Source organism: Naumannella cuiyingiana (assembly GCF_013408305.1).
GTDB classification, from domain to species: domain Bacteria; phylum Actinomycetota; class Actinomycetes; order Propionibacteriales; family Propionibacteriaceae; genus Naumannella; species Naumannella cuiyingiana.
Genome location: NZ_JACBZS010000001.1, coordinates 1,070,954 through 1,126,137, shown reverse-complemented (window position 1 = coordinate 1,126,137; position 55,184 = coordinate 1,070,954). Strand labels below are relative to the sequence as shown.

Genomic DNA, 55,184 nt, shown 5'->3' with positions numbered 1-55,184 from the left:
TTCGCCGCCCCAGACGCGGGTCAGGCTCCGTCCTCGGCCTCGCGCCAGGCGTCGTAGCCGCCGATCAGGTCGGTTGCCCGGGCGATCCCGAGCTGCTGCAACGTTGCCGCGGCCAGGCTCGAGGCGTACCCCTGCTGACAGACCACCACGATCCGGGCATCCCTCGACGCCTCGGGCAGTGCCGCCTCGCTGGTCGGGTCGAGCCGCCACTCCAGGACATTGCGCTCGATCACGGTCGCGAAGTCGATCTCGCCGTGCTCGTTGCGCTGGGCCTGCGGACGGATGTCGATCACCCACGCGCCGGCCTCGTGCTCGGCGCGCAGGCGCTCCGGTGGTACGCGGGTCAGGCCGGCGCGGGCGCGCTCCAGCAACTCGTCGACGCCGCTCACCAGTCGGCCCCGGCCAGCCGGCGGTCGGAGCGCACCAGCTCGGTGCCGGACTCGGAATAGTGATTCATGACCGTCAGTCTGGGCCCATACACGTGCAGGCTGATGGCCGGCTCCAGGGTGGGGTTGGTGACGCGATGCACGTGATCGGTGCCGAACGCGCGCGACCGGCCGGCTCCCCAGCGCAGATCTGCCCCCGGGCGCAGCACCCCCGCGCGGTCTTCTCGGGCGACCTGTTCGCGCAATGTTCCGCCGAGCACCACGAATGCCCCGGCGCTGGCGCCGTGATCATGCCAGTCGGTGCCCTGGCCGGGCAGCCAGGTGAGCAGCCAGGCCTCGCGGTCTGGCCGGGCGAGGAGGCGGTGGTAGTAACGGCTGGTCGCATCGAAGTCGACGAACCGTTCCCACAGTTCGGGGGTGCGGGCGAGCGATCGGGCGAGTTCGAGGTGGCTGGAATCGGGCATGACTGTCTCCTGGGATGTTGCGATGGATGGGGTGCGCGGACCGCCGGGATCAGCGGTGGGCGGCGCAACACAGCGCGCAACAGAGCCGACCCAGATCGACGTGGCGGCGCGTCCAGGGCAGGTGCGCGGCGGTCGGGCAACTCATGCCGGCAAACATAGTCGATTAATTTGATCTACAAAGGCGGGTCCGCGATCCGGTCCACCCGATCGAACGCACTACCATCGCGGGGTGAGCGAGTCACCCGGCAGCGCGCCCGCGGAGTTGATCGAGATCGCGGCCGGGCCATTCGCGATGGGCAGCGACTCGCCCCGGGCGCATCCCGCCGACGGCGAGGGACCGGTCCGCACGGTCACCCTCTCGGCGTACCGGATCTCGCCGACGGCCGTGACCAACGCGGAGTTCGCCGCATTCGTCGACGCGACCGGCTACCGCACGGAGGCCGAGGGCTTCGGCTGGTCCTATGTCTTCGGCGGCATGGTCGCGCCCGATGCGGTGATCATGGACGCCGGGGTTCCCGGCGCCCCCTGGTGGCGCGCGGTGCGCGGCGCCGACTGGGCGCATCCCGAGGGCGGGCGTTCCGGCATCGGCGATCGCCTCGACCATCCGGTCGTCCAGGTCTCCTGGCACGACGCGCAGGCCTACTGCCGCTGGCGCGGCGTCCGGCTGCCCACCGAGGCCGAGTGGGAGAAGGCGGCCCGCGGCGGCCTGGTGGGCGCCGCCTACGCGTGGGGGGATGAGGTGAGTCCCGGCGGTGAGCACCGCGCCAACATCTGGCAGGGCACGTTCCCCGAGATCAACACCGCCGAGGACGGGTACGCCGGGACGGCCCCCGTCACGGCGTACCCCCCGAACGGGTACGGGCTGCACAACACAGCCGGCAATGTCTGGGAATGGTGCGCGGACTGGTTCAGCGCACGCTGGCATGTCCAGGACATCGAGCAGACCCGGGTCGACCCGCAGGGCCCGCGCTGGGGCATGGCGCGGGTGGTTCGTGGCGGCTCCTATCTGTGCCACTCCTCGTACTGCAACCGCTACCGGGTGGCGGCGCGGACCCAGACCACCCCGGACTCGGCCCTCGGCCACACCGGCTTCCGGGTGGCCGCGGACGCCTGAGCGATCGCCGGTCAGCGCTGGTCGTGCGCGGACATGAACGCCAGCAGCCGGTCGTTCAGCGGGCCCGGCACCTCCATCGGCAGGGAGTGGCTGGTGTCCGGCCAGATCTGCACCTCGATCCCGGGTGTGCTCGCTTTCGCCTTGTCCGCAACCGATTGCGCGTCGTGCATCACGCTCCGCGGGGCCAGCGCCAGGTAGACGGGCAGTCCCGAGAGCTGCTCCCCGGTGATCAACTCCGGCTGCGCGGGCAGCGCGCTGCGGTAGTTCGCCATCCCGGCATCGATCATCCGGGCGACCGGGTCGTCGAGGTCGCTGGTGGTGGCGCCGCCGAAGTCGGCCAGCATCGCGTCTCGCCACGCCTTCGGCAGGAACGGCAGCGCGGCCGGGATCGACTTGGCGATGGTGCTCGCCGGCAGCCCCTCCCAGACATAGACCGGCTCCAGCAGGCTCAGTGAGGCGATCCGCCGCGGAAACCGGGCCGCGAAGTTGGCGGCCGCCCAGCCGCCGAAGGAGTGCCCGACGACATGCGCGCGCTCGATGCCGAGGCCGGCGAGGGTTTGGTCGAGCCAGTTCGCCTGGTCCTGCGGCGTCCGGATCGGGCGGTCCTGGATGCTCAGCCCGGCATCGCCGAGCGCATCCAGGGCGAAGACCGTTCGCTCGCGCTGCAGCAGCGGCAGATTCGCCTGCCACATCGGCGTACCGGAACGGATCCCGGGCACCAGCACCACCGGCGTCTGCTGCCCACCCGAGCGAGCGTCGAAGCGGTACACCCGGACGATGCCGTAGTCGGTGCGGATGTCGAGGATGGCGTCCGGAGCGGGCAGCTTCGTCATCGCCTCGGCATAGGCCGCCCGGTAGGCATCCTGTCCGGCCGCCGAGCGCCAGTAGCCCACCGGGCTCGGATCCTTGATCAGATACGCCAGTGCGGCGACCAGGACGACGACGATGATCAACGCGGCGGCCCACCGGGAGAAGCGGCGCTTGAGGCGGGGGGCGGGGGATGACGGCACGTTTCAATACGAACATATCGTTACGCTGTTTGCAAGTCGTCCGTACTGGTACGCTCGCTCGATGCCTCGCGTGGTCGATCAGGAGCAGCGCCGCCGCGAGATCACCCACGCCCTGTGGCTGGTCATCGCCACGGACGGCATCGACGCGGTCAGCCTGCGGCGCGTCGCCGAGGCGGCGGGGGTCTCCATCGGTCGGATCCAGCACTACTTCGCCGACAAGGATGCGCTGCTGCTGCACGGCATCGCCGAGTTCGCGGCGGCCGCGCGGCGCGCGTACGAATCAGTCGAGGGTGATGCCGCGGAGCGACTGACCCGGTTGCTCACCCAGCGCATCCCGACCACGCAGACCGGCCGCACCGCGGTCGCGATCTGGCACAGCTATCTCGGCTGGGCGCCGCGCCGCACCGAAGCGGTGGCCGCGGTGCGCGACGCGGTCGCCGCCGGCGACCGGCTGGCCGCCGAGTTGGTCAGCGAGCTCACGGGTCTGCCGCCGGCCCGGGCGCGAGAGCGCGCCCGATGGCTGACGTCGGCGGCCGACGGTCTCGCCCAGCGCGTGATGCTCGGCACCGTGTCCGGGCGTACCGCGATCGCCCAGGTCCGCTCCGCCGTGGCCGGGCTCGGGCAGCAGCGGGCTGGCTAGGCTGGCGCCCATGCCCACCGGCGCGACGCGAGACACCACGCCCGGTCGCCGGATCCACCTCGTGCGGCACGGGGAGTCGGTGGCCAATGTCGACCCGACCGTCTACGAGCGCGTACCCGACTATCGGATCCCGCTCACCGAACGCGGCCACGACCAGGCCCGCGCCGCGGGTCGCGGCCTGCGTGCCGCTCTTGCCGACCGGCCGGTGCGCGTCTACGTCTCGCCCTATCTGCGGGCCCACCAGACCCTGCTCGCGCTCGGTCTCGACCGGCCCGAGTCGATCATCGAGGAGCCCTGGCTGCGCGAGCAGGACTGGGCGAACTACCAGGACCCGGCCGAGATCGCGGCGCAGAAGGAGCGGCGCAATCGCTACGGGCACTTCTTCTACCGGTTCCGCGACGGCGAATCGGGGGCCGACGTCTATGACCGGGTTGCCGGTTTCATCGGCGGCCTGGAGGTGACCTTCGCCGATCCGGGTACGCCGGGCGACATCGTGCTGGTGACCCACGGGCTCACCATGCGGCTGTTCTGCATGCGCTGGTTCGGCTGGACCGTCGAATACTTCGAGTCGCTGAAGAATCCCGACAACGCCGAGCGCAAGACGATCACGCAGACCGCTCGCGGCTGGGAGCTGGACCGGTCGTTCCACCAGTGGAAGGCGGCGGACCCGCAGACCACGATCGCGCAGCGGTACGCCGCGGAGTGAGGCGGGCTCAGACGCGGGCGCGCTCCAGGTTGTCGAGGATGTCGTCGACCGTCTCCTGCGGCGTCTGTGCCGAGGAGTCGAGCCAGTAACCGATCCGCGCGGTCTCCTGGCGCAACTGGCTGTCCAGCGCGCCGGGGGAGAAGTGCACATAGCCCGCCTTCTGGCGCTGCTCCTCGCGCCATTCCAGCGCGGACACGGTCGGTGACAAGACGACCAGGAACCGCTCGGCGGTCCGGATGCGGGAGATGAAGCTGGCCAGGTGCTCGCCGATGATCACGTCCTGGACGATCGCGTCGAAGCCGCGGGCGGCATAGGCATCCGCGGCGTGGCTGGCCAGGTCGTAGCGCAGCGCGAGCTGTTCGAGCGCATCCGGACTGGGCTGCGGGGTCATGTCCTCGCGGCCGTTGACGATCATCCGGCGGAAGAGATCGCCCCGCACGTGCACCGATCGCGGCAACTGGGCCGACAGCAACTCGGCGACCGTCGACTTGCCGGCCGCCATGGCCCCGGTGATGACGATCACGCGACCCGCCGGACCGGGCGCGGTGGCAACCTGGTCCGCCGATTCGGGGAGCACGTCCGTGCTGGCCTGCTGCACGCGTCCATTCTGAGCGACGCACGTGAACGTTGCGTGAATCCCGCGCCGTCGGCGACCGCCAGAATTTTTGACCCTTCCCGGCGCGTCGACTAGCATGGACGCTTGTGTTCGGCTCGCCCGGACCATGTGCGCATGCCCCGGTGCCCGACGGCATCTGCAGCGTACAGCGAACATCCGCACCGCTGGCCGATGGCCGGGTTTCGTCCCGGCCGCCCGCGGGCGCGATGTTTGAACCGACAGGTTTGCAGCAGGAACGCCAGGCGATGAGTCAGACCGACGACATGCGCCAGACCGAATAGAGAGAGATACCAGCCGGTGCCCACAATCCAGCAGTTGGTCCGCAAGGGCCGGTCCGACAAGGTCGCCAAGAGCAAGACCCCCGCGCTGAAGGGTTCGCCCCAGCGCCGCGGCGTCTGCACCCGCGTCTACACCACCACCCCGAAGAAGCCGAACTCGGCGCTGCGCAAGGTGGCCCGCGTCAAGCTGTCGTCGGGGATCGAGGTGACCGCCTACATTCCGGGCGTCGGGCACAACCTGCAGGAGCACTCGATGGTGCTGGTCCGCGGCGGGCGTGTGAAGGACCTGCCGGGTGTCCGTTACAAGATCGTGCGCGGTTCGCTCGACACGCAGGGCGTGAAGAACCGCAAGCAGGCTCGCAGCCGTTACGGCGCGAAGAAGGAGAAGTAATGCCTCGCAAGGGCCCCGCCCCGAAGCGTCCCGTGATGGCCGACCCCGTCTACGGGTCGCCGCTGGTCAGCCAGTTGGTCAGCAAGGTTCTCACCGACGGCAAGAAGACCACCGCCCAGGACATTGTCTACAGCGCGTTGGAGGGCACCCGCGCGAAGACGGGTGTCGATCCGGTGCAGACGCTGAAGCGTGCGCTGGACAACGTCCGCCCCAGCCTCGAGGTGAAGAGCCGCCGGGTCGGTGGCGCCACCTACCAGGTGCCGGTCGAGGTCAAGCCGGCCCGCGCCACCACGCTGTCGATGCGCTGGCTGGTCAGCTTCTCGCGCGCCCGTCGCGAGAAGACGATGTCGGAGCGGCTGATGAACGAGATCCTCGACGCCTCGAACGGCTTGGGTGCCGCCGTCAAGCGCCGCGAGGACACCCACAAGATGGCCGAGGCCAACCGGGCCTTCGCCCACTACCGCTGGTGACGCGCTCCCGGCGCCGGAATACCGGCGCCGGGACCGCCGTTTCATCAACTGGTGGTCACGGCTCCCGGCCGCCCCACCACCCACCGCAAACACAGATTCGAGGTTGAACGCTCTCCGATGGCTGTCGACATCAAGACCGACCTGGGCAAGGTCCGCAACATCGGCATCATGGCGCACATCGATGCCGGCAAGACCACCACGACCGAGCGCATCCTGTTCTACACCGGCATCACCTACAAGATCGGTGAGGTCCACGACGGCGCCGCCACGATGGACTGGATGGAGCAGGAGCAGGAGCGCGGCATCACGATCACTTCCGCGGCCACCACGGCCCACTGGAAGGATCACCAGATCAACATCATCGACACCCCCGGGCACGTCGACTTCACCGTCGAGGTGGAGCGCTCGCTCCGCGTCCTCGACGGCGCCGTCGCCGTCTTCGACGGGGTGGCCGGCGTCGAGCCGCAGAGCCAGACCGTGTGGCGTCAGGCCGACCGTTACAACGTGCCGCGGATCTGCTTCGTCAACAAGCTGGACCGCACCGGCGCGTCCTTCGACTTCTGCGTCAAGACGATCCGCGAGCGTCTGAACGCGACCGCGGCCGTGATGCAGTTGCCGATCGGTGCCGAGGCCGACTTCATCGGCGTGGTCGACCTGATCCGGATGAAGGCCCTGACCTGGCGCGGCGAGACCAAGCTGGGCGAGGACTACGAGGTCGAGGAGATCCCGGCCGACATGCTCGAGGAGGCCCAGGCGGCCCGCGCCGAGCTGATCGAGACCGTCGCCGAGCATGACGACGAGCTGATGGAGCTCTACCTGGAGGGCGAGGAGCCCACCGAGGAGCAGCTCCAGCACGCCGTCCGGCGCGCGGTGCTGTCGTCGGCGATCACCGCCGTGTTCTGCGGCTCGGCCTTCAAGAACAAGGGCGTGCAGCCCCTGCTCGACGCCGTCATCGCCTACCTGCCGTCCCCGGTCGACGTCCCGGCCATCCAGGGCTTCAAGCCCGGCGACGAGTCGGTCGAGATCGAGCGCAAGCCGTCCGACGACGAGCCGTTCTCGGCGCTGGCGTTCAAGATCGCGGCCGACCCGCACCTGGGCAAGCTGACCTTCGTGCGGCTCTACTCGGGCAAGCTCGAGGCGGGCTCGACGGTGCAGAACAGCACCAAGCAGCGCAAGGAGCGGATCGGCAAGATCTACCAGATGCACGCCAACAAGCGTGAGGAGATCGCGTCGGTCGGCGCCGGCCAGATCGTCGCCGTGATGGGCCTGAAGGACACCACCACCGGCGAGACCCTGTCCGACCCGCAGAACGCGGTCGTGCTGGAGTCGATGGACTTCCCCGCACCCGTCATCGAGCAGGCCATCGAGCCGAAGACGAAGTCGGACCAGGAGAAGCTGTCGACTGCCATCCAGCGGCTCGCCGAGGAGGACCCGACCTTCCGGGTGCACACCGACGAGGAGACCGGCCAGACGATCATCGCCGGCATGGGCGAGCTGCACCTGGAGGTGCTGATCGACCGGATGAAGCGCGAGTTCCGCGTGGAAGCCAACATCGGCAAGCCCCAGGTGGCCTACCGCGAGACCCTGCGTCGCCCGGTCGACAAGGTCGACTACGTGCACAAGAAGCAGTCCGGCGGTTCCGGCCAGTACGCCAAGGTGCAGATCAACCTGGAGCCGCAGGAGGCGGGCGCGGGCTATGAGTTCGTGAATGCGATCACCGGTGGTCGCATCCCGAAGGAGTACATCCCGGCCGTCGACGAGGGCATCCAGGAGGCCATGCAGACCGGCGTGCTCGCGGGCTACCCCGTCGAGGACATCAAGGTCACGCTGGTCGACGGGGCGTACCACGACGTCGACTCCTCCGAGCTGGCGTTCAAGATCGCCGGCATCCAGGTGTTCAAGGAGGCGGCCCGCAAGGCCGACCCGGCGCTCCTGGAGCCGATGATGAAGGTCGACGTCACCACGCCGAACGACTACCTCGGCACCGTGATCGGCGACATCAACTCCCGTCGTGGCCAGATGCAGGGCACGCGGGAGGAGCACGGCAACCAGGTCGTCGAGGCGCTGGTGCCGCTGTCGGAGATGTTCGGCTATGTCGGCGACCTGCGGTCGAAGACCTCGGGCCAGGCGTCGTACTCGATGGAGTTCGACTCCTACGCCGAGACCCCGAAGACGGTCTCCGACGAGATCATCGCCAAGGCACGCGGGGAGTGATCCCCGCCCGCCGAGGCAGCACGGGCCCGGGATGATAGACCCGATCGGTTTGACTGTCACGGGTCCGTGCACAAAACTTGGCCGGGTGCCCTGCGCCGCGCGCAGCGCAACGCCCGACCAGCAGTAACCATCGCAAGCAGCCCGCTACCGCGCGGCAATCATCGAAGAAGGAGCCCCAGTGGCAAAGGCCAAGTTCGAGCGGAACAAGCCGCACGTCAACATCGGCACCATCGGGCACATCGACCACGGCAAGACGACCCTGACCGCGGCGATCTCGAAGGTGCTCCACGACAAGTACCCGAACCTCAACGAGGCGTCGCCTTTCGACCAGATCGACAAGGCTCCCGAGGAGCGTCAGCGCGGTATCACCATCTCGATCGCTCACATCGAGTACCAGACCGAGAACCGGCACTACGCCCACGTCGACTGCCCCGGGCACGCCGACTACGTGAAGAACATGATCACCGGTGCCGCCCAGATGGACGGCGCGATCCTGGTCGTGGCCGCCACCGACGGCCCGATGCCGCAGACCCGCGAGCACGTGCTGCTGGCCCGCCAGGTCGGCGTCCCGTCGATGGTCGTCGCGCTGAACAAGTGCGACATGGTCGACGACGAGGAGCTGATCGAGCTCGTCGAGATGGAGGTGCGCGAGCTCCTCACCGACAACGAGTTCGACGGTGACAACGCGCCGGTCGTGCGCGTCGCCGCGTACCCGGCCCTGCAGGGCGAGGAGAAGTGGACCGAGTCCATCCTCGAGCTGATGAACGCCGTGGACGAGTACATCCCGCAGCCGGAGCGCGAGATCGACAAGCCGTTCCTGATGCCGGTCGAGGACGTCTTCACGATCACCGGTCGTGGCACCGTCGTCACCGGCCGCATCGAGCGCGGTGTGGTCAAGGTCAACGAGACCGTCGACATCGTCGGTATCCGCGACGACAAGCAGACCACCACCGTCACCGGTGTGGAGATGTTCCGCAAGCTGCTCGACGAGGGCCAGGCGGGTGAGAACGTCGGCCTGCTGCTCCGCGGCACCAAGAAGGAGGACGTCGAGCGCGGCATGGTCGTGATCAAGCCGGGTTCGACCACCCCGCACACCGAGTTCGAGGCTCGCGTCTACATCCTGAACAAGGACGAGGGCGGGCGGCACAAGCCGTTCTTCAGCAACTACAGCCCGCAGTTCTACTTCCGTACCACCGACGTGACCGGTGAGATCAAGCTGCCCGACGGCACCGAGATGGTGATGCCCGGTGACAACACCGACATGACCGTCAAGCTGATCCACCCGATCGCCATGGAGGAGGAGCTGAAGTTCGCCATCCGTGAGGGCGGCCGCACCGTCGGCGCCGGTCGGGTGACGAAAATCCTCAAGTGATCGCTGCGCGATCAACGATCCTCAAGTGATCGCTGCGCGATCAACGATCCTGAAGTGATCATCGGCTGAGGCCGCGCAAGGGCCCGGGACTCCGCAAGGAGCCCCGGGCCCTTTGCGTATTCTGGGCCGCGTCGGCGTAGAGTCGCCCGCGTGGCTGCAGGCCGGATGATCGCGACAGCATCCCGGCCCGCGACGGTCCTGCTCGCCGGGCTGGTTTTCATGATCGTATTCGCGGCTGTCGCGCTGCATCCCGACGCGATGCCCGCCCCCGCTCCCGACCCGCTCACCGTCCTCGGCGCCGGACTCTTCGGCGTCGCCGCGGGAGCCGCGGCGGTGCTGACGGTGTCCCGCCTGCTGTGCGCGATCGGCTGGCGACGGCCGGAGCGGGGCGAGAACGCCGGCCCGGTACGCAACGAACTGACGCCCGGCGCCCGCGCGGCGGCCCGGGCCGCCATTGCGCCGGCGCTTGCCTGGGCCGGGTTCGCCGCGCTCGGCGTACCGTTCGCCATGGCAGGAGAGTCCGACCGGCCGCTCGGTGCGGTCCTGGCCCGCCTCGGCGCCGACCTGCCGATCACCTCCGCCCCGCTCGGCTGGGCCCTCACCGCGGCGCTGGCCGCGCTGTCGGGCGCGCTGCTCGCGCGTGTTCGCACCTGGGCCGGGGCCATCGCGCTGCTCTGTCTCGCGCTGGCCGCCTGCATCCCGGCCGCGGCCCTCGCGGTGCCGCCCGGTCCCGGCGCGGACCTGCGTACCGACGCCGTCGGCCTGGCCGCGCCGGCGGCGGTGCTGGCGCTCGCCGCGGCCATCGCGGGGCAGCGCCGGGTCGCGGCCCGGGCCGGGACAGCAGCGGCCGCCGCCGCGGCTGCGGCGCTGCTGGCCCCGCTCACCGCGCCGGCGGGGGCCAGTCCGGGGCAACTCCTCGTCCTCGGCTACGGCATCGGACCGGGGCCATCGGGGGCGAACTTCCTGCTCCCGGGCCGCCCGAACTTCCTACTTGCCGGACTCGCCGTCCTCGCGGTGATCGCCTACCTGGCCGGGGTCCGGGCGCTGCGCCGCCGGGGCGATCGCTGGCCGGTGGGGCGGACCCTCGCCTGGGTGGTGGGCTGGCTGCTCGTGATCACGGTCGCGGTGACCCGGATCTGGCAGTACGGGGACATCAGCTTCCGCTATCACATGCTGGCGCACATGGTGCTGAACCTGATCGCTCCCGTGCTGCTGGTGCTCGGCGGTCCGCTCACCCTGGCGCTGCGCGCCCTGCGGCCCGGGCGGGCCGGCGGTGCTGGCAGCGCGCGGGACGCGATCGAGTCGATCATGACCTGGCGGCCACTGCGCGTGCTCGCGCACCCCGTCGTCATCTGGTTGATCTTCGTCGGCTCGTTCTACCTGCTCTACTTCTCGGGGCTGTTCGGACTGGCGATGGCGCGTCCCTGGTCGCACCAGTTGATCACCCTGCACTTCCTGCTCACGGGGTACGCCTTCTCCGCCGTCGTGATCGGCGTGGACCAACCGCCGCGCCCACTGCCGCACCTGGCTCGGCTCGCGTTCGTCTTCGCCGCCATGCCGTTCCACTCCTTCTTCGCGGTGATCGTGATGGACGCCGAGACCATCATCGGCGCCGCCTACTTCGCGGCCGTGGCGCCGGTGCCGCCGCTCGACCCGGTCGCCGAACAGGCCGCCGCCGGTCAGATCGCGTGGTTCATCGGCGAGATCCCCCTGCTGGCGACCGTCCTGATCCTGCTCGTGCACTGGTACCGCGCCGACCGCCGGGAGGCTCGGCGACGGGACAAGGCCATCGCCAGCGGACGGGACGAGGCGTACGAGGCCATCCAGCAGATGTATGCCGATCTCGCCCGCCACGACCGCGACTGACGTCGCCCGTCGCGGCCGCCGGGGTCACTCCGCCGGTCGGAGCAGCAGCCGGGGGGCGCCGGTCACCGGGTCGGTGACGAAGCCGCCGGAGACGCCGAAGACCCGGCGCAGGGTCGCATCCGTCAGCACCGCGTGCGGCGGCCCCGCGTCCACCAGCCGTCCGGAGTCCATGATCGCGAGCTGATCGGCGTACTGCGCCGCCAGGTCGAGCGAGTGCAGGGCGACCAGCACCGTCGGCCCGGAGCCCCGCAGCAGGGTCAGCAGTTCGAGCTGGTGACGCGGATCGAGATGATTGGTCGGCTCGTCCAGCAACAACAAGATCGGCTGCTGGGCCAGCGCGCGAGCGATCAGCACCCGTTGCGCCTCGCCGCCCGACAGCGTCGACAGGGGCCGGTCCGCGAACTGCGCACACCCGGTGCGCCGCATCGCGTCCTCGGCAATGGCGTGGTCGGCCGGACCGGGACGGTCGAACGTGCCCAGGTGCGGGGTACGCCCGAGCAGCACCATCTCGCGGGCGGTGAAGTCGAAACCCCCGCCGGCGGCCTGACCGACGACCCCCACCCGTCGCGCCGCCTCCGCGCGCGGCAGCCGGGCAAGATCATCGCCGTCGAGCACCGCGGAACCGGCGCTCGGGCGCAGGGCGCCGTAGATCGCCCGGAGCAGCGTCGACTTGCCCGAGCCGTTCGGGCCCACCACGGCGCACACCTCGCCGGTCCCGATCCTGAGGTCGATCCCGTGCAGGATCGGGTCGACGAAGCCCGCGACGAGCCCATCGATCACCAGCCGCCCGGTGCTCACAGGCTCACCTGGCCGGTCGCGCTGCGGCGTACCGCGATCACGAAGGCGGGCGCACCGACCAGGGCGGTCATGATCCCGATCGGGATCTCGATCGGCGACAGCAGGGTGCGGGCGGCGGTGTCGGCGGCGAGCACCAGGAACGCCCCCAGCAGCAGCGACACCGGCAGCGAGCGGCGATGGTCGGCGCCGACCAGGATCCGGGCCAGGTTCGGCACCACGAGACCCACGAATCCGACCGGCCCACAGACCGAGACGACGGTGCCGATCACCAGCGAAGCCAGGACGAAGAAGATCAGCCGGGCGACGGTGGGGGAGACTCCGAGCGAGACGGCGGCGTCGTCGCCGAGCGAGAGCGCGTTCAGCCGGCCGGCGAGCAGCAAGATCACGCCCAGCAGCGGGATCACGATCACCGAGCTGATCACCAGCAGCGGCCATTGCGCCCCGGACAGGCTGCCCAGCAGCCAGAACATGACCTGACGGGTGGCGTCCGCGGAATTGCCGCGGAGCAACAGGTACGAGGTGATGCCCGCCAGCAGGTGACCGGCCGCCACGCCGATCATGATCAGCCTCCCCGGCAGCAGCCGGCCGTGCCGGCGGGCCAGCGCGAAGACCGCGATCCCGGTGGCGGCACTGCCCAGGAACGCCGCGAACGGCAGGGTGAGCTGCCCGGCCGCCGTCGCACCGAGGGTGGTCAATACGATCACCGCGCCCACGCTGGCGCCGGACGACAGGCCCAGCACATACGGGTCCGCCAGCGGATTGCGGACCAATGCCTGGATCACCGCCCCGCCGGCCGCGAGGCCCGCCCCGACCACCAGCGCCTGCGCGACGCGCGGTACCCGCAACTCCCAGACGATGTAGTCCAGCGGGCCCGCGCCCGGACGGCCGGAGAGATGCGCGCCCACCGAGCCGATCACCTCCGTCAGCGGGATCCGGACCGCGCCGACCGTCACCGCGAAGGCGGCGCAGCAGACCAGCAGCACCGACCCGGCGAGCAGCACGAGCGGCAGCGGCAGTCCGGCCCAGAGCGCGCCGGGTCGGCTCGGCAGCAGCGGCCGGGCGCGCCAGCCATCGGGATTGGCCATCGGATCGGCGGCCTCAGCGGGTCGCGGCCTCGTTGATCAGCTTCGCGGCACGGGGATTCAGCACGCTGGGGGAGAGCAGGATGCTCTGCGGCACGGCGACGATCCGATCCTCGCGGACCGCGGTGGTGTTCGCGAGCAGCGGCGAGGCCTTGATCGCCGCGACCAGATCCTCGGGCGACTCGGGCCCGAGTCCGGTCACCGCCACGATGAGCTGGGGGTCTCGGGTCGCCACCTCCTCCGCCGACAGGTCGGCGAAGTCGGCGTTCACCGAACCGGCGATGTTCTCCCCGCCGGCCAGCGTGTAGATGCCGTTGGCCAGGCTCGACGCGCCCTGCGTCTTCACGCCCTGCCCGCCCGTCGGCGCCGCCGACAGCCCGAGGACGCGTACTGGCTCCGCCCCGGGATCGATGCGCGGCAGCTCCCCGCGCAGTCGATCGTTCAGCGCCGCGGCCTCGTCGGGTACGCCGAGCACCCGGCCCAGCTCGTCGACGTAGCGGTAGGTGTCGTCGATCCCGGTGCTGGCCCGGCCCGCCGCGGTGTCACAGGCGACGACGACCCGCGCGCCGTTCTCGGCAAGCTGCTCCAGGGTCGGCGTACCGTCGAAGGCGCCGAACTCGTACAGCGAGATGCCGGTCACCAGATCGGGCTCGGCCGCCAGGACCCGCTCGCGGTTGCCGCGGCCGGGGTCGATCACCTTGATCCGATCCAGCTCGCGCCGCAGCTCGCCGTCGAACGCCTCGGTGAAGTCGGGCGCCGCAGTGCCGACGATCCGGTCGGCCTGGCCCAGCTCGACCAGGAACGCCGCCGCGCCCGAATCCATGGTGACGATCCGCTCCGGCGCGGGCCCGTCCGCCGCCGGCGGGGGGCACTGCGGCGCGCCGCCCATGTCCATTCCCCCGTCACCGCCCTTACCATCGCCGCCCTTGCCGCCGCCCATGTCCATGCCGCCGGATGGCATGGGCGTGTCCATGGGGGTCGGGCCGGTGCCGGCGGACGCGCAGCCGGCGAGCGGGGCAAGGATCAGGACGCCGGCCAACAGGGCGGGACGCAGACGCATGTGAAGATTCCTCCGGATGATGACGAATGGTGGGCCCGCGGTGCTGCGGGCGCCTTCCGGGGTGGCAAGCGGGCGGCCGTCACGGCGTCCCGGTCGCCCTGGCGATCGGCTCCGGAGTTTGTAGCACGATCACGAGATCGGCGGATTCCCCCGGGCCGTATCGGTCGCGCGCCGGCGCGGATAGCGCCGCAGCCGCAGGCTGTTGCCGACCACGAAGACCGACGACAGCGACATCGCCACGCCGGCGATCAGCGGGTTCAACAGCCCGGCCGCGGCGAGCGGGATGGCAGCCACGTTGTAGGCAAAGGCCCACACCAGGTTGCCGCGGATCGTCCGCAGGCTCGCGCGGGCCAGACCGATCGCGTCGGCGATCACCGACAGATGCCGGCGGACCAGGATCATGTCGGCCGACTTCACCGCCAGATCGGTGCCGTGCAGCACGGCCAGCCCCAGGTCGGCGGAGGCGAGAGCGGCCGCATCGTTGATCCCGTCGCCGACCATCGCGACCCGGTGCCCGGCATCCTGCAGCGCGCGTACCGCGTCGACCTTCCCGGTGGGCAGGACATCGCCGATCACCCGGTCGACGCCGAGGTCGCGGCCGACCCGCTCGGCGGCGATCGCCCGGTCACCGGTGAGCAGCACCGTGGTCAGGCCCAACGCCCGCAGTTCGGCGACGGCCTCCGGCGCCGAGTCGACGACCTCATCCGCGACCCCGAGCACGCCGATCACGGCGCCGTCGCGGACGACGAAGACGCAGGTACGCGCGGCCGCCTCGCCCTCGGCGACCGCGGCCTCGGCCGCGGGGGGTACGCCGATGCCGCGCTCGTCCAGCAGCGCCGCGCTGCCGATCAGCACCTCCGAGCCGTCCACCGTGGCGGCGGCACCGAGGCCGGGCAGCGCCCGGTGCCCGACCGCGGTCGGCGCCTCGCCCGGATGAGCGGCGGCGATCGCCCGGCCGATCGGGTGCTCGGAGTGCCGCTCGGCGGCCGCGGCGATGGCCAACAACTCCGCCCGGGCGACCCCGAGCGGCAGCACCTGCTCGACGGTCATCTCACCGCTGGTCACGGTGCCCGTCTTGTCGAGCACGACCGTGTCGATCACCCCGGAGGCCTCCAGCGCGTCCGGCCCCTTGATCACGATGCCGAGCTGACCCGCGCGGCCGATGCCGACCATCAGCGCGGTCGGCGTCGCGAGACCGAGGGCGCACGGGCAGGCGATGATCAGCACCGACAGCGCGGCATTGAACGCGTCGCGCGCACCGTGTCCGGTGAGCAGCCAGCCGGCGAGCGTACCGGCCGCGATCAGCAGCACGATCGGCACGAAGACCGACACCACGCGGTCGACCAGCCGCTGCACATTGGCCTTGCGGGCCTGCGCCTGTTCGGCGAGAGCGGCCATCTGGGCGAGCTGGGTGCGCTCGCCGGTGCGCTGCGCCTCGATGATCAGGGCGCCGGTCAGATTGATCGTCCCGCCGAGCACCTGGCTGCCCGGTTCGACCTCGGCCGGGACGGGCTCGCCCGTCATCATGGCCGTGTCGACGGCCGAGCGGCCGGTGAGCACCAGCCCGTCCGCGGCGAGCTTCTCGCCGGGGCGTACCGCGAAACGATCACCCGGACGCAGCGACGCCGCCGGGACCGCCCGCTCGGTGCCGTCGGCGTCGATCACGCGCGCCTCGCTCGCCGCCAGCCGGGTCAGCGCGGTCAGCACGTCGTGGGCCGAGCGGCGGGCCTTCGCCTCGAAATAGCGTCCCGCCAGCAGGAAGGTGGTGACCGCTGCCGCCACCTCCAGATAGATCGCGTCCGCGCCCGCCGGCGTCACGCCGTAGCCGAGCCAGTATCCGGGCTGCGCCGGCGAGCCCAGCAGGAGCGAGATCACCGACCAGAAAAACGCGGCGAGGACGCCGAGCGAGACCAGCGTGTCCATGCTGAACGCCCCGTGCCGCAGGTTGCGGATGGTCGCCGCGTGGAACGGCCACGCCGACCAGAAGACGACCGGGATCGCCAGCGCGACGCACAGCCACTCCCAGCCGGGAAAGCGCAGGCCGGGGACCAGCGCCAGCACGATCGCGAGATTGCCGAGCGGCACGGTCAGCACCGCCGCCACCGCCAGCCGACGCAGCAGCATCCGCGCCCGGTCGGGGGCCGAGGTCTCGTTGGGGTCGGCATCGGCCGCGACCGGCGCGGCGTGGTAGCCGGCCCTCTCGACGGCGGCGACGAGATCGGGGGTGCGCGCGGCCGGCAGCCCGGTGATCACCGCGCGCTCCGTCGCGAAGTTGACCACGGCGTGGGCGCCGTCGACCTTGTTCAGCTTCTTCTCGATCCGATTCGCGCAGGCAGCACAGGTCATCCCGCCGAGCTCGAGCTCGATGCGGGCGGCCTGTTCGCTGCGGCTGGTCGCCGGGGCCGTCACGATCCGCCTCGCTGGTCGGTACGCGCATCCTGCTCGGCGAGCGCGGCCAGCATCTTCTGGTACTCCTGATAGGCGTCGTCATGGCCGGCATCCATCGCCCGGTCCCGGCGGCGGGCCTCGCGGCGGTCGGTGCGGAACCACTGGGCCAACAAGATGATCACCACCGCGAGCAGGGGGATCTCGCCGATCGCCCACGCGATCTGGCCGCCGACCTCCTGGTCGGTGGCGAGGTCTGGTGCCCAGGCGAGCTCCAACGAGAGGAAGTAGTTGGCGCCGATCAGCACGCTCGCGCCCATCACGATCACCGCATAGAACGCGTGGAAGGGCATCGCGGCGAAGACATAGCCCAGCCGGGCGATGTGCGGCAGCGAGCGCGGTGGCTGGTCGACGCCGATCACGACCGCATAGAACCAGAAGCCGACCAGCAGGAAGTGGAAGGTCATCAACTGGTGCGCCCAGTGGAAGCGCATGCCGAGCTCGAACAGCGACGAGAAGTAGATCAGGTAGAACGAGCCGACGAACAGCAGCCAGACCAGCAGTGGGTGGGCCAGCACGTGCAGCACCCGCCAGCCCATGATCGACTCCGCCGCGTCCCGAGGACTGCCGAGCGCCCCCGCCGCGGCCGGCCGCCACAGCCGCAGGCAGAGCGTCAGCGGCCCGCCGAGCACCAGCAGCACCGGAGCGATGACGTTCAGGGTCATGTGGACGATCATGTGGTAGCGGAAGCTGGTCGAGCCGTACTGCCAGACCTGGGAGGTGGCAAGGAAGCCGACGATCAGCCAGCCGGCGGTCCAACTGATCGGTCGGACGAGCGGCCAGGCGTCGCCTCGCCGGCGGAGCCGCGCGTACCCGATCAGGTACGCCACGATCGCGAACGCCGCGACGGAGGCGAGCAGCAGGTTGGGCCGGCCGGGCGTCAGCAGGTCGGGCAGGGCCGGGCCGGTGGGCACCTCGTAGCCGAGGTAGTTGTCCTGCGGGGACTGCGGCACGCGGAAACGCGGCGGGAAGAGCGCGAGCAGCGCGACCTGGGCGCCGAGGACGAGCGTGCCGATGCCGAGGGCTGCGCGCGCGCGGGTGAGGGTCGGCCGCCAGCAGATGATCACCAGCACCGCCAGCAGCGCCACCAGGCCGAGGGCGACCATCCCGTATCTGGACTGCCACGGCGCGGTGCCGGCGAGCTCGAAGATCAGCACCCCGACCCGGCAGGCGAGGGCGACCAGGCCGGCGATGATCACGATCCGCCGCACGCGCCGGGCCGCGGCCGGGTCGTCGTCGCCGCGGCGGAGGTAGGCCCACAGCGTGCCGAGCAACAGCGCCAGCGCGGGCGTACCGATGATCGCCGCGTCGGTCGCCAGATCGTGATCGCGGCCGACCGACACCTGGGCGGTGACGACCGTCGGCAGGCTGAGGGCGAGCGCGACGCCCGTGCCGGCGAGCGCCGCGGGCCAGGAGCGGGCGAACAGGCAGGCGGCGCCGAGCCCGAGCGCGGCGAGCGCGGTGAACAGCCAGGTCGGGGTGGTCTGGGTCGCGGCGAGGAAGCTGCCCGGGTCGGCGAGGGCGTAGCGGACGGGTACGCCGAGCCCGTTCGCGCCGGCGAACGGCGTCTGGACCAGCGCCACCAGGCCCCAGCCGAGCGCCCAGATGCCGGCGCGGCGCAGGCGATAGGCGTCAGCGTCGGACAGGGCCCAGCGAGCGCCGGTCTCCGAGCGCGCGGGCCGGCGCCAGAACAGGGCCACCTCCAGCAGGCTGCCGGTGGTGCCGAGCGCGCAGACGAGCGCGAGCAGGCCGAAGGCCGCGGCGCCGACCTGGGTGAACAACTCCTGTTCGGTGAATCCGTCCAGCGGCGGTTCGGACTGGCGCAACCAGACCCCGAGACCGGCGATGAGTGCGGCCCCGAGCAGGGCGGGCCAGCCGATCGGGCGGGCGGATTCGGGCACTGTGGGCAACTCCTGGCTGGCCGGGGCGAAACAGCGTCAGCCTACGCGCGTGCGCGGGCGAGGCCTATTTCGCGCGACCGGGGCGGTGCGGCCGGCCAGCCGCACTTTTTTGGCCGGGAGCGCCGCCCGTGCCGGCCCGAACCGCGTGCCGGCGGGATTCCCGTCGATCGGTCGCGGGCTCGGCGCCAGGAAGGTGCGGATCGCGCCGGGCGCTGATCCAGCGCCACATCCGGCACACAGGCATCTAAGCATTCCTTAAGATCATTTGAGAACCTCTCAGTGTGCTCTTAGCCTCGGGCGGTGACGGCGGGGCGCGAGGGCCCCCGCAAGCACCGACGAAGGGTGAGAAACCGATGAACAAGCGAAGCATCGTCCTGCGGACCGCGGTCGGCGCGGCCGCGACGACCGGCGTCCTGCTGGCCGGCGCGGCCGGCATCGCCCAGGCCGCCACCGGCGAGGAGCGGGACTGCCAGCAGCAGACGGCACGGCAGGCCAACAGCTTCGAACGGTCCGCGGACTCCGGCGACGAGCGTTCGGCGGGGCAGGGCCGCGAGCGAGGCACGAACAAGAACGGTGACGAAGCTCGCGGAGATCGCTCGAGCGGCGACCGCGGGCGTTCCGGCGAGCACCGGTCGGGCGGCTCCGGCGGGGCGTCCGGTGCCGCCCGCCAGGCCTCCACCGGCGACCCGGACGTCAGCGGCGCGAACGGGCTGAGCGGCAACGCGCAGGCCGCGCTCGACGACATCCGCGAGGAGTTCCCGGAGATCTCCACGATCGGCGGGGTGCGCAACGACCCGGGCTCGGATCACAACGACGGCCGGGCGCTCGACATCATGATCCCGAACTATGACTCCGCGCAGGGGCGCGCGCTCGGCGACCGCGTCGCGGCGTACCTGCGCGACAATGCCGACCGCTACGACGTCAGCTACGTGATCTGGCAGCAGCAGATCTGGAACGTCCAGCGCGCCGACGAGGGCTGGCGCGACATGGAGGATCGCGGTTCGGACACCCAGAACCACCGCGACCACGTGCACCTGTCGGTGAACTGATCCGACGAGCGGTGACGGTCCCCGGCGGGCAGCCGGGGGCCGTCGCCGTCTCGGCGTCAGCTCCGGGTCAGCAGTGCGACCGGCAACCGCGCGAACAGCTCGGTCACGGCGACCTGCCCGGCGTGCTCGGCACCGGTCAGCTCGTCGCGCCACGTCCCGTCGGGCAGGGTCACCGCGGTCTCGTCCCAGCCCGTCTCGCCGAGGGAATAGGGAAGCCGGGTGACCAGAGTGATCGCCCCGCCCCGGTCGAAGCCCAGCAGATGCGTCGCCGCGGGACCGTTCGCGACCACCGGCCGGTAGCCGCTGAACAGCTCGGGCCGGTCGCGGCGCAGCCGCAGCGCCTGCCGGGTCACCCACAGCTTCGCCGCGCCCGAGTCGTCGACCGGCGGGGCGGCGTTCAGCCCCGCCAGTCGAGCGCGTCGGCGCTGGTAGTCCACCGGCCGCCGATTGTCGGGATCGACCAGCGAGTCGTCCCACAGTTCGGTGCCCTGATAGACGTCGGGTACGCCGGGCGCCGTGAGCTGGATCAGCTTCTGGGCCAGGGCATTGGACCAGCCGGGCTGTTCGACCAGTGTCTCGAGGCGGGCCAGCTCGTCGGCCAGGCCGGCGTTGTCGAACACCGCATCGACGGCGGCCAGCACACCGGCCTCGAAGTCGGCGTCGGGGTCGGTCCAGCTCGTGTGCACCGCGGCCTCGCGCATCGCCTTCTCGGCATAGGCCCGCAGCCGCTCGCGCGCCCCCGGATCGTCGCGGTCCGGTCCGAGCCCGATGATCACCTGGGCGAGCAGGTACCCCAGCGGGCGGTCCCTGATCCCGGTCGTGGTCAGGTACGCCTCGGCGAACCGCGTCCAGTGCTCGCCCAGCTCCGACAGCACCGCCAGCCGCGCGCGGACGTCCTCGCCGCGCTTCGTGTCATGCGTGGACAGGGCGGTCATCGCCTCGGGCCAGTCGCGCTGCCGGCGTACCTGTGCGGCGTGGAACGCGTCGGTCGGCAGGCCGAAGCGGCCGGCGTCGCCGCCGACCTCGTTCAGCGCGACGAATCGGGCGTACCGGTAGAACGCGGTGTCCTCGGTGCCCTTGGCCATCACCGCGCCGGTGAACTGCTGGAACCGCACGGCGAGCTCGTCGTCGGGATCGGTCAACCGGGCCAGCACCCGGTCGCGCAGCGGGTGGTCGATGGCACCGGCCGCCGCATCGAGCAGCTCGCGTCCGCGCGGCAGATAGGATCGGTACGCCTCGAACTCCACCGCCAGCATGATCAACAGCTCCGTGAGCTGCCCCGGATCGAACTCCGGGGTCAACCGGGTCATCCGGTTCAGCTCCGCGCGCAGCAACTCGCTCGCCGCGCGCCGCTTGCCCTCCCGGACGTGGGCGCGCGCGGACAGTTGATCATCGGTCAGCTCCCGGTAGACGCGGTCGAGCCCCGCGGCCGCCGAGGCGTCGACCAGGACGCCGGTGAACTCGTTCAGCGCGTCGTAGCCGGTGGTGCCGGCGACCGGCCAGGGCGGCAACTGCTCGCCGGGCTCGAGGATCTTCTCGGCCACCAGCCAGGCATCGGGCGCGAGCGCGGACAGCCGGCCGAAATAGTCCGCCGGGTCGGCCAGGCCGTCGGGGTGGTCGACCCGCAGCCCGCTGATCTCGGCGCGCCCGACCCAGCGGGCGACCCGTTCGTGGGTGGCGTCGAAGACCTCGGGATCCTCCTGGCGTATGCCGGCCAACGAGGTGATCGTGAAGAAGCGTCGGTGTCGCAACTCGGCGTCGCCGCGCCGCCAGTTGATCAGTCGGTACGCCTGGCGTTCCAGCACCGCGCTGAGTGAGTCGCCCGGCTGCCAGGTCCCCGGCGCGAGCGGGAACCGGTGGTCGAAGTAGCGCACCTCGCCGCCGTCCTCGGTCGGGACCAGGCGCAGGTCGCCGGGGTCGGCATCGTCGCCCAGCACGGGCAGCAACAGTGGGCCGGCCGCCCAGTCGATGTCGTACCAGTCGGCACTCGGGGAGTCCTGGCCGAGGCGCAGCACGCTCCACCACGACGGGTTCTGCGCGGGATCGGCGACGCCGAGGTGGTTCGGCACGATGTCGACGACCAGGCCGAGGCCGGCACTCCGGGTCGCCTCGACCAGCGCCCGCCAGCCGGCCTCGCCGCCGCGCTCGGGATCGATCCGGGTCGGGTCGACCACGTCGTAGCCGTGGGTCGAGCCGGGGGTCGCCGCGAGCACGGGCGAGACGTAGACCGCGCCGACGCCCAGCTCGGCCAGGTACGGGACCGTCGCTGCCGCGTCGAACAGCGTGAAGTTGGCGTTCAGTTGCAGCCGATAGGTCGACGTGGGTGCGCGCACACGCCGACCCTAGTGCGGGCGGCCCGGCCGGGGGAGTGGCCCGCGATTCGGGGTCCGACGCGGGCTCAGCGGTAGTGGGTGAAGCTCGCGACGAGGATCAGCAGTTGGGCGACGATGCTGACGCCCAGCGCCACCGGCACGACGAAGTCGAATGGTGCGAGGAGCAGGAAGGCGGCCAGCGCGGCGCCGCCGCCGACGATCGCGATGCCGGAGCCGATCCGCAGCCAGAGCAGATTCGGGTCGCTCTTCGCATCGAGGGCCAGGCAGAGCAGGACCACGGTGGCCAGCGCCCCGACCAGCGCCACCGATGCCGCGATTGCCATCGGCAACTGGCCGGTCAGGTAGCCGATGATCGCGGTGCCGAGCCCGGCACAGGAGACGAATGCGCAGACGGTGCCGACGATCAGCGAGACCGAGGCGCGCGCGGGAGCGGCCCGGCGCGGGGCAGCGGCGGAAACGGGCTCGGCCGGGCTGCTCATGTCCTCAACGATAGCCCGCCGCCGGATTTGGCCTCGCGGGCGATGTCTGCCAGAATCTACGGGTTGCCTCGACAAGGTCGCCGGGGCGTGCCGTGCGCCGACGAGCTCCCCCGGGAGAGCGCTGCGCGGGGTACGCCGCACCGAGAGATCAACCGCACAGGGCGGAGCGGATCGCAAGATCCCGCCGGCCGGACACAATCAACGAGCAGGGATTTCCGTGCTTGTCGTGCGTCCAGGGCCTGCGACACGCCCGACCGCGGGGGTCGGAGCAACGCGGTCGGCACCGCGGTGCCCGGCCAACGTACAAGTGACTCGAGAACAGCGAGGCACTCGGACAACGAGCGCCGCGACGGATCGCCCCCGGGTGGTCGGCGGAGACACGTGCAGGGACGAGAAGAGGACGAACTGTGGCGGGACAGAAGATCCGCATCAGGCTGAAGGCCTATGACCACGAGGTCATCGACACCTCGGCGCGCAAGATCGTCGACACGGTCACGCGTACCGGTGCGACGGTCGCCGGGCCGGTGCCGCTGCCGACGGAGAAGAACGTGTACTGCGTGATCCGTTCGCCGCACAAGTACAAGGACAGCCGCGAGCACTTCGAGATGCGTACGCACAAGCGACTGATCGACATCATCGATCCCACCCCGAAGACGGTCGACTCGCTGATGCGCCTCGACCTGCCGGCGGGCGTGGACATCGAGATCAAGCTCTGAGGAACGACGCCAAGATGACGACTACCGAACGCAAGGTGAAGGGTCTGCTGGGCACCAAGCTCGGCATGACCCAGCTCTGGGACGAGAACAACCAGGTCGTGCCCGTGACCGTGATCCAGGCCGGGCCCTGTGTGGTCACCCAGGTCCGCACGCCGGAGAAGGACGGCTACTCCGCGGTCCAGCTCGGCTTCGGCGCCGTGAAGCCCAAGCGCGTGAACAAGCCCGACGCCGGCCACTTCGGCGCCGCCGGCGTCACGCCGCGCAAGCACCTGGTCGAGCTGCGCACCACCGATGCCGCCGACTACGAGCCGGGCCAGGAGCTGACCGCCGAGGTCTTCGAGCCGGCCGAGATCGTCGACGTGACCGGTGTCAGCCGCGGCAAGGGCACCGCCGGTGTCATGAAGCGGCACGGCTTCGCCGGCCTGCGCGCCTCGCACGGTGTGCACCGCAAGCACCGCTCGCCGGGCTCCATCGGCGGCTGCGCCACCCCGGGCCGGGTGTTCAAGGGCCTGCGGATGGCCGGCCGGATGGGCGTCGACCGCGTGACCGTGCAGAACCTGCAGGTGCACTCGGTCGATCCCGAGCGCGGCCTGATCCTGGTCAAGGGCGCGGTGCCCGGGGCCAAGGGTGGCCTCGTTGTCCTGCGCAGCGCCGCCAAGAAGGGAGACGTTGTGAACGGAGGTAGCGGGGCATGACCGCCAACATTGACGAGCGCGCCACCGAGACGGCGGGCACCCGGACCGACGTGAGCGTCGACATCGTCGACGTCGCGGGCAAGAAGTCCGGCACCGCCGAACTGCCGGGCGCGATCTTCGACACCCAGACCAACATCCCGCTGATCCACCAGGTCGTGGTGGCCCAGCTCGCCGCCGGTCGCCAGGGCACCCACGACACCAAGACCCGCGGCGAGGTCCGCGGCGGTGGCGCCAAGCCGTGGCGGCAGAAGGGCACCGGCCGCGCCCGCCAGGGTTCGCGCCGCGCCCCGCAGTGGACCGGCGGCGGTGTCGTGCACGGCCCGACCCCGCACGGCTACAGCCAGCGGACCCCGAAGAAGATGGTCGCCGCCGCCCTGCGCGGTGTGCTGTCCGACCGGGCCCGCGACGGCCGCATCCACGTCGTCTCCGGCCTGGCCGGGGAGACCCCGAACACCAAGGCCGCCGTGGCCGCCGTCCGCGCGGTCGCCGGCGCGGGCAAGGTGCTCGTGGTGCTGACCCGCGACGAGGACGTGGCGTACCTGTCGCTGCGCAACGTTGCCGACGTGCACCCGCTGGCCGTCGACCAACTGAACGCCTACGACGTGCTGGTCGGCGACTCGGTGGTCTTCACCGAGGGTGCGCTGGAGCAGTTCGTCGCCGGCCCGCAGACCGGCAAGGGCGCGAAGGCCACCGCTCGGGAGAGCGAGGCGAGCTCAGGCGCTGCCGGGGCCACCGTGGCCGACACCACGGCCGACGAGGCCGATGCGCCGTTCGGTGAGGGCTCCTACCGCGGTGCGAACCCGCCGGCCGGGTTCGACATCAAGGGCAACGAGGACTCGATGAAGTTCCACGCCCCCGACTCGCCGTGGTACGCCCGGACGATCGCCGAGGTCTGGTTCGCCAGCGCCGAGGCCGCCGAGCGCGCCGGATTCGTCAATGCGGTCGCTGCGACCGATGACTCGGAGGACGACAAGTGACTGACGCGCTGAAGATCCGCGACCACCGCGACATCCTGCTCGCGCCGGTCGTCAGCGAGAAGAGCTACGGGCTGATCGACGAGAACAGCTACACCTTCGTCGTCGCTCCCGATGCCAACAAGACCGAGATCAAGATCGCCGTCGAGAAGGTGTTCGGCGTGAAGGTCACCCGGGTCAACACCCAGAACCGCAAGGGCAAGGCCCGCCGGACCCGCTTCGGCACGGGCAAGCGCCCCGACACCAAGCGCGCGATCGTCACGGTCGCCGACGGTGAGCGGATCGACATCTTCGGCCAGGCCGGCGCCTGAGCCGGGGTAGAGAGACAGGACTGGAGACCTCATGGCCATTCGCAAGTACAAGCCGACAACCCCGGGCCGTCGCGGCTCGTCGGTTGCCGACTTCGCCGAGGTGACCCGCTCGACCCCGGAGAAGTCGCTGCTGGCACCGAAGAAGAAGTCCGGCGGACGCAACAACACCGGCCGGATCACCACCCGTCACATCGGCGGCGGTCACAAGCAGGCGTACCGCCTGATCGACTTCCGTCGCTGGGACAAGGACGGTGTGCCGGCCAAGGTCGCGCACATCGAGTACGACCCCAACCGGACCGCCCGGATCGCGCTGCTGCACTACGCCGACGGCGAGAAGCGCTACGTGATCGCGCCCGTCGGCCTGGCCCAGGGCTCGGTCGTCGAGGCCGGCGAGGGCGCCGACATCAAGCCCGGCAACAACCTGCCGCTGCGCAACATCCCGGTCGGCACCACGGTGCATGCCGTCGAGCTGCGCCCCGGTGGCGGCGCCAAGCTCGGCCGCAGCGCCGGCGCGGCGATCCAGCTCGTCGCCCGCGAGGGCAAGATGGCGACGCTGCGCATGCCGTCCGGTGAGATGCGGATGGTCGACGTACGCTGCCGCGCCACGGTGGGCGAGGTCGGCAACGCCGAGCAGTCCAACATCAACTGGGGCAAGGCCGGACGCAACCGCTGGAAGGGCAAGCGCCCGACCGTCCGCGGCGTCGTGATGAACCCGGTCGACCACCCGCACGGTGGCGGCGAGGGCAAGACGTCTGGTGGTCGCCACCCGGTGTCGCCGTGGGGCAAGCCCGAGGGCCGCACCCGCAACCCGAACAAGGCGAGCAACCGCCTGATCGTCCGCCGTCGCAAGACCGGCAAGAAGCGCTGAGCAGGAGTCACTGAGAGATGCCACGCAGCTTGAAGAAGGGCCCGTTCGTCGACGACCACCTGATGAAGAAGGTGGACGTGCAGAACGAGAAGGGCACCAAGAACGTGATCAAGACCTGGTCGCGCCGTTCGATGATCGTGCCGGACATGCTCGGGCACACCATCGCCGTGCACGACGGTCGCAAGCATGTCCCGGTCTTCGTGACCGAGGCCATGATCGGCCACAAGCTCGGGGAGTTCGCGCCCACGCGTACCTTCCGGGGCCACATCAAGGACGACCGCAAGTCGCGTCGCCGCTGATCGAGGAAGCAGAAGATGAGTACTGATACGCAAGCCCGGCCCAGCCGACGCGCTGCGCTGCTCGGAGATCGGCCGGGGAGCTTCGCCATCGCGCGGCACGTCCGGATGTCGCCGACGAAGGTACGCCGGGTCGCCGATGTGGTCCGCGGGATGGATGTCACCGAGGCCCTCGACGTGCTGAAGTTCGCGCCGCAGGCCGCGAGCGAACCCGTCTACAAGGTCGTCGCGAGCGCCGCCGCCAACGCGGCCGACACCGACGACCTGGCCGCCGACGACCTGTTCGTCTCCCAGGTGTTCGTGGACGAGGGCGTCACCCTGCGCCGGATCCGCCCGCGCGCCAAGGGCTCGGCGAGCCGGATCATGAAGCGCGGCAGCCACATCACCGTGGTGGTCGAGCCCAAGGAGGCGCGTACCGCGCAGGGCCGCAAGAAGACCGACAAGTCCACCGACGAGCAGAAGGAGGCCTGAGCATGGGTCAGAAGATCAACCCGAACGGCTTCCGCCTCGGTGTGACGACCGACCACACCACCCGCTGGTACGGCGACAAGAACTACTCCGAGAACGTCGCCGAGGACATCAAGGTCCGCGAGTGGCTGGCCAAGAACCTCGAGCGCGCGGGCATCTCCTCGGTGGAGATCGAGCGTCGTTCCGAGCGGCTGACGATCTTCCTCTACGCCGCCCGGCCGGGCATCGTGATCGGCCGCAACGGCGCCGAGGCCGAGCGCGTCCGCGCCGAGCTGGAGAAGCTGACCGGCAAGCAGGTGCAGTTGAACATCCTCGAGGTGAAGAACCCCGAGATCGACGCCCAGCTCGTCGCCCAGGGCGTTGCCGAGCAACTCGCCGCCCGGGTGGCGTTCCGCCGCGCCATGCGCAAGGCGCAGCAGACCGCGATGCGGGCCGGCGCCAAGGGCATCCGGATCAAGTGCTCCGGCCGCCTCGGCGGTGCCGAGATGAGCCGCTCGGAGTTCTACCGCGAGGGCCAGGTGCCGCTGCACACGCTGCGCGCCGACATCGACTACGGCTTCTTCGAGGCCCGTACGCCGTTCGGCCGGATCGGTGTGAAGGTGTGGATCTACAAGGGCGACGTGTCGGGCTCGCGTACCGAGCGCGCCGCTCAGAAGGCCGCCCGGCAGAACGCCCAGGGCCGCCAGCGCCCGGGACGCGGCCGCCGCGGCGACCGCCCCGACCGCGGTGACCGTCCGGAGCGCGGTGGCGCCCGCCGGCGCGAGGGCGCTGCCCCGCGCGGCGACGCGCAGCGCACCGAGTCGGCGCCCGCCGAGAACGCCGGCGCGCAGGCTGCGCCGGCTGAGAACACAGGAGCGTGAGGACATGCTGGTTCCCCGCAAGGTGAAGTTCCGCAAGCAGCACCACCCCAAGCGCCGCGGCATGGCCAAGGGCGGCACCGAGCTGGCGTTCGGCGACTACGGCATCCAGGCCCTCGAGCCCGCCTATGTCACCAACCGGCAGATCGAGTCCGCGCGTATCGCGATGACCCGGCACATCAAGCGTGGCGGCAAGGTCTGGATCAACATCTACCCCGACCGCCCGCTGACCAAGAAGCCGGCCGAGACCCGGATGGGGTCGGGCAAGGGCTCGCCCGAGTGGTGGGTCGCCAATGTCAAGCCCGGACGGGTGATGTTCGAGCTGTCCGGTGTGGACGAGTCCGTGGCCCGCGAGGCCATGCGGCTCGCGATCCACAAGCTGCCGATGAAGGCGCGCTTCGTGACGCGCGAGGGAGGTGACGCCTGATGGCGAAGTCGCTTGTTGCCGCGGACCTGCGCGGCCTGAACCGGGATGCCCTGAACGACAAGGTGTCCGAGCTGAAGGAGGAGCTGTTCACGCTCCGCTTCGCCGCCGCGACCGGTCAGCTCGAGTCACACGGCCGGCTGCGCGCCGTCCGCAAGGACATCGCGCGGATCTACACGGTCCTCCAGGAGCGCAACCTCGGCATCGTCGCCGAGCCCGCCGAGTCCGAGACCACGACCACCGAGAAGGCATGATCATGAGCGAAGCGACGACCGAGCAGAGCGAGGGGACCGCGCCGGAGCGCACCGCGCGCAAGGTGCGTACCGGCTATGTGGTCAGCGACAAGATGGACAAGACCATCGTGGTCGCCGTCGAGGACCGCAAGAAGCACGCCCTCTACGGCAAGGTGCTGCGGCAGACCGTCCGGCTCAAGGCCCACGACGAGAACAACGACGCCGGCCTCGGCGACCGGGTGCGGATCGTCGAGACCCGTCCGCTGAGCAAGTCCAAGCGCTGGCGCCTGTTGGACATCCGCGAGAAGGCCAAGTGATCGAGGCCCGCACCGGTTGACCGACGTACGCGCAGGGCCCGCCTCCCGATCGGAGGCGGGCCTTTCGCGTACCCGCCGATGATCATCGGCGCGACCGGCCGGCGCGCCCGGGGCGGGCCAATAGGCTTAGCGGGTCGAGCTGTGCGTGAGGGACGAACCCATGAGGAGGGGATGTGCGGCACTCGTGGCGTTGGGTCGTAGCGGGCGGGCTGAGCGTGCTCGGGTTGGTCGGCTGCGGGTCGCCGCCCGGGGCCCCGACGCAGGCCAGCGACCCGCCCGCGGCGACCGGGCCTTCGGCGGGGTCGCCGAGCGGCTCGTCGGCCGGTTCATCGAGCCCGGCGCCCACACCGAGCCCGACGCCGAGCGCCGACCCGACAAAGCTCAAGCCGGGCGCGAATCACAACAACGCCGCCTCGGCGTACGTCTACTCGGCGAAGGACGTCAACCGCTGGCTGGTCGAGGGCGAGAAGGCGGCGGGCTATCCCAGGAACAAGATCGCGTTCCTGACCTTCGACGACGGGCCGACGAACAGCTCGACGCCGCGGGTGCTGGACATCTTGAAGAAGGAGAAGGTCCCGGCGACCTTCTTCTACATCGCCGGCCCGAAGGCCCTCGGCAAGGCCGACAAGTCGCTGGTCAGGCGCACCATCGCCGAGGGGCACGCGATCGACATCCACAGCTACTCCCACGACTACAGCGAGCTGTACCCCGGCGGGCGTGGGAACGCCAAGCAGGTGGTGGCGGACAACGAGAAGGCGTTGGCGGCGATACGCAAGGTGCTCGGCCCCGACTATGCGGTGCACGGCTATCGGTACCCGGGCGGGCACCAGTCGTGGAAGGGCCTGGACGAGGCCGACGCGGCGATGGCCAAGAAGGATCGCTACTGGATCGAGTGGAACGCCCTCGACGGGGACGGCGACGCGGAGGCGCCGGCATCGTCGGAGGCGGCCGCCGAGCTGGTGTCGTCCACCCTTGCCGAGTCCGGCAACCCGGGCGTGGCCGTCGTCTTGCTGCACGACTACAAGGACAACGACCTGACCATCGGCGCGCTGCCCACGATCATCGAGGACCTGCGCTCCGACGGCTACGAGTTCGGCGTCATCGACTGACCGACGTCCGTGGGCCCGGGCCGGGGCCGGTCCGGGAGGAACCCGGCGTTTCGATCAATGCGTCCGGATGGCGGGTCAACCATCGGCACCCGGCCCGGGACAACGCTGGTGGCATGGGTGATCGACGTGCGCTCGCGGCGCTGTTCCTCGGCAGTTTCTCGCTGGTCTGTTCGGAGTTCCTGCCGCCCGGCCTGCTGACGGCGATGGCGGGCGACCTCGACACCAGCGAGGGCGTCCTCGGGCTGTCGGTCAGCGCCACCGCACTGACGGCGCTGGTCTCGGCGATCGGCCTCGGCTCGTTGCTGCCGCGGCTGGACCGGCGGCGGCTGCTGGTCGGCCTGGCCGCGCTTGCCGCGGTCTCCGACACGATCGTCGCGATCGCGCCGAATGTCGTGGTGCTGATCGGTGCCCGGCTGCTGCTCGGCGTCGCGGTGGGTGGCTTCTGGTCGCTGGCGCTGGTGGTGGTCAGCCGCATCGTCGCCGCCGATCGGATCGGCCGCGGAATGCTGGTGGTGAATGCGGGGACGATGGTCGCCACCGTGGCCGGCGTACCGCTCGGCGTGCTGGTCGGCGGCGCGCTCGGCTGGCGGGCGACCTTCGGGCTGGCGGCCGCGCTGTGCGCGCTCGCCGCGGTCGTGCTGGCGCTGGCGCTGCCGGCAGTCGCCCCGGCACCCGGCACGGGATGGGCGGCGCTGCGGCGCGTGTTCGGCGTACCGGGTCTGGCCGTCGGCCTGCTCGGGATCGTGGCGTCGGTGGGCGCGCACTTCGCCGGCTACACCTACCTGCGGCCGGCGATCGCGCTGGCCGCCGATCCGTCGGAGGCGTTCGCCGCCGGGGTGCTGACGGCCTTCGGCATCGGTGCGCTGATCGGCAACGTCGTGATCGGCTGGATCACCGATCGCTGGCTACGGGTGATCGTGGCCGTGGTGCCGCTGACCATCGCGTCCGCTCTGGTCGCGCTGGCGCTGCTGCGCGGTCAGGCGGTCGCGGTGCTCGTCGCCGTCGTCTGGGGCGTCGCCTTCGGCAGCGTGATCAACGTGATCTCGGCCTGGGTGACGAGGCTCGCCCCCGACCGGGTCGAGCCGGCCAATGCCGCCGCCACGGGCTCCTTCCAGCTCGCCATCGTGGCGGGGTCGGCGCTCGGCGGCCTCGGCGTCGACATGATCGGGCCGGTCGGCAGCTACCTGATCGCCGCGGCGGCCGGCGTGCTCGGCGCCGTGCTGCTCGTGGGCTCGCTCGCCGCGGCCCGGGCGACCGAGCCGGCGCCGGCCCGCTGAGCCTCGCGCCAGCGCTGCGGCGTGGTGCCGCGGTGCCGGTCGAACGCCCGCCCGAACGCGGCCGTCGAGCCGTAGCCGACCTCGCGGGCGATCTGCCCGATCGTCAGTTCCTCGCGCCGCAGCAGCGACTCCGCCCAGCGCATCCGGACCTCCGCGAGATAACGCAACGGCGGTACGCCGACGGCGGCGCGGAAGCGCTCGGCGAAGCCGGACCGCGAGCTGAGCGCCACCCGGGCCAGCGCTGCGACGGTCCACTCCGCGCCCGGCGTCTCGTGCAGCGCCGCCAACGCCCGCGCGATGTCGGGATCGCTCAGCCGGAGCAGCCAGCGATCCGGCGCGCAGCCGCGCTCACGCCAGGCCCGCAGCAGCATCGAGCACAGCAGCGTGGTGGCCCGGTCGCAGACCGGATTGGCCGGCCGCTCGGCCACATTGGTCACGATGTCGGCCAGCAGGTCGACGGCCAGCGGCTCGTCGCGGGCCAGGTCGGTCAGCACGATCCGGTCCGGCAGTTGGCCCGCGGCGGCGGGGGTGTGGTTGGCACCGAGCCGGGCCAGGCGCAGCTCAGTCGGGGCCAGGGCGTGGACCTCGTGGCGTACCCCCGTCGGCGTGAAGAGCAGATCGCCCGCCGCGAGATCGGTGCGGGACCCGGCGGTGCCGCGCACCCGGACCAGGCCCGCGCGTACCTGCAGCACACCGGGCTCACGCAACCCCAGCCACGATCCCGCGCCGAGCTGATGGTCCTCGCCCGCGACGAATGTCCAGTCCAGGCCCAGCAGCAACCGGTCGAAGGCGTCGTCTCCCATGGTTCTCCCTCTGCTCGCCACCGCTAGCCTAGGCCGCCCGCCCGCGCCGGCAGGTGCGTCTCGGGCCCCCGCCGGCCGAGCGTCCGGCCGCGATTTCGTCCCGGCCGCCGCGGTGGGTTACGCTGTACCGGTTGCGCAGGACTGTGCCCGTGGAATCTCACGCCGACGGGGACCTTTTCTGGGCAGCGCACCACATCGTCCGTTCCACCAGGCCTGCCAGGGCCGCGTCGTCTGCGCGCGTTCGGTGGGAACCGGTGAGACAACCAGGAGACACAACACATGATCCAGCAGGAGTCGCGACTGAAGGTCGCCGACAACACGGGTGCCAAGGAGATTCTCTGCATCCGTGTTCTCGGTGGCTCGGGTCGCCGCTACGCCGGCGTCGGTGACACCATCGTGGCCACCGTCAAGGACGCGATCCCCGGCGGCAACGTGAAGCGCGGCGAGGTCGTCAAGGCCGTCATCGTGCGCACCGTCAAGGAGCGTCGCCGCGCCGACGGTTCCTACATCAAGTTCGACGAGAACGCGGCCGTCATTCTGAACAACAACGGCGAGCCGCGCGGTACGCGCATCTTCGGCCCCGTCGGCCGGGAGCTGCGCGAGAAGCGCTTCATGCGCATCGTCTCGCTCGCCCCGGAAGTCATCTGAAAGCGTTTGGTGGTCTGAGATGAACAGCCTGCATGTGAAGAAGGGCGACCGCGTCAAGGTGGTCGCCGGCAAGGACAAGGGCCTGGTCGGCGAGATCATCGCCGTCTACCCCGAGGCCAACAAGGTCACCGTCCAGGGCGTGAATGTCGTCAAGCGGCACGTCCGCGAGACCGCGACCCCGCAGGGCAAGAAGGTCGAGGGCGGGATCATCAGCTCCGAGGCCCCGATCCACGCCTCCAATGTCCAGTTGGTGGTGAAGGTCGACGGCGAGGAGGTCGTCACCCGGATCGGCCACGAGCGCCGCGAGGTCACCAAGCGTCGCCCCGACGGCACCGAGTACCCGGCCTTCCGCAGCGTCCGGATCGCGAAGAAGACCGGAGAGGAAATCTGATGAGCGCAGATGTCACCGAGCGCACGCTGCCGCGACTGAAGGAGCGCTACCGCTCCGAGGTCGTGCCGGCGCTGCAGAACGAGTTCAACTATCCCAACGTGATGCAGGTCCCCGGCCTGGTCAAGATCATCGTCAACATGGGCGTCGGCGAGGCGGCCCGGGATTCCAAGATCATCGACGGCGCGATCCGCGACCTGACGACGATCACCGGGCAGAAGCCGCAGGTCACCAAGGCCCGCAAGTCGATCGCCCAGTTCAAGCTGCGTGAGGGTCAGCCGATCGGCGCCCACGTCACCATGCGCGGCAACCGGATGTGGGAATTCGCCGACCGGCTGCTCAGCCTGGCGCTGCCCCGGATCCGCGACTTCCGTGGTCTGAACTCCCACCAGTTCGACGGCCAGGGCAACTACACCTTCGGTCTCACGGAGCAGGTCATGTTCCACGAGATCGATCCCGACAAGATCGACCGGGCGCGGGGGATGGACATCACCTTCGTCACCTCGGCGACCAATGATGACGAAGGCCGGGCCCTGCTGAAGAACCTGGGCTTCCCCTTCAACGACAACCCGAAGCCGGCCAAGGCCCGCCGCGGCCCGGCCTACGCACGACGGAAGTGATCAACTGATGGCGAAGACCGCACTCAAGGTCAAGCAGTCCCGCAAGCCGAAGTTCGGTGTCCGGGGCTACACCCGGTGCAACCGCTGTGGCCGACCCAAGGCCGTGTTCCGCAAGTTCGGCCTGTGCCGGATCTGCCTGCGCGACCTGGCCCACCGCGGCGAGCTGCCCGGCGTCACCAAGTCCTCGTGGTGACCACCACCCTCTGAACCGAACGGGGAAGGTCCCGGGCCGGATCGCCGAGCCGCGGGAAACCATTCCGAGAAAGAAGCAACTCAGCCATGACCATGACTGACCCGATCGCAGACATGCTGACCCGTCTGCGCAACGCCAACCAGGCGTACCACGACTCCACCACGATGCCGCACTCCAAGATCAAGGTCGGCATCGCCGAGATCCTGCGCCAGGAGGGCTACATCGACTCCTACGAGGTGCGCGAGCCCGCCGAGGGCGAGGTCGGCAAGTCGCTCGACATCACCTTGAAGTACGGGCAGAACCGCGAGCGCTCGATCGCCGGCGTGCGCCGGATCAGCAAGCCCGGCTTGCGGGTGTACGCCAAGAGCAACGAGCTGCCGAAGGTCCTCGGCGGCCTCGGTATCGCGATCATCTCGACGTCCCACGGTCTGCTGACCGACCGGGACGCGACGACCAAGAACGTGGGCGGGGAGATCCTCGCCTACGTGTGGTGAACCGGACGGAAAGGTAGGAGACAGAACATGTCGCGTATTGGCAAGCTCCCGATCACCGTCCCGTCCGGGGTCGAGGTCAAGATCGACGGCCGGCACGTGGAGGTGAAGGGCCCGAAGGGCACCCTGAGCCACACCATCGCCGAGCCGATCACCGTCGAGCGTTCCGACAACGGCGAGATCGCCGTCAGCCGCCCCGACGACGAGCGAGTCAGCAAGTCGCTGCACGGGCTCACCCGGACCCTGGTGGCCAACATGGTCGCCGGTGTCACCGAGGGCTATGAGAAGAAGCTCGAGATCGTCGGCGTCGGCTACCGCGTGATCTCCAAGGGCCCGGCCGAGCTGGAGTTCAACCTCGGCTTCAGCCACCCGGTCAACGTGAAGGCGCCCGAGGGCATCACCTTCGCGGTGGAGAACCCGACCAAGTTCAGCGTCCAGGGCATCGACAAGCAGGCCGTCGGTGAGGTCGCCGCGAACATCCGCAAGATCCGCAAGCCGGAGCCCTACAAGGGCAAGGGCGTGCGGTACGCCGGCGAGCACGTGCGCCGCAAGGTTGGAAAGGCTGGTAAGTGACGATGGGTATCTCGCTCTCCGCGGGCAAGCACACCGCATCGACCACCGCATCCCGCCGGCGGCGCCAGGTGCGCGGCCGGAAGCGGATCTTCGGCTCCCCGGATCGCCCGCGCCTGGTGGTCACCCGCTCCGCGCGCCACATCCTGGTCCAGGTGGTCGACGATGTCGCCGGCGTCACGCTGGCCTCGGCGTCGACCATGGAGGCCGACCTGCGCGGCACCGACGGCGACAAGTCCGCCAAGGCCAAGCGCGTCGGCGAGTTGGTTGCCGAGCGGGCGAAGGCCAAGGGTGTCGGGGCGGTCGTCTTCGACCGCGCCGGCAACAAGTACCACGGGCGGCTCGCCGCGCTCGCCGATGGCGCGCGCTCCGGCGGCCTGGACTTCTGAAACGACGAGAGGAACTACAGCGATGAGTGGAACCCAGCGCGGCGGCGGCCGCGGGGGCGAGCGTCGCGGCCGGGACGATCGTCGTGGCCGGGACGCCGAGAAGAGCAATTTTGTCGAGCGCGTGGTAGCGATCAACCGGGTTGCCAAGGTGGTCAAGGGCGGTCGCCGGTTCAGCTTCACCGCGCTGGTCGTGGTCGGTGACGGCGACGGCATGGTCGGCGTCGGCTACGGCAAGGCCAAGGAGGTGCCGGCGGCGATCGCCAAGGGTGTCGAGGAGGCGAAGAAGAACTTCTTCCGTGTCCCGCGCATCCAGGGCACCGTCCCGCACCCGGTGCAGGGCGAGAAGGCCGCCGGCGTGGTGCTGCTGCGCCCGGCGTCGCCCGGTACCGGTGTGATCGCCGGCGGCGCGGTCCGCGCGGTGCTCGAGTGCGCCGGCATCCACGACGTGCTGGCGAAGTCGCTCGGCTCGCCGAACGCGATCAACGTGGTGCACGCCACGGTCGCGGCCCTGCAGATGCTGGAGGAGCCGGAGCAGGTCGCGGCCCGCCGCGGCAAGCCGGTCGAGGACGTCGCCCCGGCGGCGCTGCTGAAGGCCGCGCGCGAGAAGCAGGAGGTCGGATCCTGATGGCACGGCTGAAGGTCACCCAGATCAAGTCCGGCATCGGCAGCAAGCAGAACCAGCGCGAGACCCTGCGCAGCATCGGTCTGAAGCGGATCGGCGACGTCGCCGTCAAGGAGGATCGTCCCGAGATCCGAGGAATGCTCGACTCGGTCACGCACCTGGTCAGCGTCGAGGAGGTTGACTGACATGGCACTGAAGGTCCATCACCTTCGCCCCGCCCCGGGCGCCAAGACCGCGAAGACCCGCGTGGGTCGCGGTGAGGGCTCCAAGGGCAAGACCGCCGGCCGTGGCACCAAGGGCACCGGCGCGCGGAAGAACACCCCCGAGAACTTCGAGGGCGGCCAGATGCCGATGCACATGCGGGTGCCGAAGCTGCGCGGCTTCACCAACCCGTTCCGCACCGAGTACCAGGTCGTCAACGTGGCCCGCATCGCGGACCTGTTCCCCGACGGCGGCGAAGTCGGCGTGGCCGATCTGGTGGCCAAGGGCGCGGTCCGCGACGGCGAGCTCGTGAAGGTCCTCGGCAACGGCGAGATCTCCGTCGCCGTGCAGGTCAGCGCGCATGCGTTCTCCGGCTCGGCCAAGGCCAAGATCGAGGCCGCCGGAGGCTCGGCGACGCAGCTCTGAGGCGTACCCGTCCGGTCGACGAGGCCCGCTCCCATCTGAGGGGGCGGGCCTCGTCGCGTACCGACTGACGGTCAACCCTGCTCGCCCGGGCCAGCGCGCCGCTGTCGCAGCAGCGCCCGGCCGAGCTGCTCGAGCATGGCAATCGCGTCGGCGACCTGGTCCGGATCGGGGTCGCCCATCGCCTCGGACAGTGCGGCGGCGATGGACGTGGCACGGACCTCGGCGACCCGCTTCGAGATCGTCTGCGCCGGGCTGATCAGAATGCGTCGCCCGTCGGCGGGATCGGGGCTCGCGTCGATCGCTCCCGCGGTCCTGAGGCGCGTGATCGCGCCGGACACCCGGCTCTGCGGCAGCCCGGTGCGGGCAACGATCTCGCTCGCGCTGGTCCCCGGGTGGTCGGCGATGTCGCTCGCCACGATCAATCCCACCCGGACGTCGCCGGTACGCCCATCGGCCGGCAGCGACTCCTCGGCCACCCTCATCAGCACCCGGCCGAGGAGAAACAGATCGACTCCGTTCATGGCACCCACGATACCAATCTCGATCTAGCTGGATGCATCTGTTTGGATATATATTCTCCTCATGCCCACGCTGACCACGCCAGAAGCCACCCTCCACTACCAGCTCACCGGAACCGGCCCGCTGTTGGCCATCAGCCAGAGCGGGGAGGGCGATGCCGACCGCAGCGCGGATCTGATCCCGCATCTCGCCGGGCGCTACCGCGTCCTCACCTACGACCGCCGGGGACTCTCCCGCAGCTCGGGCCGCGCGGGTACGCCCCCGGCATCGATCGCCGATCACGCGAGCGACCTGCATCACCTGCTCGCCGCGGCAACCGACCGCCCGGCGATCCTGCTCGGTTGCAGCCTCGGCGCGGTGATCGGGCTACACCTGGCGGTCGCCCATCCGGGCCAATTGGCGACCCTGATCGCCCACGAGCCGATCGCGCCCTGGCTGCTGCCCGACGACGAGGCGAAACGCCACCGTGCCGAGCTTGCGGAGATCCGCCACCGCTACGAGTCGGACGGGCTCGGCGCGGCCATCACCTACCTCGCGGACACGCTCGGCATCCGGCCGGCTGCCGCCGAGGGCGAGCCGGGGCGGACCGATTTCCCGATGGATGAGAACCGGATCCGCAATTTCGACCATTTCCTCCGCCACGATGTCGCCGCAGCGATCGCCGACGACCTCGATGCCGGCTCGCTGGCAGATTCCGGCACCCGCATCATTCCCGCGGTCGGACAGGCCACCCCGCGAACCGTCCATGACTACCGGTGCGCACTGGCGCTGAGCGCAGTCGTCAACCGCCCGGTGTCGACGTTCCCCGGTGGGCACAACGGAAATCTCACCCATCCGGCGCGGTACGCCCGCGAGGTGCTCAGGGTCCTCGACCTGCAGTAGCGGCCGCCGGCCAGGTCAGCGGGGGAGTTCGACGACGGCCTGGACGGGGAAGTGGTCGGATGGGAAGCGCCCGCCCGGCCGGTAGGGGTTGATGGCCGCGGTGTGGACCCGCACCCCGGGGCTCGCCAGCACCCAGTCGATGCGGGTGCCCTCGACCACCGGCGCGCGATAGCCGTTGAAGGTGTTCCACTCCTCGGTGAGGCGCTCGTCGGCGGCGGTCCAGGTGTCGGCCAGCCGCCCGTCGCTGACCAGGATCCGGTACGCCTCGGAGTCGAGGGCGGGCACATTGAAGTCACCCGTCACCAGCACGGGAAGGTCGGCGAACTGATTGCGGACCAGCGCGTCGATGGTGGTGGCGCTCCTGACCCGCGCCGGCTCGGACTGATGATCGAAATGGGTGTTGATCATCACGAATTCCGTGCCCGTCCGACGATCGGTGAACCGGGCCCAGACGACGATCCGGGTGACCCGGTTGCCCCAGTCGGCCGAGCCGATCAGCAGCGGAGTGTCCGACAGCCAGAACTGGTCCCATTCGAGCAGGTCGAAGCGATCACCTGCGTAGTAGATCGCCGAGTACTCACCGCGGCTGCCGCCGGCCCGCCCGTAACCGATCGTCCGGTGATCGGGCAGCGCCCGTTCGATCGCGCGAAGCTGGTGGAACAGGCCCTCCTGGATGCCGAGCAGGGCCGGCCGCTCGGTCCGCAGCAGGTCGACCAGCAGCGGCTCGCGCTCGGGCCAGTGATCATCCTGCCCGGGCGTGGTCCGCCCGGTGTCGTAGCGGATGTTGTACGTCATCAGGTGGATCCGGGGCGGTCGCACGGCCTTGCCGATCAGCGGCCGGCCGCCCCGGGCGTGTGCCGGTGTGGTCGGTGCGTTCAGCGCGGCCGCGCCGGCGGCGATGCCGGCGCCGATCAGGACACCGCGACGATTGATGGGGGGCACGTCTGTCTCCTTGGGCTGGGGGCCGTCGGGCTGGGGTTTCCCTCAACCTAGGTACGCCACGATGCCGGCGGGTGGCCGCTCGGTGAACCCGGCGTGACCGGTTGGTGGCCCGGTCGGCGCAATCGGGTTGACTGGGTCCATGTCGGAACTGCGCAAGAGCCTGGGCCTGCCGACCCTGATCGCGCTGGGCGTCGCCGGAGTGGTCGGTTCGAGCTGGATCTACACCTCGTCGGTGTTCTTCGACAGCTATGGCGCGGGCGGGATGATCCTCGGGCTGATCGGCGGTGCGGTGCTCGCCGCCTGCATCGCGCTGGCGTACGGCCGACTGACCGCGACGATCCCGCGCGCCGGCGGCGAGGTGGTGTGGACCTATACCGCGCTCGGCCGTCCGTTCGGATTCGCCACCGGCTGGCTGCACATCGGGGCCTACATCGCCTCGCTCGCGTTCTATGTCACGGCCTTCGGAACCGTGCTCGCCAAGGCCTTCCCCGGCCTGCAGACGATCCCGCTCTGGACGATCAACGACGAGCCGGTGCATCTGCCGGTACTGGCGCTCGGCATCGTGCTGACCGCGGTGATCTTCGGCCTGAACTGGCGCGGGGTGCAGCTCGGCGGGCAGGTCCAGGTGGTTCTGTTCGCCGCGATGCTGGCGATCGGGCTGGCGCTCGCCGTGACCGGATTCGCGACCGGTACGCCGGACAACCTGTTCCCGGCCTGGCGCGCCGACCAGGATCCCCTCGGTAGCACGGTACGCATGGTGGTTCCGGGGATCACCTATCTGGCGGGCTTCTCGCTCGTCGCGATCATGGCGGAGGAGGCGCGGGTGGCGCCGCGGTTGATCGGTCGTGCCGTCGTGATCACGGTCGTGGGAGCGGTGGCCTTCTATGTCGTCGTGCTGGCGGCCACGGCCTGGGTGTCACCGTGGGAGCAGACGGCGGCGGGGAAACTCGGCACCATCACCGCGTTCACCGACGCGGGATTTCCCGCCCTGGGCTGGGCGGCGCTCGGCATCGCGGTGCTGGGGCTGCTGACCAGCTTCATCGGGCTCTTCGTGGCGAGCACCCGAATCGTGCTGGCGTTGGCGCGCGCCGAGCTGCTGCCCCCGGCGCTCGGCCGGATCGATGCGCGCTCCGGCGTACCCCGCAATGCGTGTGTCTTCATCGCCGTGGTGACCGTCGTCCTCGGCCTGCTCGGGCCCGGGGCGATCACCTGGTTCCTCGACGCCGGTGGGGTGTTCCTCGGGTTGGTCTGGGTGCTCGTCGTCGCCGCGTACCTGATCCTGCCCCGGCGGTTCCCGAACCTGCGGCGGCCGGCATCGGCGCTCGGCCTGCTCCCCGTGGTCGGGGCGATCGGTGCCCTTGCGGTGATCGGGTTCGCCCTGTGGCCCGGCACCGACCTGTCGCTGGTCTGGCCGGCCGAGCACCTCACGCTGCTGGGCTGGGTGGTCCTCGGTGCGGTGCTGTTCGCGATCACCCGGCCCCGCCGGCCGGCCGAGGAACTGCAACGCCGACTGCTCGGCGAACATGCCGGGACCGTCCTCGGCGAGGGGCGGCCACGAGACGACCCCTCATCCGGTTGATCAACGCAACATTCACGAGGTCGTCACTCCCGGGCCATCCGGGCGTCGCCGTCGACCGATGGGCTACCCCTCATGATCCGTCGCCTCGCTCTGGCCGCCGCCGCGGCCGCCCTCGCCGCCGGCACAGCGGTCGTCCCGCAGTTCGCCGGCCGCGCCGCCGCAGCCCCCGAACCGACGCAGCCGGCCCTGACCGGGCGGGCCACGATCGGCTCGGACTACCTGGCCGAGGGCCCGCGCTCGGGGGCGGAGGTCTCCTCCGACGACACGGGCGTCAGTGGGCCGTTCGACGGTCAGCCGATCCCCGGATTCTCCGCGATCGTCGACAACGGCGACGGCACGTTCTGGGGGATGCCGGACAACGGCTTCGGTGCCAAGGACAACTCGGCGGACTTCCTGCTCCGCCTGTACCTGATCCGGCCCGACTTCACCACGGGTGAGACCGAGATCATCCGGTTCATCACACTGTCCGACCCGGATCGCGTGCTGGACTTCGAGATCACCAACCCCGACGGCGAGCGGGCGCTGACCGGCGCCGACTTCGACATCGAGTCGGTCCAGCGCCAGGGCGACGGCAGCTTCTGGATCGGCGAGGAGTTCGGGCCGTTCCTGCTGCACGTCGACGCCGACGGCAAGGTGCTGCAGGACCCCGTGCCGCTGCCGGGCGTCGCCTCGCCGCAGAACCCGCTCCTCGACGGCGAGCCGAACCTTCCGCAGAGCGGGGGCTTCGAGGCGATGTTCGCCCGGGGCGGGTTCCTGTACCCGATCCTGGAGAAGGCCACGACCGGCCAGGACTCCCGGTCGCGGACGATCTTCGAGTTCGATCCCACCAGCGGTGAGTACACCGACAACACCTGGACCTACCGCACCGACCGCGCCGACGACTTCGTCGCGGACGCCTATGTCGGCGCCGACGGGATCCCGGTCATCCTGGAGCGCGACAACTTCGACGGCGCGGCCGCCGTGGTCAAGCGGCTGTACGCGCTGCCCGGCTTCGCATCGGCCGCCGCCGACGACACCTTGTCCAAGGAGCTGCGCTTCGACCTGCTGAAGATCGACAACCCCGACAAGATCGGCGCGGGCGACGGCTGGGGGACCGGCGACCCGTTCGCGTTCGGCTTCGTCTCCGTCGAGGTGGCGATCGAGCTGTCCGACGGTCAGGTGCTGATCGCCAACGACAACAACTTCCCCTTCGACGACGCGCGCCGGCCGGGCCGCCCCGACGATGTCGAGCTGATCACGATCGCCGCCGAGCCCGTCACCGCGCAGGCCAACCCGAACAAGGTGATCGCCCACCGCGGCGCCAGCGGCTACCGCCCGGAGCACACCCTGGCCGCCTACGAGCTGGCGATCCAGCAGTGCGCCGACGCCATCGAGCCCGACCTGGTCTCGACCGCCGACGGCGTCCTGGTCGACCGGCACGAGAACGAGATCTCGGGCACCACCGATGTCGCCGACCGCCCCGAGTTCGCCGACCGCAAGGCCACCAAGACGATCGACGGCGCCGAGGTGACCGGCTGGTTCACCGAGGACTTCACCCTGGCCGAGCTGCGCACCCTGCGGGCGAAGGAGCGGCTGCCGGAGCTGCGGCCGGGCAGCGCGGAGTTCGACGGGCTGTATGAGGTGCCGACCTTCGACGAGGTGATCGAGTTCGCCCAGAACTCGCGTACCTGCACCGGGAAGCCGGTCGAGATCGTCCCCGAGATCAAGCACGGCAGCTACTTCGACTCGATCGGCCTCTCCCAGGAGGAGAAGGTGGTCGAGGATCTCACCGAGCACGGGCTCGCCGACGCGGCCGACCTGGTCACGATCCAGAGCTTCGAGGTGGGCAACCTGGTCGAGCTGAACGGTCTGGTCGACGTCGAACTGGCCCAGTTGATCAACTGCTCGGGAGCACCGGCCGATCAGCCGGAGCGCCCCTACACCGAGCTGGTCACCCCCGAGGGGCTGGCCGAGATCGCCGGCTACGCCGACCAGATCGGGCTGTGCAAGGACGTGATGATTCCGCGGGACGAGGCGGGCAGGTTGCTCAGCCCCAGCCCGGTGATCGCCGATGCCGAGGCCGCCGGCCTGGAGACGGTCGGGTGGACCTTCCGCGCCGAGAACCAGTTCCTGCCCGCCCAGTTCCGCTCGAGTGACAACCCGGCCGAGGCCGGCGACCTGGCCGGCGAGATCTGCGCCTTCGTGGGCGCCGGTCTGGATGTCGTGTTCTCCGACCAGCCAGACCTCGCGGTCGCGGCCGTCGGCGACTGTGCGCCGGACGGTCCCTCGGCCAGCCCGAGCGACGACCCGTCGGCCAGCCCGAGCGACGATCCGTCGACCAGCCCGAGCGACGACCCGTCGACCAGCCCGACCAGCCCGGCCAGCCCGACTGGTGCTGCCACGACGGGTCCGAGCGAGGACCCCGGCGCTCCCGCACCGGGCGGCGGCCAGCCGCTGGCCGACACCGGTGCGCTGTTGCCGGTCGGCGTCCTGGCCGGTGCGGTGGTGGCGCTCGGCGCGGGCGCGGCCCTGATCGGGCGGCGACGCGGCTGACCGCAGGCCGCGTTGACACGGGTGCGCGGTGCTCCTAGGTTCCATCCGATCATCGACCAGGAGGCCCGCTCGTGCCCGCAGGTTCTTCGTTGTCCCGTCTGGCCGAGCTGAGTACCGCGCAGAGCCGGTCGATCAGCCCGGAGAACTTCGACGGATCCCGCGGCGGCGGCGGCCGGGCCACCGAGGGCACCCTGGCCCATGCCGCCCGCGACCTGGGACAGGGCTGGAAGGTCTCCCCGTCGATCATGCTGAACGCGGGACAGACCGCCGAGCTCGGGGTGATCGACGAGCCCGGTCGGATCACTCACCTCTGGGCGACCACGCACCCGGAGCACTGGCGCGCGCTGGTGCTCCGGGCGTACTGGGACGGTGCCGACGAGCCGGCGATCGAGGTGCCCTACGGGGACTTCTTCGCCCAGGGCTGGGGCATCTTCGCCCAGATCAGCTCCGAGCCGGTGGCCGTCAACCCGCACGGCGGCTTCAACAGCTACTGGCCGATGCCGTTCGCCTCGGCCCGGCTGACCCTGGAGAACACCGGCGAGAAGGACGCCATGGTCTTCTACCAGATCGACTACGAGATCGAGATCGGCGATCCCGGCCCGTCGCGGCTGCACGCCCAGTGGCGCCGGAGCAATCCGCTGCCGTACGCCGAACTGCACCCGATTCTCGGCCCGATCAGCGGCCGCGGACACTATGTCGGCACCTACCTGGCGTGGGGCGTGAACAGCCCGGGCTGGTGGGGCGAGGGTGAGCTGAAGTTCTTCCTCGACGGCGACGACGAGTTCCCGACCATCTGCGGCACCGGCACCGAGGACTATTTCGGGGGTGCGTGGAACTTCGACGTTCCCGGGCAGGGCTACACCGAGTACAACAGTCCCTACCTCGGTCTGCCCCAGGTCATCCGCCCGGACGGCCTGTACCGCTCCCAGCAGCGGTTCGGCATGTATCGCTGGCACATCCCGGACCCGATCCGCTTCCGGGCCGACATCCGCGTCGACGTCCAGGCGCTCGGCTGGCGCAGCGGCGAGCGCTACCTGCCGCTGCGCGATGACATCGCCTCCACGGCGTTCTTCTATCTCGATGCCCCCGTCGCCGCCCGGCCGCCGGTGCCGACCTTCGACACCATGGAGGTGCTGACCGGCTGAGCCTCCCGCGGATTGTGGGCGGTCGGCCAGGGCTTGATAGTCTCGCCCGGGTTGCCGCGTGCCCGCATGCGGCCGCCGTCCGAACGACAGGCACGCCGCACGGCGCGCCACGACTGCCAACGAGGAGAGGGCTCGGTGCTATCCGCCTTCGCGAACGCGTTCAGGTCGCCTGATCTGCGGATCAAGATCCTGTTCACGCTCGGCATTGTTGCCATCTTCCGGCTCGGCTCGGTCATCCCGGTGCCCAATGTCAACATCCAGCGCCTGAACGAGTGTCGGCAGCTCGGCATGACCGGCGGCATCGGCGGAGAGGGCAGTCAGCAGATCTATTCGCTGATCAACCTGTTCTCCGGGGGCGCGCTGCTGCAACTGGCCGTTTTCGCGCTCGGCATCATGCCCTACATCACGGCGTCCATCATCTTGCAGTTGATGACCGTGGTCATTCCCAAGCTGGACGAGATCAAGAAGGAGGGGGCGGCCGGGCAGACCAAGATCACCCAGTACACCCGCTACCTGACGATCGTCCTCGCCATCCTCAACTCCACCGCGTTCGTCTCGCTCGCCGTGAGCGGCGGGCTGTTCCCCGGTTGCGACGGGCTGGTCTATGAGACCTCGCTGTTCCCGATCATCGTGATGGTGATGACGATGACCGCCGGAACGGGCCTGGTGATGTGGCTCGGCGAGCTGATCACCGAGAAGGGCATCGGCAACGGCATGTCGATCCTGATCTTCACCCAGGTTGCCGCGACCTTCCCGAGCGCGCTGTGGGCCATCAAGGAGGCCCAGCCGGGGCAGGCCGGCTGGGTGACTCTGGTGCTGGTCGTCGCGATCGGCCTGCTGGTGATGTCGGCCGTCGTCTACATCGAGCTGGCGCAGCGCCGGATCCCGGTGCACTACGCCAAGCGAATGGTCGGCACGCGGATGTTCGGCGGCACCTCCACCTACATCCCGATCAAGGTGAACCAGGCCGGCGTCATCCCGGTCATCTTCGCCTCCTCGCTGCTCTACATCCCGGTGCTCTACTCCCAGTTCGATCCCACGGGGCCGGTCTCGAGCTGGGTGCAGAACAACCTGGTGCAGGGCAATCACCCGATCTACATGGCGGTCTTCTTCGTCCTGATCATCGCCTTCGCCTACTTCTATGTCTCGATCACCTTCAACCCCGAAGAGGTCGCCGACAACATGAAGAAGTACGGCGGCTTCATCCCCGGCATCCGCGCCGGCGCGCCGACCGCTCGCTACCTCGGCTATGTGCTGAGCCGGCTGACCGCCCCCGGCTCGCTCTATCTGGCCGTCATCGCGCTGCTGCCGACCTTCGCCTTCGCGTTCCTGCCCGGCGCCAACCAGAACTTCCCCTTCGGCGGCACGTCGTTGCTGATCATCGTCGGCGTCGGCATCGATACCGTGAAGCAGATCGAGAGCCGACTGCAGCAGCGCAACTACGAGGGCTTCCTGCGATGATCCCGCAACACCACCGGCTGCGGCCGGTCACCGAGAGAGAGGGGACGCACGGATGCGTCTGCTGATCATGGGCCCGCCCGGGGCCGGCAAGGGCACACAGGCGAAGGGCATCGCGGAGCGCTACGGCGTACCGGCAATCTCCACCGGTGACATCTTCCGCAGCAATGTCGCCCAGCGCACGCCGCTCGGCCTGGAGGTGGAGCGGATCATGCACGCCGGCGGCTATGTGGGCGACGACATCACCAACCAGATCGTCGCCGACCGCCTCGCCGAGGAGGACGCGCGCCACGGATTCCTGCTCGACGGCTACCCGCGTACCGTCGCCCAGGTCGCCGCGCTGGACGAGTTGCTCACCGCGCGCTCGGCGCAGCTCGATGCGGTGATCTGCCTGGAGGCCGACCGGGACGAGCTGGTCGCGCGGCTGGTGAAGCGGGCCGAGTCCGAGGGCCGCGCCGACGACTCGGAGGAGGCGATCCGGGTACGCCAGCAGGTCTATGCCGACGAGACCGCGCCGCTGCTCGATGCCTACGCCGAGCGCGGGCTGTTGATCCGCATCGACGGTCTGGGGTCCGTCGACGAGGTCGGGCAGCGGATCGCGGACGCCCTGGACGCTCGGGGCTGACCGGGGGTTGTGATGTTCGGCGGACGCCGGGTGGAGATCAAGACACCCGAGCAACTGCTCGCGATGCGGCGGGCCGGCAAGGTCGTGGCCCAGGCCCTGATGGCGACCACGGCGGAGGTACGCCCCGGCATCACCACCGGCGAGCTGGATGCCATCGCTGCCGGCGTGATCGCCTCGGCGGGAGCCACGCCGTCCTTCCTCAACTACGGGGAGGAGCACGGCGAGGGCGGCTTCCCGGGCGTGATCTGCGTCTCCGTGAACGACGAGGTCGTGCACGGGATTCCCGGCGACCGGGTGTTGCGCGAGGGGGATCTGGTCTCGATCGACTGCGGCGCCATCGTCGACGGCTGGCACGGCGACGCCGCGCGCAGCGTCTTCGTCGGCCAGCCCGCGACCGCCGAGGCGGCCGAACTGTGCCGGGTCACCCACGATGCCTTGTGGGCCGGGATCGGCGCGGCGAAGCTCGGCGGCCGGGTGACCGACATCAGCGCCGCCATCGAGGGCCTGGTCCGCTCCCGCGACGTCGACTACGGCATCGCCGAGAACCTGGTCGGTCACGGCATCGGCTCGCAGATGCACATGGAGCCGAACGTGCCGAACGAGGGCAAGCCGGGCCGCGGGCCGCGGGTCGTCGAGGGGATGGCGCTCGCCATCGAGCCGATGCTGACGCTCGGTACGCCGGTCACCGCGACCCTGGACGACGACTGGACCATGGTCACCCGCGACGGATCCTGGGCCTGCCACTGGGAGCACACGATCTCCGTCACCGCCGACGGGCTGTGGGTGCTCACCGCCGAGGACGGCGGGGCGGCCATGCTGGAGCGCCTCGGCCTGCCGTTCGGCCCGCTCGCCGACTGAGGTATCGCAGCTCCGCCCCTGTCGCCGCCCGATCGCGGTGCTAGCGTCGTCCGGAACCAACGTCGAAGGGTGGCGAGATGGGCAGTCTGTGGCATCCGTTCGCGCAGATGGGCGCGGTCGAACGCGACGGCGCGTTCGTCGTCGCGCGCGGCGAGGGCAGTCACGTCTTCGACGCCGAGGGCAGGCGCTACCTCGATGCCACCGCCGCGCTGTGGTACGCCAATGTCGGGCACGGGCGTACCGAGATCGCCGAGGCGGTGGCCGACCAGATGTCGAGGATCGCCGCCTACACGGGGTTCGGGGACTTCGCGACCGATGTCACCGAGCAGCTTGCCGAGCGGCTCGCCGGGATCGCCCCGGTGCCCGGCTCCAAGATCTTCTTCACCTCCGGCGGTTCGGACTCGATCGAGACCGCCGCCAAGCTGGCCCGCCGCTACTGGGCCGAGATCGGCCAGCCCGGCCGGCACACGATCATCGGGCGGCAGAAGGCCTACCACGGCAGCCACTGGGCGGGGACGGCGCTCGGCGGGATCCCGCCCAACCAGGAGGGCCTCGGCGGCCCGTTGCTGCCCGATGTCGCCCACGTCTCCTGGGACGATCCGGAGAGCCTGCGCGGCACGATCGAGCAGGTCGGCGCGGAGAATGTGGCCGCCTTCTTCTGCGAGCCGGTGATCGGTGCCGGCGGGGTCTATCCGCCGCCGGAGGACTATCTGCTGCGAGCGCGCAAGATCTGCGCCGAGCTGGACGTGTTGTTCATCGCCGACGAGGTGATCACCGGCTACGGCCGGATCGGCGGGTCGTGGTTCGCCTCCACCCGTTTCGGGCTGGAGCCGGACCTGATCACCACGGCCAAGGGCCTGACCTCGGGCTACCTGCCGATGGGGGCGGTGCTCGTCGCGCCCCGGGTCGCCGAGCCGTTCTTCACCGGGCAGGCGTGGTTCCGGCACGGCTACACCTACTCCGGGCACGCCGCATCCGCCGCCGCCGGGCTCGCCAATCTGGCGATCATCGAGCGGGAGAATCTGCTGGAATCGGCGCTCGGCCTGGAGGCGAAGCTGATGCAGCGGCTGGCCCCGATCGGCGAGCTGGACGCGGTGGCGGAGATCCGCGGCGGCGTGGGCGCGCTCGCCTCGGTGCAACTGGCCGACCCGGCGACCGCGGCCGCCGTCTCGCGCGAGCTGCGCGACGCGGGGGTGATCGCCCGGCCGATCGGCGTCGGCGCGTTGCAGATCTCGCCGCCGTTGATCTTCACCGACGACGATCTCGACGAGCTCGTCGCCGGGCTGCAGACAGTGCTGGGCTGAGCGAGGGGATGCGGGTGCGACATGATCAGGATCGGAGTGATCAGCCCCCACGACATGGCGCTGGACCGCGAGCTGTGGGAGTACGCCCCGGCGAGCGTACTGCTGCACCTGACGCGGTTGCCGGAGCGCAGCCATGTCGTCGACCTGGCCATGGTCAGCGAGCTCAGCGACACCGATGACCTGGTGGTCGCCGCGCGCAGCATCGCGGCGGTGGCGCCGGTGGCGTATGCCTATGCCTGCACCTCCGGCAGCTTCGTCGGCGGCGTGGCCGGCGAGCGGCGGATCTCCCGGGTGATCAGCGAGGCGGTCGGCGTACCCGCGGTGACCACGTCCGGTGCACTGCTCGAGGAGCTGGCCGTCCGCCGGATCAGCTCGCTGTCGGTCGTCACCCCCTATCGTGCCGAACTCAGCGACCTGCTGGCGGCCTTCCTGGTCGAGGCCGGACACCGGGTGGTCGATTCGCGCGGGCTGGGCCTGGATCGCGACATCTGGAACGTCCCGTACGCCACGACGGCCGACCTGATCCGCGCGGCCGACAACGACCTCGCCGAGGCGATCTTCGTCAGTTGCACCAACCTGCCGACGCGCGCGATCGTCGACGACCTGTCGAGCGAGCTCGGCAAGCCGGTGCTGACGGCCAATCAGGTGACCATCGACGGGGCGGTCCGCGCGGCCGCCGGCCCGTTGCCCGTCGCCGCCGGGCTCTGAGCCGGGTCAGCCGCGGAACAGCCGCCCGGGGCCCGTGTCGGGGGCCTCGACGCCGGCCAGCACCATCCCCTGCCAGGCGGTGACCTGGTTGGCGGTCAGCACGGTGGTCCCGAGCTCGTCCTCCAGCTCGTCGATCAGGCGCGCGGTGCGCAGCGCCGTGTCCGGCAGCAGCAGGGCGTCGGCGCCGGCGCGGTCGACGCTGCGCGCCAGCTCGCGTACCCCCGCGTCGCCGACCCGTCCGGCGTCCTCGCCCGAGGGGATGTCGTGGCTGGTCAGCGCGGTGACCGCGACCCCGGCGCCGCCGAGAAAGTCGGTGAAGGCCGCCGCCACGTCCGCCGGATAGGTCGCCGCCACGGCGACCCGGTCGATGGCCAGCCGGGCCAGCGCGGCGGCGAAGGCCAGCGATGTCGAGGATGCGGGTACGCCGGCCGCGACCGCGAGTCGATCCGCCTGCGCGCGGGCGCCGTCCCAGCCGTAGACGAAGCTGCCCGAGGTGCAGGCCCACATGACCGTGTCCGCCGCTCCCGCGGCAGCGGCCGCCGGATGCAACTGATCGTCCGTGCCGAGCGCCCGCAACGACTCGACGTCGTGCAGCGTGGGGCCCTCCCAGGTGTGGGTGACGGGCAGGTCGACGCCCAGCCGCTCGGCCAGCACGGGGTAGTCGTCCTCGGCGCTGTGGCCGGGGTAGAGCATCGCGATCCGCCTGGTCATGGTTACAGTGTCACTGGCTGGTCGATTGTTGACAATAAAGGTGTGTGGGAAGGTTCACAGATGACCCAGGAGCTGCGCTGGCTCGGTGCTGGTGAGCTGGCCGAGGCGTACCGGTCGCGGCGGCTCGACCCCGTCGAGGTGGCGGCCGCGCTGCTCGACCTGGCCGAGGCCGACGGCACCAATGCGTTCTGCCTGATCGATCGCGACGAGACGCTGGCACAGGCCGCCGCCGCGCGCGACCGGTTCGCGGCGGGTACGTCGGCCGGGCCGCTGGACGGCGTACCGGTGTCGATCAAGGACCTGCTCTACACCGCCGGCTGGCCGACGCTGCGCGGCTCGGAGTTGATCACGCCGGAGTCCGAGCCCTGGACCGAGGATGCCCCGGCGGTCGCCCGGCTCCGCGAGGCGGGCGCGGTGCTGCTGGGCAAGGTGACGACACCGGAGTTCGGCTGGAAGGGCGTCACCGACAGCCCGCGCACCGGCGTCACGACCAACCCCTGGGACCGCACCCGCACCTCGGGCGGCTCGTCCGGCGGGTCGGCGTCGGCCGTCGCGCAGGGCATCGGCCCGTTGTCGATCGGCACGGACGGCGGCGGATCGGTACGCATTCCCGGCGCGTTCTGCGGCATCGTCGCGATGAAGCCGACCTACGGCCTGATCCCGCTGTGGCCCGCCAGCCCGTTCGGTACGCTCAGCCACGCCGGACCGATGACCCGCAGCGTCGCCGACGCCGCCGTGGCGCTCGATGTGATCACCGGATTCGATCATCGCGACTGGTCGGCGATGCCGACCCCGGCGACCAGTTTCACCGATGCCCTCGGGGCCGATGATCTTGCCGGGGTGCGCGTGGCGTACAGCCCGGACCTCGGCTATGGGCGCAACGAGCCCGGGGTGCAGGCAGCGGTCGAGCGGGCCGTGGCGCGGCTCGCCGACCTCGGCGCGAGTGTCGAGCAGGTCGAGCTGGGCTGGGACGATCCCGCGGATGCCTTCCACGTCTTGTGGTTCAGCGGTGCGCGGCAGGTGGTGGCGGGCTACGGACCGGGGGCCGAGGAGCGGATCGACCCCAAGATCAGGGCTGCGCTGGGGCGGCACGGCCCGTTCAGCGCGGACGACTACATCGCGGCGAATGCCCGCCGGATGGATCTCGGCCAGCGGATGGGCCGGCTGCATCGCGATCACGACGTCCTGGTCACCCCGACGTTGCCGCGGGTGGCCTTCGAGGCCGGCGTCGACGTGCCGGAGGGATCGGCGAGTCAGGACTGGACCTCGTGGACGCCCTACACGTATCCGTTCAACCTGACCCAGCAGCCGGCGATCACCGTGCCCTGCGGGCTGGTCGACGGCCTGCCGGTCGGGCTGCAGGTGGTGGGCGCCCGGCATCGCGATGATCTTGTGCTGCGGGTTGCCGATGCCTACGAACGAAATGCCGATCTCGGGCCGGTGCGGCCGCCCGAGCCCGGGGAGGGGAGCTGAGATGGCCGATCGTTATCTTCGCGTCGGGCTGCGCAATCGCGGCGTGAGTTGCCGCGCGCTGCTGCTGGACGAGGCGGCACCGCGTACCGCACGGGCGGTCTGGGATGCCTTGCCGCTGGGCGGGCAGGTCTATCACGGCAAGTACGCCCGTAACGAAATCTATGCGTTGTTCCCGAAGTTCGCCGAGGGCGAGCCCGGGCCCGAGAACACCACGATCACACCGATCCCGGGTGATCTTTGCTACTTCACCTTCGCCGGTGATCTCGGCAACCCGGCCTACGGCTACGAGGACGCCTCCGCCGCCCGCGAGCACGCGACCGTGATCGACCTGGCCGTCTTCTACGGACGGAACAACTTGTTGATCAACGGTGATGTGGGCTGGGTGCCGGGCAATGTCTTCGGCACGATCGTCGAGGGATTGGACGAGCTCGCGGCCGCCTGTCAGGACGTCTGGATGGGCGGTGCACGGGGCGAGGAGCTGTACTTCGAACGCTGGGAGGACTGATGAGCACGCTGCGTCCGGTGGTTCGCGAGTCGACCCCGTCACTGATCGCCCGGCAGTTGCGCGCGGCGATTGCCGACGGGCGATTCGCGCCCGGGCAGCAGCTTGCCGAGGCCGAGCTGGCCCGCGAGCTGGGCGTCAGCCGGGGCCCGCTGCGCGAGGCGATGCAGCGACTCACCCAGGAGGGATTGCTGGTCAGTCATCGCAATCGCGGGTTGTTCGTGATGGACCTCGACCCCCAGGCGGTGCGCGACATCTACCTGGCGCGCACGGCGATCGAGCGGGCGGCGGTCGAGCTGTTGATCAACGACGGAGGCGCCAGCGCCGAGAGCCTGCTCGACGTGGTCGCCGAGATGCGCGAGTTGGCGGGCGCCCCGAATTCCACCGAGATGTCCGAGGCCGACCTGCGCTTCCACGAGCGGCTGGTCGCGTTGGCCGCCAGCCCCCGGTTGCTCAGGATGCACGAGACCCTGCTGACCGAGACCCGCCTGTGCCTGACCCGGATGCAGGGAACCTATGACGACAACGAGAAGCGGGTGGCCGAGCACGACGCCATCGCGCGAGCCGTGCTGGCCGGCGACCTCGAACAGGCCAAGACCCTGCTCGCCGCCCACATGGAGGACGGGATGCAGCGCGTCCTGGGCGAGACGGAACGGTGACCTGATCGAAACATCTTCCTAACATCAGATTGTTGACAATCAGTCGCGGTGCTCCGTAGGTTTCCTGACAGCCGACTACGAGGGGGCACTCAATGTCGATCTTTCTGAGCCGTCGCACGCTCTTCGCCGTGAGCGCGGGCGTCGCGGCTGCGGGCGCACTGGGCGCCTGTACGACCACCACCCCGGGTGGCCCCGCCGGCCAGCCGGCCGGTGATCTTCTGGAAACCGCGCGCAAGCAGGGTTTCCTCCGGGTGGCGATCGGCAATGAACCGCCCTACACCAAGCTGGAGGCCGACGGCAGCGTGACCGGCTGCGAGCCGGACGTGCTGCGCGCGGTCGCCAAGCTGCTGGACATCCCGGAGATCCAGGGCATCGTCACCCCGTACGAGTCGATGATTCCGGGCCTGCAGGCGAACCGCTGGGACGTGATCGCCGCAGGCCTGTTCATGAAACAGTCGCGCTGCGCGGAGGTGCTCTACTCCGAGCCGGTGATCGTCTCGACCGAGTCCTTCGGCGTACCGTCGGGAAACCCGAAGAACATCACGACCATCGCCGACATCAATGCCAATCCCGATCTCAAGATCGGCGTCATTCCGGGCGGGTTCGAGGAAGGCATCCTGAAGTCGGCCAAGGTGCCGGAGTCCCAGCAGGTCCAGGTCGACGACGGACGATCCGGGGTCGAGGCGCTCAAGGCCAAGCGCTGCGACGCCTTCTTGTTGCCCACATTGTCGCTGGAGTCCCTGATCGGCGAGGATGCGGCATTCGACATCACCGAACCGATCGCCGACGCCCCGCGGACCGGCTCCGGTGCGGCGTTCCGGAAGGCCGATGCCGCGTTCCAGCAGGCCTACAACGAGAAGCTCGCCGAGTTCAAGGCGACGCCCGAGTTCGCCCAGATCGAGGAGAAGTGGGGCTTCGACCCGGCCGCCGTCGAGGGTGTCACCGCAGAAGAGCTCTGCCGAAACGAGGGGTGACGCGACGCCATGAGCGTCGTGCTCGAATACCTGCCGCTGCTGTTGCGCGGCCTCGGGATGACCCTGCTGATCACCGTGCTCGGCGGGATCCTGACGATCATCGTCGCGTTCACCGCCGGCCTCGCCCGGCTGTCGTCACACGCGTGGGTCAGGATTCCGGCCGGCGTGTTCGTGGAGGTGTTTCGCGGCACCTCGATGCTGGTGCAGTTGTTCTGGTTCTTCTTCGCCCTGCCGTTCTTCGGCATCCAGCTCGCCCCGTTGACCGCGGCCGTGCTGGTGCTCGGCCTGAACGAGGGCGCGTATGCCTCCGAGGTCGTCCGGGGGGCGATCAAGTCGCTGCCCAAGGGGCAGACCGAGGCGGCGATCGCCTGTGGCATGCCGGCCGGCAAGCGGATGCGACGGATCCTGATCCCGCAGGCCGTCCCGATCATGTTGCCGCCGATGGGCAATGTGATGGTCGATCTGTTGAAGAACACCTCGCTGGTCTCGTTGATCACCGTTCTCGACCTGACCTTCGCCGCCCAGCAGGTGCGGACCTCCACCGGTGAGTCGTTGACCGTCTTCGGCGTGATCCTGGTCGTCTACTTCCTGCTCAGCATGCTGATCAGCGCGCTCACCGCGATGCTCGAGCGCCGGTTCTCCCTCGACCGGCGCGACATCCCCAAGGTGCGCCTGCTCGACGTGCTGGGCCGCAACCGGACGGTCGCGCCATGATCTGGGACAACCAGTTCGCGATCTCGATCATCCCCACGCTGCTGCGCGGGCTGGTCACCACCGTGCAGATCACCCTGCTCGGCACGGCGCTGGCCGCGGTGCTCGGCCTGGTCGTCGCCATTCTGCGCTACCTGCGGATCCCGGTGCTCAGTCAGGTGTTGACGTTCGGTGTGTTGTTCGTCCGGGGTACGCCGCTGCTGGTCCAGGCGTACTTCGCCTTCTTCGTGCTGCCGAACTTCGGCATCTCGTTCTCCGCGCTCGTCACCGGGGTGCTGGTGATCGGGATCAACTACAGCGCCTACCTGGCCGAGGTGTATCGCGCCGGTATCGAGTCGGTGGCCAAGGGGCAGTGGGAGGCGGCGACCGCGCTCAACCTGCCGCGGGCCAGGGTGTGGTTCCGGATCGTGCTGCCGCAGGCCTTCCGCACGGTGGTGCCGATGCTCGGCAACTACCTGATCATGATGTTCAAGGACTCGGCCGTGCTGTCGGCGATCACGGTCATCGAGCTGATGGCGACGGCGCAGCGGATCGGTATCAGCGAGTTCCGCTACCTCGAGCCGTTCACCATCGCCGCCATCTTGTACTTCCTGGTCAGCTATCCGTCCTCGCTGATCGTCAATCGACTGGAGGCCCGCCTTGCCACCCAACAATGACCGAGCAGCGCGTGGGCCCGCGGCCGGAGAACCGATGATCAGCTTCTCCAACGTGACCAAGGCATTTGGCCAGCATGTCGTGCTGAACGAACTCGATTTCACCGTCGCGCCGGGGGAGAAGGTGTCGATCATCGGCCCGTCCGGGTCGGGCAAGACCACCATCCTGCGGATCCTGATGACGTTGGAGTCGCCGACCAGCGGGCAGGTACGCGTCGACGGCGACGAGCTGTGGAACCTGCGGGCCGGCCAGAAGCCGCGCGAGACCGCGGCGATGCGGCGTACCCGCAGCCGGATCGGGATGGTCTTCCAGCAGTTCAATCTCTTCCCGCACATGACCGCCCTGGAGAACGTGATCGAGGCGCCGGTGCACGTCCAG

Annotated in this window: 63 protein-coding genes (1 of these 63 cut by a window edge); 48 read left to right on the top strand and 15 right to left on the bottom strand. The window is 70.3% G+C overall.

Features of this window, described 5'->3' with window-relative positions; translation table 11 throughout:
* Positions 1-20: 20 nt before the first annotated feature.
* Positions 21-389 carry a rhodanese-like domain-containing protein gene (locus tag GGQ54_RS05230; protein ID WP_179444434.1) on the bottom strand — a complete coding sequence of 123 codons (369 nt, stop codon included), beginning with the start codon at positions 387-389 and terminating at the stop codon, positions 21-23.
* Complete coding sequence (locus tag GGQ54_RS05225) at positions 386-850, bottom strand: cysteine dioxygenase (protein ID WP_179444433.1); 465 nt, start codon at positions 848-850, stop codon at positions 386-388. The genes GGQ54_RS05230 and GGQ54_RS05225 overlap by 4 nt, the downstream gene beginning before the upstream one ends.
* A gap of 229 nt (positions 851-1,079) precedes the next feature.
* On the opposite strand from GGQ54_RS05225, the gene GGQ54_RS05220 reads away from it, so the two are divergent.
* A complete protein-coding gene (locus tag GGQ54_RS05220; protein ID WP_343045858.1) occupies positions 1,080-1,964 on the top strand; it encodes a formylglycine-generating enzyme family protein in 885 nt (294 codons plus the stop codon).
* A gap of 11 nt (positions 1,965-1,975) precedes the next feature.
* Here GGQ54_RS05220 and GGQ54_RS05215 read toward each other — a convergent pair whose 3' ends face one another.
* On the bottom strand, positions 1,976-2,974 hold the full coding sequence (locus GGQ54_RS05215; RefSeq protein WP_179444432.1) for an alpha/beta fold hydrolase: 999 nt from the start codon (positions 2,972-2,974) through the stop codon (positions 1,976-1,978).
* A 61-nt stretch (positions 2,975-3,035) separates the two neighbouring features.
* On the opposite strand from GGQ54_RS05215, the gene GGQ54_RS05210 reads away from it, so the two are divergent.
* Both GGQ54_RS05210 and GGQ54_RS05205 read left to right on the top strand, forming a co-directional pair.
* Positions 3,036-3,614: a TetR/AcrR family transcriptional regulator gene (locus tag GGQ54_RS05210; protein WP_179444431.1), complete on the top strand. Its 579-nt coding sequence runs from the start codon at positions 3,036-3,038 to the stop codon at positions 3,612-3,614.
* A 10-nt stretch (positions 3,615-3,624) separates the two neighbouring features.
* A complete protein-coding gene (locus GGQ54_RS05205) occupies positions 3,625-4,320 on the top strand; it encodes a histidine phosphatase family protein (RefSeq protein WP_179444430.1) in 696 nt (231 codons plus the stop codon).
* Between the two features lie 7 nt (positions 4,321-4,327).
* Here the strand turns inward: GGQ54_RS05205 and GGQ54_RS05200 are convergent, their stop codons facing one another.
* Positions 4,328-4,918 (bottom strand): AAA family ATPase, encoded by a 591-nt coding sequence (locus GGQ54_RS05200; protein ID WP_343045857.1) that lies wholly within the window; start codon positions 4,916-4,918, stop codon positions 4,328-4,330.
* 315 nt (positions 4,919-5,233) lie between these two features.
* Between GGQ54_RS05200 and rpsL the strand changes: the two genes are divergently transcribed.
* The 5 genes from rpsL (at position 5,234) to GGQ54_RS05175 (ending at position 11,527) form a co-directional block, all read left to right on the top strand.
* Positions 5,234-5,605, top strand: a complete 372-nt coding sequence (rpsL, locus tag GGQ54_RS05195) for a 30S ribosomal protein S12 (RefSeq protein ID WP_179444428.1) — start codon at positions 5,234-5,236, stop codon at positions 5,603-5,605.
* Positions 5,605-6,075, top strand: coding sequence for a 30S ribosomal protein S7 (rpsG, locus tag GGQ54_RS05190; protein ID WP_179444427.1), 471 nt, complete (start codon positions 5,605-5,607; stop codon positions 6,073-6,075). The genes rpsL and rpsG overlap by 1 nt, the downstream gene beginning before the upstream one ends.
* Positions 6,076-6,192: 117 nt before the next feature.
* Positions 6,193-8,289, top strand: a complete 2,097-nt coding sequence (fusA, locus tag GGQ54_RS05185; RefSeq protein ID WP_179444426.1) for an elongation factor G — start codon at positions 6,193-6,195, stop codon at positions 8,287-8,289.
* Between the two features lie 178 nt (positions 8,290-8,467).
* Positions 8,468-9,661, top strand: a complete 1,194-nt coding sequence (gene tuf / locus GGQ54_RS05180; protein WP_179444425.1) for an elongation factor Tu — start codon at positions 8,468-8,470, stop codon at positions 9,659-9,661.
* A gap of 150 nt (positions 9,662-9,811) precedes the next feature.
* Complete coding sequence (locus GGQ54_RS05175) at positions 9,812-11,527, top strand: cytochrome c oxidase assembly protein (protein WP_179444424.1); 1,716 nt, start codon at positions 9,812-9,814, stop codon at positions 11,525-11,527.
* A gap of 24 nt (positions 11,528-11,551) precedes the next feature.
* On the opposite strand, the gene GGQ54_RS05170 is transcribed toward GGQ54_RS05175, so the two are convergent.
* The 5 genes from GGQ54_RS05170 to GGQ54_RS17560 form a co-directional block, all read right to left on the bottom strand.
* Complete coding sequence (locus GGQ54_RS05170) at positions 11,552-12,325, bottom strand: ATP-binding cassette domain-containing protein (protein ID WP_179444423.1); 774 nt, start codon at positions 12,323-12,325, stop codon at positions 11,552-11,554.
* Positions 12,322-13,410, bottom strand: a complete 1,089-nt coding sequence (locus tag GGQ54_RS05165; protein ID WP_179444422.1) for a FecCD family ABC transporter permease — start codon at positions 13,408-13,410, stop codon at positions 12,322-12,324. The genes GGQ54_RS05170 and GGQ54_RS05165 overlap by 4 nt, the downstream gene beginning before the upstream one ends.
* A gap of 13 nt (positions 13,411-13,423) precedes the next feature.
* On the bottom strand, positions 13,424-14,467 hold the full coding sequence (locus GGQ54_RS05160) for an ABC transporter substrate-binding protein (protein ID WP_218843706.1): 1,044 nt from the start codon (positions 14,465-14,467) through the stop codon (positions 13,424-13,426).
* Positions 14,468-14,596: 129 nt separating this feature from the next.
* Positions 14,597-16,813, bottom strand: a complete 2,217-nt coding sequence (locus GGQ54_RS05155) for a heavy metal translocating P-type ATPase (RefSeq protein ID WP_179446430.1) — start codon at positions 16,811-16,813, stop codon at positions 14,597-14,599.
* Positions 16,814-16,872: 59 nt separating this feature from the next.
* Complete coding sequence (locus GGQ54_RS17560; protein ID WP_179444421.1) at positions 16,873-18,813, bottom strand: cytochrome c oxidase assembly protein; 1,941 nt, start codon at positions 18,811-18,813, stop codon at positions 16,873-16,875.
* Positions 18,814-19,166: 353 nt separating this feature from the next.
* On the opposite strand from GGQ54_RS17560, the gene GGQ54_RS05145 reads away from it, so the two are divergent.
* Entirely contained in the window at positions 19,167-19,862 is a 696-nt protein-coding gene (locus GGQ54_RS05145; RefSeq protein ID WP_179444420.1) for a VldE C-terminal domain-containing protein, read from the top strand.
* Between the two features lie 56 nt (positions 19,863-19,918).
* Here the strand turns inward: GGQ54_RS05145 and treY are convergent, their stop codons facing one another.
* Positions 19,919-22,195: a malto-oligosyltrehalose synthase gene (gene treY, locus GGQ54_RS05140; RefSeq protein WP_179444419.1), complete on the bottom strand. Its 2,277-nt coding sequence runs from the start codon at positions 22,193-22,195 to the stop codon at positions 19,919-19,921.
* A gap of 65 nt (positions 22,196-22,260) precedes the next feature.
* Positions 22,261-22,674 carry a hypothetical protein gene (locus GGQ54_RS05135; protein WP_179444418.1) on the bottom strand — a complete coding sequence of 138 codons (414 nt, stop codon included), beginning with the start codon at positions 22,672-22,674 and terminating at the stop codon, positions 22,261-22,263.
* A 407-nt stretch (positions 22,675-23,081) separates the two neighbouring features.
* Here GGQ54_RS05135 and rpsJ point away from each other — a divergent pair, with 407 nt between their 5' ends.
* The 13 genes from rpsJ to GGQ54_RS05070 all read left to right on the top strand — a co-directional run bounded on the left by rpsJ (position 23,082) and on the right by GGQ54_RS05070 (position 31,219).
* The gene (rpsJ, locus tag GGQ54_RS05130; protein WP_039345402.1) at positions 23,082-23,390 is read left to right on the top strand and encodes a 30S ribosomal protein S10; all 309 of its coding nucleotides are present in this window, start codon (positions 23,082-23,084) and stop codon (positions 23,388-23,390) included.
* 14 nt (positions 23,391-23,404) lie between these two features.
* A complete protein-coding gene (gene rplC, locus GGQ54_RS05125) occupies positions 23,405-24,085 on the top strand; it encodes a 50S ribosomal protein L3 (protein WP_179444417.1) in 681 nt (226 codons plus the stop codon).
* Entirely contained in the window at positions 24,082-25,062 is a 981-nt protein-coding gene (gene rplD, locus GGQ54_RS05120; protein WP_179444416.1) for a 50S ribosomal protein L4, sunset domain variant, read from the top strand. Before rplC ends, rplD begins: the two co-directional genes overlap by 4 nt.
* Positions 25,059-25,370, top strand: a complete 312-nt coding sequence (rplW, locus tag GGQ54_RS05115; RefSeq protein ID WP_343045856.1) for a 50S ribosomal protein L23 — start codon at positions 25,059-25,061, stop codon at positions 25,368-25,370. Before rplD ends, rplW begins: the two co-directional genes overlap by 4 nt.
* 31 nt (positions 25,371-25,401) lie before the next feature.
* On the top strand, positions 25,402-26,238 hold the full coding sequence (rplB, locus tag GGQ54_RS05110; protein ID WP_179444415.1) for a 50S ribosomal protein L2: 837 nt from the start codon (positions 25,402-25,404) through the stop codon (positions 26,236-26,238).
* 17 nt (positions 26,239-26,255) lie between these two features.
* Positions 26,256-26,537 (top strand): 30S ribosomal protein S19, encoded by a 282-nt coding sequence (rpsS, locus tag GGQ54_RS05105; RefSeq protein WP_179444414.1) that lies wholly within the window; start codon positions 26,256-26,258, stop codon positions 26,535-26,537.
* Positions 26,538-26,552: 15 nt separating this feature from the next.
* Positions 26,553-27,005, top strand: coding sequence for a 50S ribosomal protein L22 (gene rplV / locus GGQ54_RS05100; protein ID WP_179444413.1), 453 nt, complete (start codon positions 26,553-26,555; stop codon positions 27,003-27,005).
* Positions 27,006-27,007: 2 nt separating this feature from the next.
* Positions 27,008-27,862, top strand: a complete 855-nt coding sequence (gene rpsC, locus GGQ54_RS05095; protein ID WP_179444412.1) for a 30S ribosomal protein S3 — start codon at positions 27,008-27,010, stop codon at positions 27,860-27,862.
* Positions 27,863-27,866: 4 nt separating this feature from the next.
* Entirely contained in the window at positions 27,867-28,286 is a 420-nt protein-coding gene (gene rplP / locus GGQ54_RS05090) for a 50S ribosomal protein L16 (protein WP_179444411.1), read from the top strand.
* A complete protein-coding gene (rpmC, locus tag GGQ54_RS05085) occupies positions 28,286-28,537 on the top strand; it encodes a 50S ribosomal protein L29 (protein ID WP_179444410.1) in 252 nt (83 codons plus the stop codon). Before rplP ends, rpmC begins: the two co-directional genes overlap by 1 nt.
* Positions 28,538-28,539: 2 nt before the next feature.
* Positions 28,540-28,833 carry a 30S ribosomal protein S17 gene (rpsQ, locus tag GGQ54_RS05080; RefSeq protein ID WP_179444409.1) on the top strand — a complete coding sequence of 98 codons (294 nt, stop codon included), beginning with the start codon at positions 28,540-28,542 and terminating at the stop codon, positions 28,831-28,833.
* Between the two features lie 173 nt (positions 28,834-29,006).
* Positions 29,007-29,942 (top strand): polysaccharide deacetylase family protein, encoded by a 936-nt coding sequence (locus GGQ54_RS05075; RefSeq protein WP_179444408.1) that lies wholly within the window; start codon positions 29,007-29,009, stop codon positions 29,940-29,942.
* Positions 29,943-30,055: 113 nt separating this feature from the next.
* Entirely contained in the window at positions 30,056-31,219 is a 1,164-nt protein-coding gene (locus tag GGQ54_RS05070) for an MFS transporter (RefSeq protein ID WP_179444407.1), read from the top strand.
* Here the strand turns inward: GGQ54_RS05070 and GGQ54_RS05065 are convergent.
* Complete coding sequence (locus GGQ54_RS05065; RefSeq protein ID WP_179444406.1) at positions 31,123-32,022, bottom strand: AraC family transcriptional regulator; 900 nt, start codon at positions 32,020-32,022, stop codon at positions 31,123-31,125. The two genes, GGQ54_RS05070 and GGQ54_RS05065, sit on opposite strands and share 97 nt — an antisense overlap.
* Positions 32,023-32,301: 279 nt before the next feature.
* Here GGQ54_RS05065 and rplN point away from each other — a divergent pair, with 279 nt between their 5' ends.
* The 10 genes from rplN to rplO all read left to right on the top strand — a co-directional run bounded on the left by rplN (position 32,302) and on the right by rplO (position 36,570).
* Positions 32,302-32,670 (top strand): 50S ribosomal protein L14, encoded by a 369-nt coding sequence (gene rplN, locus GGQ54_RS05060; RefSeq protein ID WP_179444405.1) that lies wholly within the window; start codon positions 32,302-32,304, stop codon positions 32,668-32,670.
* Positions 32,671-32,689: 19 nt separating this feature from the next.
* Positions 32,690-33,061 (top strand): 50S ribosomal protein L24, encoded by a 372-nt coding sequence (gene rplX, locus GGQ54_RS05055; protein ID WP_179444404.1) that lies wholly within the window; start codon positions 32,690-32,692, stop codon positions 33,059-33,061.
* A complete protein-coding gene (gene rplE, locus GGQ54_RS05050; RefSeq protein WP_179444403.1) occupies positions 33,061-33,678 on the top strand; it encodes a 50S ribosomal protein L5 in 618 nt (205 codons plus the stop codon). Before rplX ends, rplE begins: the two co-directional genes overlap by 1 nt.
* Before the next feature lie 7 nt (positions 33,679-33,685).
* Positions 33,686-33,871, top strand: a complete 186-nt coding sequence (locus tag GGQ54_RS05045) for a type Z 30S ribosomal protein S14 (protein WP_179444402.1) — start codon at positions 33,686-33,688, stop codon at positions 33,869-33,871.
* Between the two features lie 86 nt (positions 33,872-33,957).
* Entirely contained in the window at positions 33,958-34,365 is a 408-nt protein-coding gene (rpsH, locus tag GGQ54_RS05040) for a 30S ribosomal protein S8 (RefSeq protein WP_179444401.1), read from the top strand.
* Between the two features lie 27 nt (positions 34,366-34,392).
* Positions 34,393-34,935 carry a 50S ribosomal protein L6 gene (gene rplF / locus GGQ54_RS05035; protein WP_179444400.1) on the top strand — a complete coding sequence of 181 codons (543 nt, stop codon included), beginning with the start codon at positions 34,393-34,395 and terminating at the stop codon, positions 34,933-34,935.
* Positions 34,936-34,937: 2 nt separating this feature from the next.
* Entirely contained in the window at positions 34,938-35,321 is a 384-nt protein-coding gene (gene rplR, locus GGQ54_RS05030; protein ID WP_179446428.1) for a 50S ribosomal protein L18, read from the top strand.
* 22 nt (positions 35,322-35,343) lie between these two features.
* Positions 35,344-35,946, top strand: coding sequence for a 30S ribosomal protein S5 (rpsE, locus tag GGQ54_RS05025; protein WP_179444399.1), 603 nt, complete (start codon positions 35,344-35,346; stop codon positions 35,944-35,946).
* A complete protein-coding gene (rpmD, locus tag GGQ54_RS05020) occupies positions 35,946-36,128 on the top strand; it encodes a 50S ribosomal protein L30 (protein ID WP_179444398.1) in 183 nt (60 codons plus the stop codon). The genes rpsE and rpmD overlap by 1 nt, the downstream gene beginning before the upstream one ends.
* Position 36,129: 1 nt before the next feature.
* A complete protein-coding gene (gene rplO, locus GGQ54_RS05015) occupies positions 36,130-36,570 on the top strand; it encodes a 50S ribosomal protein L15 (protein ID WP_179444397.1) in 441 nt (146 codons plus the stop codon).
* Between the two features lie 71 nt (positions 36,571-36,641).
* Here the strand turns inward: rplO and GGQ54_RS05010 are convergent, their stop codons facing one another.
* Positions 36,642-37,091 (bottom strand): MarR family winged helix-turn-helix transcriptional regulator, encoded by a 450-nt coding sequence (locus tag GGQ54_RS05010; RefSeq protein WP_179444396.1) that lies wholly within the window; start codon positions 37,089-37,091, stop codon positions 36,642-36,644.
* A gap of 61 nt (positions 37,092-37,152) precedes the next feature.
* On the opposite strand from GGQ54_RS05010, the gene GGQ54_RS05005 reads away from it, so the two are divergent.
* Entirely contained in the window at positions 37,153-37,971 is an 819-nt protein-coding gene (locus tag GGQ54_RS05005) for an alpha/beta fold hydrolase (RefSeq protein WP_179444395.1), read from the top strand.
* Between the two features lie 15 nt (positions 37,972-37,986).
* Here the strand turns inward: GGQ54_RS05005 and GGQ54_RS05000 are convergent, their stop codons facing one another.
* Complete coding sequence (locus GGQ54_RS05000) at positions 37,987-38,913, bottom strand: endonuclease/exonuclease/phosphatase family protein (RefSeq protein WP_343045855.1); 927 nt, start codon at positions 38,911-38,913, stop codon at positions 37,987-37,989.
* Positions 38,914-39,052: 139 nt separating this feature from the next.
* Here GGQ54_RS05000 and GGQ54_RS04995 point away from each other — a divergent pair, with 139 nt between their 5' ends.
* The 8 genes from GGQ54_RS04995 (at position 39,053) to GGQ54_RS04960 (ending at position 49,122) form a co-directional block, all read left to right on the top strand.
* Positions 39,053-40,492: an APC family permease gene (locus GGQ54_RS04995; RefSeq protein WP_179444394.1), complete on the top strand. Its 1,440-nt coding sequence runs from the start codon at positions 39,053-39,055 to the stop codon at positions 40,490-40,492.
* Between the two features lie 72 nt (positions 40,493-40,564).
* Entirely contained in the window at positions 40,565-43,024 is a 2,460-nt protein-coding gene (locus GGQ54_RS04990; protein WP_179444393.1) for an esterase-like activity of phytase family protein, read from the top strand.
* Between the two features lie 71 nt (positions 43,025-43,095).
* Positions 43,096-44,169 (top strand): glycoside hydrolase family 172 protein, encoded by a 1,074-nt coding sequence (locus GGQ54_RS04985; RefSeq protein ID WP_343045854.1) that lies wholly within the window; start codon positions 43,096-43,098, stop codon positions 44,167-44,169.
* Positions 44,170-44,304: 135 nt separating this feature from the next.
* Positions 44,305-45,630 carry a preprotein translocase subunit SecY gene (gene secY / locus GGQ54_RS04980; protein ID WP_179444392.1) on the top strand — a complete coding sequence of 442 codons (1,326 nt, stop codon included), beginning with the start codon at positions 44,305-44,307 and terminating at the stop codon, positions 45,628-45,630.
* Positions 45,631-45,682: 52 nt separating this feature from the next.
* Positions 45,683-46,252, top strand: a complete 570-nt coding sequence (locus GGQ54_RS04975) for an adenylate kinase (RefSeq protein WP_179444391.1) — start codon at positions 45,683-45,685, stop codon at positions 46,250-46,252.
* Positions 46,253-46,264: 12 nt separating this feature from the next.
* Entirely contained in the window at positions 46,265-47,110 is an 846-nt protein-coding gene (gene map, locus GGQ54_RS04970) for a type I methionyl aminopeptidase (protein WP_179444390.1), read from the top strand.
* Between the two features lie 77 nt (positions 47,111-47,187).
* On the top strand, positions 47,188-48,414 hold the full coding sequence (locus GGQ54_RS04965; protein WP_179444389.1) for an aminotransferase family protein: 1,227 nt from the start codon (positions 47,188-47,190) through the stop codon (positions 48,412-48,414).
* A gap of 21 nt (positions 48,415-48,435) precedes the next feature.
* Complete coding sequence (locus GGQ54_RS04960; protein ID WP_179444388.1) at positions 48,436-49,122, top strand: maleate cis-trans isomerase family protein; 687 nt, start codon at positions 48,436-48,438, stop codon at positions 49,120-49,122.
* A gap of 6 nt (positions 49,123-49,128) precedes the next feature.
* On the opposite strand, the gene GGQ54_RS04955 is transcribed toward GGQ54_RS04960, so the two are convergent.
* Positions 49,129-49,833 (bottom strand): maleate cis-trans isomerase family protein, encoded by a 705-nt coding sequence (locus GGQ54_RS04955; protein ID WP_179444387.1) that lies wholly within the window; start codon positions 49,831-49,833, stop codon positions 49,129-49,131.
* Positions 49,834-49,893: 60 nt separating this feature from the next.
* On the opposite strand from GGQ54_RS04955, the gene GGQ54_RS04950 reads away from it, so the two are divergent.
* The 7 genes from GGQ54_RS04950 to ehuA form a co-directional block, all read left to right on the top strand.
* Positions 49,894-51,306 carry an amidase gene (locus GGQ54_RS04950; RefSeq protein ID WP_179444386.1) on the top strand — a complete coding sequence of 471 codons (1,413 nt, stop codon included), beginning with the start codon at positions 49,894-49,896 and terminating at the stop codon, positions 51,304-51,306.
* A gap of 1 nt (position 51,307) precedes the next feature.
* Positions 51,308-51,811: a DUF3830 family protein gene (locus GGQ54_RS04945; protein WP_179444385.1), complete on the top strand. Its 504-nt coding sequence runs from the start codon at positions 51,308-51,310 to the stop codon at positions 51,809-51,811.
* Complete coding sequence (locus GGQ54_RS04940; protein WP_179444384.1) at positions 51,811-52,467, top strand: GntR family transcriptional regulator; 657 nt, start codon at positions 51,811-51,813, stop codon at positions 52,465-52,467. The genes GGQ54_RS04945 and GGQ54_RS04940 overlap by 1 nt, the downstream gene beginning before the upstream one ends.
* Before the next feature lie 92 nt (positions 52,468-52,559).
* Positions 52,560-53,441 (top strand): ectoine/hydroxyectoine ABC transporter substrate-binding protein EhuB, encoded by an 882-nt coding sequence (ehuB, locus tag GGQ54_RS04935; protein WP_179444383.1) that lies wholly within the window; start codon positions 52,560-52,562, stop codon positions 53,439-53,441.
* Positions 53,442-53,450: 9 nt separating this feature from the next.
* Positions 53,451-54,155, top strand: a complete 705-nt coding sequence (ehuC, locus tag GGQ54_RS04930) for an ectoine/hydroxyectoine ABC transporter permease subunit EhuC (protein ID WP_179444382.1) — start codon at positions 53,451-53,453, stop codon at positions 54,153-54,155.
* Positions 54,152-54,808 carry an ectoine/hydroxyectoine ABC transporter permease subunit EhuD gene (gene ehuD, locus GGQ54_RS04925; RefSeq protein ID WP_179444381.1) on the top strand — a complete coding sequence of 219 codons (657 nt, stop codon included), beginning with the start codon at positions 54,152-54,154 and terminating at the stop codon, positions 54,806-54,808. The genes ehuC and ehuD overlap by 4 nt, the downstream gene beginning before the upstream one ends.
* Before the next feature lie 34 nt (positions 54,809-54,842).
* A protein-coding gene (ehuA, locus tag GGQ54_RS04920; protein ID WP_179444380.1) for an ectoine/hydroxyectoine ABC transporter ATP-binding protein EhuA crosses the window boundary here: on the top strand, positions 54,843-55,184 show its 5' portion. It continues 414 nt past the right edge of the window; the window shows 342 of its 756 coding nt (coding positions 1-342); the start codon lies at positions 54,843-54,845; its stop codon lies beyond the right edge, outside the window.

Coding starts and splice junctions, on each gene's coding strand:
- GGQ54_RS05225 (WP_179444433.1), bottom strand. CDS start 850: ATGCCCGATTCCAGCCACCTCGAACTCGCCCGATCGCTCGCCCGCACC.
- GGQ54_RS05210 (WP_179444431.1), top strand. CDS start 3,036: ATGCCTCGCGTGGTCGATCAGGAGCAGCGCCGCCGCGAGATCACCCAC.
- GGQ54_RS05205 (WP_179444430.1), top strand. CDS start 3,625: ATGCCCACCGGCGCGACGCGAGACACCACGCCCGGTCGCCGGATCCAC.
- rpsG (WP_179444427.1), top strand. CDS start 5,605: ATGCCTCGCAAGGGCCCCGCCCCGAAGCGTCCCGTGATGGCCGACCCC.
- fusA (WP_179444426.1), top strand. CDS start 6,193: ATGGCTGTCGACATCAAGACCGACCTGGGCAAGGTCCGCAACATCGGC.
- GGQ54_RS05165 (WP_179444422.1), bottom strand. CDS start 13,410: ATGGCCAATCCCGATGGCTGGCGCGCCCGGCCGCTGCTGCCGAGCCGA.
- GGQ54_RS05160 (WP_218843706.1), bottom strand. CDS start 14,467: ATGCGTCTGCGTCCCGCCCTGTTGGCCGGCGTCCTGATCCTTGCCCCG.
- GGQ54_RS05155 (WP_179446430.1), bottom strand. CDS start 16,813: ATGACCTGTGCTGCCTGCGCGAATCGGATCGAGAAGAAGCTGAACAAG.
- GGQ54_RS05145 (WP_179444420.1), top strand. CDS start 19,167: ATGAACAAGCGAAGCATCGTCCTGCGGACCGCGGTCGGCGCGGCCGCG.
- GGQ54_RS05135 (WP_179444418.1), bottom strand. CDS start 22,674: ATGAGCAGCCCGGCCGAGCCCGTTTCCGCCGCTGCCCCGCGCCGGGCC.
- rplC (WP_179444417.1), top strand. CDS start 23,405: ATGACGACTACCGAACGCAAGGTGAAGGGTCTGCTGGGCACCAAGCTC.
- rplD (WP_179444416.1), top strand. CDS start 24,082: ATGACCGCCAACATTGACGAGCGCGCCACCGAGACGGCGGGCACCCGG.
- rplB (WP_179444415.1), top strand. CDS start 25,402: ATGGCCATTCGCAAGTACAAGCCGACAACCCCGGGCCGTCGCGGCTCG.
- rpsS (WP_179444414.1), top strand. CDS start 26,256: ATGCCACGCAGCTTGAAGAAGGGCCCGTTCGTCGACGACCACCTGATG.
- rplV (WP_179444413.1), top strand. CDS start 26,553: ATGAGTACTGATACGCAAGCCCGGCCCAGCCGACGCGCTGCGCTGCTC.
- rpsC (WP_179444412.1), top strand. CDS start 27,008: ATGGGTCAGAAGATCAACCCGAACGGCTTCCGCCTCGGTGTGACGACC.
- rplP (WP_179444411.1), top strand. CDS start 27,867: ATGCTGGTTCCCCGCAAGGTGAAGTTCCGCAAGCAGCACCACCCCAAG.
- rpmC (WP_179444410.1), top strand. CDS start 28,286: ATGGCGAAGTCGCTTGTTGCCGCGGACCTGCGCGGCCTGAACCGGGAT.
- rpsQ (WP_179444409.1), top strand. CDS start 28,540: ATGAGCGAAGCGACGACCGAGCAGAGCGAGGGGACCGCGCCGGAGCGC.
- GGQ54_RS05070 (WP_179444407.1), top strand. CDS start 30,056: ATGGGTGATCGACGTGCGCTCGCGGCGCTGTTCCTCGGCAGTTTCTCG.
- GGQ54_RS05065 (WP_179444406.1), bottom strand. CDS start 32,022: ATGGGAGACGACGCCTTCGACCGGTTGCTGCTGGGCCTGGACTGGACA.
- rplN (WP_179444405.1), top strand. CDS start 32,302: ATGATCCAGCAGGAGTCGCGACTGAAGGTCGCCGACAACACGGGTGCC.
- rplX (WP_179444404.1), top strand. CDS start 32,690: ATGAACAGCCTGCATGTGAAGAAGGGCGACCGCGTCAAGGTGGTCGCC.
- rplE (WP_179444403.1), top strand. CDS start 33,061: ATGAGCGCAGATGTCACCGAGCGCACGCTGCCGCGACTGAAGGAGCGC.
- GGQ54_RS05045 (WP_179444402.1), top strand. CDS start 33,686: ATGGCGAAGACCGCACTCAAGGTCAAGCAGTCCCGCAAGCCGAAGTTC.
- rpsH (WP_179444401.1), top strand. CDS start 33,958: ATGACCATGACTGACCCGATCGCAGACATGCTGACCCGTCTGCGCAAC.
- rplF (WP_179444400.1), top strand. CDS start 34,393: ATGTCGCGTATTGGCAAGCTCCCGATCACCGTCCCGTCCGGGGTCGAG.
- rplR (WP_179446428.1), top strand. CDS start 34,938: ATGGGTATCTCGCTCTCCGCGGGCAAGCACACCGCATCGACCACCGCA.
- rpsE (WP_179444399.1), top strand. CDS start 35,344: ATGAGTGGAACCCAGCGCGGCGGCGGCCGCGGGGGCGAGCGTCGCGGC.
- rpmD (WP_179444398.1), top strand. CDS start 35,946: ATGGCACGGCTGAAGGTCACCCAGATCAAGTCCGGCATCGGCAGCAAG.
- rplO (WP_179444397.1), top strand. CDS start 36,130: ATGGCACTGAAGGTCCATCACCTTCGCCCCGCCCCGGGCGCCAAGACC.
- GGQ54_RS05010 (WP_179444396.1), bottom strand. CDS start 37,091: ATGAACGGAGTCGATCTGTTTCTCCTCGGCCGGGTGCTGATGAGGGTG.
- GGQ54_RS05005 (WP_179444395.1), top strand. CDS start 37,153: ATGCCCACGCTGACCACGCCAGAAGCCACCCTCCACTACCAGCTCACC.
- GGQ54_RS04995 (WP_179444394.1), top strand. CDS start 39,053: ATGTCGGAACTGCGCAAGAGCCTGGGCCTGCCGACCCTGATCGCGCTG.
- GGQ54_RS04990 (WP_179444393.1), top strand. CDS start 40,565: ATGATCCGTCGCCTCGCTCTGGCCGCCGCCGCGGCCGCCCTCGCCGCC.
- GGQ54_RS04975 (WP_179444391.1), top strand. CDS start 45,683: ATGCGTCTGCTGATCATGGGCCCGCCCGGGGCCGGCAAGGGCACACAG.
- map (WP_179444390.1), top strand. CDS start 46,265: ATGTTCGGCGGACGCCGGGTGGAGATCAAGACACCCGAGCAACTGCTC.
- GGQ54_RS04965 (WP_179444389.1), top strand. CDS start 47,188: ATGGGCAGTCTGTGGCATCCGTTCGCGCAGATGGGCGCGGTCGAACGC.
- GGQ54_RS04960 (WP_179444388.1), top strand. CDS start 48,436: ATGATCAGGATCGGAGTGATCAGCCCCCACGACATGGCGCTGGACCGC.
- GGQ54_RS04955 (WP_179444387.1), bottom strand. CDS start 49,833: ATGACCAGGCGGATCGCGATGCTCTACCCCGGCCACAGCGCCGAGGAC.
- GGQ54_RS04950 (WP_179444386.1), top strand. CDS start 49,894: ATGACCCAGGAGCTGCGCTGGCTCGGTGCTGGTGAGCTGGCCGAGGCG.
- GGQ54_RS04945 (WP_179444385.1), top strand. CDS start 51,308: ATGGCCGATCGTTATCTTCGCGTCGGGCTGCGCAATCGCGGCGTGAGT.
- GGQ54_RS04940 (WP_179444384.1), top strand. CDS start 51,811: ATGAGCACGCTGCGTCCGGTGGTTCGCGAGTCGACCCCGTCACTGATC.
- ehuB (WP_179444383.1), top strand. CDS start 52,560: ATGTCGATCTTTCTGAGCCGTCGCACGCTCTTCGCCGTGAGCGCGGGC.
- ehuC (WP_179444382.1), top strand. CDS start 53,451: ATGAGCGTCGTGCTCGAATACCTGCCGCTGCTGTTGCGCGGCCTCGGG.
- ehuD (WP_179444381.1), top strand. CDS start 54,152: ATGATCTGGGACAACCAGTTCGCGATCTCGATCATCCCCACGCTGCTG.